General features: G+C 70.3%; 55 protein-coding genes, 1 tRNA gene and 1 pseudogene (1 of these 57 cut by a window edge). 33 read left to right on the top strand and 24 right to left on the bottom strand.

Annotation, left to right across the window (positions count from 1 at the left end):
- From Q0Q47_RS03100 to Q0Q47_RS03075, 6 genes are all read left to right on the top strand, one after another.
- Positions 1 to 20: the end of an ABC transporter permease gene (locus tag Q0Q47_RS03100; RefSeq protein ID WP_293854241.1), read on the top strand. It extends 952 nt beyond the left edge of the window; only the last 20 of its 972 coding nucleotides appear in the window; its start codon lies off the left edge, out of view; its stop codon occupies positions 18 to 20.
- A gap of 2 nt (positions 21 to 22) precedes the next feature.
- The gene (locus Q0Q47_RS03095) at positions 23 to 451 is read left to right on the top strand and encodes a cytidine deaminase (protein WP_293854238.1); all 429 of its coding nucleotides are present in this window, start codon (positions 23 to 25) and stop codon (positions 449 to 451) included.
- Between the two features lie 22 nt (positions 452 to 473).
- Positions 474 to 1,289 (top strand): purine-nucleoside phosphorylase, encoded by an 816-nt coding sequence (locus Q0Q47_RS03090; protein ID WP_293854235.1) that lies wholly within the window; start codon positions 474 to 476, stop codon positions 1,287 to 1,289.
- Entirely contained in the window at positions 1,279 to 2,052 is a 774-nt protein-coding gene (deoC, locus tag Q0Q47_RS03085; protein ID WP_293854233.1) for a deoxyribose-phosphate aldolase, read from the top strand. Before Q0Q47_RS03090 ends, deoC begins: the two co-directional genes overlap by 11 nt.
- 1 nt (position 2,053) lies before the next feature.
- Entirely contained in the window at positions 2,054 to 3,400 is a 1,347-nt protein-coding gene (deoA, locus tag Q0Q47_RS03080) for a thymidine phosphorylase (RefSeq protein WP_293854230.1), read from the top strand.
- 62 nt (positions 3,401 to 3,462) lie between these two features.
- On the top strand, positions 3,463 to 4,407 hold the full coding sequence (locus Q0Q47_RS03075; protein WP_293854227.1) for a glyoxylate/hydroxypyruvate reductase A: 945 nt from the start codon (positions 3,463 to 3,465) through the stop codon (positions 4,405 to 4,407).
- 32 nt (positions 4,408 to 4,439) lie between these two features.
- Here the strand turns inward: Q0Q47_RS03075 and Q0Q47_RS03070 are convergent, their stop codons facing one another.
- The 4 genes from Q0Q47_RS03070 to hrpB all read right to left on the bottom strand — a co-directional run bounded on the left by Q0Q47_RS03070 (position 4,440) and on the right by hrpB (position 9,942).
- Positions 4,440 to 5,306: an NlpC/P60 family protein gene (locus tag Q0Q47_RS03070; protein ID WP_293854224.1), complete on the bottom strand. Its 867-nt coding sequence runs from the start codon at positions 5,304 to 5,306 to the stop codon at positions 4,440 to 4,442.
- A complete protein-coding gene (locus Q0Q47_RS03065; protein WP_293854222.1) occupies positions 5,303 to 5,653 on the bottom strand; it encodes a MarR family transcriptional regulator in 351 nt (116 codons plus the stop codon). Before Q0Q47_RS03065 ends, Q0Q47_RS03070 begins: the two co-directional genes overlap by 4 nt.
- A gap of 324 nt (positions 5,654 to 5,977) precedes the next feature.
- Positions 5,978 to 7,369 (bottom strand): M17 family metallopeptidase, encoded by a 1,392-nt coding sequence (locus Q0Q47_RS03060; RefSeq protein ID WP_293854219.1) that lies wholly within the window; start codon positions 7,367 to 7,369, stop codon positions 5,978 to 5,980.
- Between the two features lie 110 nt (positions 7,370 to 7,479).
- Positions 7,480 to 9,942, bottom strand: coding sequence for an ATP-dependent helicase HrpB (gene hrpB / locus Q0Q47_RS03055; RefSeq protein ID WP_293854217.1), 2,463 nt, complete (start codon positions 9,940 to 9,942; stop codon positions 7,480 to 7,482).
- A gap of 296 nt (positions 9,943 to 10,238) precedes the next feature.
- On the opposite strand from hrpB, the gene Q0Q47_RS03050 reads away from it, so the two are divergent.
- The 5 genes from Q0Q47_RS03050 to grpE all read left to right on the top strand — a co-directional run bounded on the left by Q0Q47_RS03050 (position 10,239) and on the right by grpE (position 14,205).
- Positions 10,239 to 11,216, top strand: a complete 978-nt coding sequence (locus Q0Q47_RS03050; protein ID WP_293854214.1) for an aliphatic sulfonate ABC transporter substrate-binding protein — start codon at positions 10,239 to 10,241, stop codon at positions 11,214 to 11,216.
- Between the two features lie 201 nt (positions 11,217 to 11,417).
- On the top strand, positions 11,418 to 12,167 hold the full coding sequence (locus tag Q0Q47_RS03045) for an ABC transporter permease (protein WP_293854773.1): 750 nt from the start codon (positions 11,418 to 11,420) through the stop codon (positions 12,165 to 12,167).
- Positions 12,168 to 12,170: 3 nt separating this feature from the next.
- On the top strand, positions 12,171 to 12,956 hold the full coding sequence (locus tag Q0Q47_RS03040; RefSeq protein ID WP_293854211.1) for an ABC transporter ATP-binding protein: 786 nt from the start codon (positions 12,171 to 12,173) through the stop codon (positions 12,954 to 12,956).
- A gap of 23 nt (positions 12,957 to 12,979) precedes the next feature.
- The gene (locus Q0Q47_RS03035) at positions 12,980 to 13,489 is read left to right on the top strand and encodes an OsmC family protein (RefSeq protein ID WP_293854208.1); all 510 of its coding nucleotides are present in this window, start codon (positions 12,980 to 12,982) and stop codon (positions 13,487 to 13,489) included.
- Positions 13,490 to 13,584: 95 nt separating this feature from the next.
- Positions 13,585 to 14,205 (top strand): nucleotide exchange factor GrpE, encoded by a 621-nt coding sequence (grpE, locus tag Q0Q47_RS03030; protein WP_293854206.1) that lies wholly within the window; start codon positions 13,585 to 13,587, stop codon positions 14,203 to 14,205.
- Between the two features lie 158 nt (positions 14,206 to 14,363).
- Here grpE and Q0Q47_RS03025 read toward each other — a convergent pair whose 3' ends face one another.
- Entirely contained in the window at positions 14,364 to 14,765 is a 402-nt protein-coding gene (locus tag Q0Q47_RS03025) for a c-type cytochrome (RefSeq protein WP_293854203.1), read from the bottom strand.
- A gap of 213 nt (positions 14,766 to 14,978) precedes the next feature.
- On the opposite strand from Q0Q47_RS03025, the gene Q0Q47_RS03020 reads away from it, so the two are divergent.
- The 3 genes from Q0Q47_RS03020 (at position 14,979) to Q0Q47_RS03010 (ending at position 16,698) form a co-directional block, all read left to right on the top strand.
- Positions 14,979 to 15,299 (top strand): hypothetical protein, encoded by a 321-nt coding sequence (locus tag Q0Q47_RS03020; protein ID WP_293854201.1) that lies wholly within the window; start codon positions 14,979 to 14,981, stop codon positions 15,297 to 15,299.
- Positions 15,300 to 15,468: 169 nt separating this feature from the next.
- The gene (gene msrA, locus Q0Q47_RS03015) at positions 15,469 to 16,125 is read left to right on the top strand and encodes a peptide-methionine (S)-S-oxide reductase MsrA (protein ID WP_293854198.1); all 657 of its coding nucleotides are present in this window, start codon (positions 15,469 to 15,471) and stop codon (positions 16,123 to 16,125) included.
- A 69-nt stretch (positions 16,126 to 16,194) separates the two neighbouring features.
- Entirely contained in the window at positions 16,195 to 16,698 is a 504-nt protein-coding gene (locus Q0Q47_RS03010; RefSeq protein ID WP_293854195.1) for a TIGR00645 family protein, read from the top strand.
- A gap of 50 nt (positions 16,699 to 16,748) precedes the next feature.
- On the opposite strand, the gene mepA is transcribed toward Q0Q47_RS03010, so the two are convergent.
- The 3 genes from mepA to lepA form a co-directional block, all read right to left on the bottom strand.
- Positions 16,749 to 17,603 (bottom strand): penicillin-insensitive murein endopeptidase, encoded by an 855-nt coding sequence (mepA, locus tag Q0Q47_RS03005; RefSeq protein ID WP_293854192.1) that lies wholly within the window; start codon positions 17,601 to 17,603, stop codon positions 16,749 to 16,751.
- A 66-nt stretch (positions 17,604 to 17,669) separates the two neighbouring features.
- Positions 17,670 to 18,506, bottom strand: a complete 837-nt coding sequence (locus Q0Q47_RS03000) for an EamA family transporter (RefSeq protein ID WP_293854189.1) — start codon at positions 18,504 to 18,506, stop codon at positions 17,670 to 17,672.
- A 37-nt stretch (positions 18,507 to 18,543) separates the two neighbouring features.
- Complete coding sequence (gene lepA, locus Q0Q47_RS02995) at positions 18,544 to 20,349, bottom strand: translation elongation factor 4 (protein WP_293854187.1); 1,806 nt, start codon at positions 20,347 to 20,349, stop codon at positions 18,544 to 18,546.
- 118 nt (positions 20,350 to 20,467) lie between these two features.
- Here lepA and Q0Q47_RS02990 point away from each other — a divergent pair, with 118 nt between their 5' ends.
- The 4 genes from Q0Q47_RS02990 to Q0Q47_RS02975 are packed head-to-tail and all read left to right on the top strand — an operon-like array spanning position 20,468 to position 22,968.
- Positions 20,468 to 21,037 (top strand): helix-turn-helix domain-containing protein, encoded by a 570-nt coding sequence (locus tag Q0Q47_RS02990; RefSeq protein WP_293854183.1) that lies wholly within the window; start codon positions 20,468 to 20,470, stop codon positions 21,035 to 21,037.
- A 16-nt stretch (positions 21,038 to 21,053) separates the two neighbouring features.
- A complete protein-coding gene (locus Q0Q47_RS02985; RefSeq protein ID WP_293854180.1) occupies positions 21,054 to 21,572 on the top strand; it encodes a GNAT family N-acetyltransferase in 519 nt (172 codons plus the stop codon).
- Positions 21,573 to 21,587: 15 nt separating this feature from the next.
- Positions 21,588 to 22,076: a GNAT family N-acetyltransferase gene (locus tag Q0Q47_RS02980; RefSeq protein WP_293854770.1), complete on the top strand. Its 489-nt coding sequence runs from the start codon at positions 21,588 to 21,590 to the stop codon at positions 22,074 to 22,076.
- Between the two features lie 52 nt (positions 22,077 to 22,128).
- Positions 22,129 to 22,968, top strand: a complete 840-nt coding sequence (locus Q0Q47_RS02975; RefSeq protein WP_293854177.1) for an EamA family transporter — start codon at positions 22,129 to 22,131, stop codon at positions 22,966 to 22,968.
- Positions 22,969 to 23,108: 140 nt separating this feature from the next.
- On the opposite strand, the gene mutS is transcribed toward Q0Q47_RS02975, so the two are convergent.
- On the bottom strand, positions 23,109 to 25,853 hold the full coding sequence (mutS, locus tag Q0Q47_RS02970) for a DNA mismatch repair protein MutS (protein ID WP_293854174.1): 2,745 nt from the start codon (positions 25,851 to 25,853) through the stop codon (positions 23,109 to 23,111).
- 184 nt (positions 25,854 to 26,037) lie between these two features.
- Here mutS and Q0Q47_RS02965 point away from each other — a divergent pair, with 184 nt between their 5' ends.
- Together Q0Q47_RS02965 and Q0Q47_RS02960 are read left to right on the top strand one after the other, a co-directional pair.
- Positions 26,038 to 28,332 carry an NADP-dependent malic enzyme gene (locus Q0Q47_RS02965; protein WP_293854170.1) on the top strand — a complete coding sequence of 765 codons (2,295 nt, stop codon included), beginning with the start codon at positions 26,038 to 26,040 and terminating at the stop codon, positions 28,330 to 28,332.
- 62 nt (positions 28,333 to 28,394) lie between these two features.
- Positions 28,395 to 29,006, top strand: coding sequence for an HAD family phosphatase (locus tag Q0Q47_RS02960; RefSeq protein ID WP_293854167.1), 612 nt, complete (start codon positions 28,395 to 28,397; stop codon positions 29,004 to 29,006).
- A 6-nt stretch (positions 29,007 to 29,012) separates the two neighbouring features.
- Here the strand turns inward: Q0Q47_RS02960 and Q0Q47_RS02955 are convergent, their stop codons facing one another.
- The gene (locus Q0Q47_RS02955; RefSeq protein WP_293854768.1) at positions 29,013 to 29,906 is read right to left on the bottom strand and encodes a bifunctional helix-turn-helix domain-containing protein/methylated-DNA--[protein]-cysteine S-methyltransferase; all 894 of its coding nucleotides are present in this window, start codon (positions 29,904 to 29,906) and stop codon (positions 29,013 to 29,015) included.
- 340 nt (positions 29,907 to 30,246) lie between these two features.
- Positions 30,247 to 30,756: a DUF2244 domain-containing protein gene (locus Q0Q47_RS02950; protein ID WP_293854165.1), complete on the bottom strand. Its 510-nt coding sequence runs from the start codon at positions 30,754 to 30,756 to the stop codon at positions 30,247 to 30,249.
- Between the two features lie 116 nt (positions 30,757 to 30,872).
- On the opposite strand from Q0Q47_RS02950, the gene nth reads away from it, so the two are divergent.
- The 4 genes from nth (at position 30,873) to Q0Q47_RS02930 (ending at position 38,351) form a co-directional block, all read left to right on the top strand.
- On the top strand, positions 30,873 to 31,658 hold the full coding sequence (gene nth, locus Q0Q47_RS02945) for an endonuclease III (protein WP_293854162.1): 786 nt from the start codon (positions 30,873 to 30,875) through the stop codon (positions 31,656 to 31,658).
- 325 nt (positions 31,659 to 31,983) lie between these two features.
- Positions 31,984 to 33,126 (top strand): efflux RND transporter periplasmic adaptor subunit, encoded by a 1,143-nt coding sequence (locus Q0Q47_RS02940; protein ID WP_293854160.1) that lies wholly within the window; start codon positions 31,984 to 31,986, stop codon positions 33,124 to 33,126.
- 52 nt (positions 33,127 to 33,178) lie between these two features.
- Positions 33,179 to 36,352: an efflux RND transporter permease subunit gene (locus tag Q0Q47_RS02935; RefSeq protein WP_293854157.1), complete on the top strand. Its 3,174-nt coding sequence runs from the start codon at positions 33,179 to 33,181 to the stop codon at positions 36,350 to 36,352.
- A gap of 88 nt (positions 36,353 to 36,440) precedes the next feature.
- The gene (locus Q0Q47_RS02930) at positions 36,441 to 38,351 is read left to right on the top strand and encodes a beta-L-arabinofuranosidase domain-containing protein (RefSeq protein WP_293854155.1); all 1,911 of its coding nucleotides are present in this window, start codon (positions 36,441 to 36,443) and stop codon (positions 38,349 to 38,351) included.
- Position 38,352: 1 nt separating this feature from the next.
- Here the strand turns inward: Q0Q47_RS02930 and Q0Q47_RS02925 are convergent, their stop codons facing one another.
- Positions 38,353 to 38,766, bottom strand: a complete 414-nt coding sequence (locus tag Q0Q47_RS02925; protein ID WP_293854152.1) for a hypothetical protein — start codon at positions 38,764 to 38,766, stop codon at positions 38,353 to 38,355.
- 107 nt (positions 38,767 to 38,873) lie between these two features.
- On the opposite strand from Q0Q47_RS02925, the gene Q0Q47_RS02920 reads away from it, so the two are divergent.
- Positions 38,874 to 39,680, top strand: coding sequence for a helix-turn-helix transcriptional regulator (locus tag Q0Q47_RS02920; RefSeq protein WP_293854149.1), 807 nt, complete (start codon positions 38,874 to 38,876; stop codon positions 39,678 to 39,680).
- Positions 39,681 to 39,686: 6 nt separating this feature from the next.
- Here Q0Q47_RS02920 and Q0Q47_RS02915 read toward each other — a convergent pair whose 3' ends face one another.
- Entirely contained in the window at positions 39,687 to 40,361 is a 675-nt protein-coding gene (locus Q0Q47_RS02915) for a hypothetical protein (RefSeq protein WP_293854145.1), read from the bottom strand.
- Between the two features lie 315 nt (positions 40,362 to 40,676).
- Between Q0Q47_RS02915 and Q0Q47_RS02910 the strand changes: the two genes are divergently transcribed.
- The 4 genes from Q0Q47_RS02910 (at position 40,677) to Q0Q47_RS02895 (ending at position 43,897) form a co-directional block, all read left to right on the top strand.
- On the top strand, positions 40,677 to 40,883 hold the full coding sequence (locus Q0Q47_RS02910; RefSeq protein ID WP_293854142.1) for a hypothetical protein: 207 nt from the start codon (positions 40,677 to 40,679) through the stop codon (positions 40,881 to 40,883).
- An 84-nt stretch (positions 40,884 to 40,967) separates the two neighbouring features.
- The gene (gene nagA / locus Q0Q47_RS02905; protein WP_293854139.1) at positions 40,968 to 42,146 is read left to right on the top strand and encodes an N-acetylglucosamine-6-phosphate deacetylase; all 1,179 of its coding nucleotides are present in this window, start codon (positions 40,968 to 40,970) and stop codon (positions 42,144 to 42,146) included.
- A gap of 100 nt (positions 42,147 to 42,246) precedes the next feature.
- Complete coding sequence (locus Q0Q47_RS02900) at positions 42,247 to 43,416, top strand: zinc-dependent alcohol dehydrogenase (RefSeq protein ID WP_293854136.1); 1,170 nt, start codon at positions 42,247 to 42,249, stop codon at positions 43,414 to 43,416.
- Positions 43,417 to 43,426: 10 nt separating this feature from the next.
- The gene (locus tag Q0Q47_RS02895) at positions 43,427 to 43,897 is read left to right on the top strand and encodes a cyclase dehydrase (protein ID WP_293854134.1); all 471 of its coding nucleotides are present in this window, start codon (positions 43,427 to 43,429) and stop codon (positions 43,895 to 43,897) included.
- Here Q0Q47_RS02895 and Q0Q47_RS02890 read toward each other — a convergent pair.
- Positions 43,869 to 44,327, bottom strand: a complete 459-nt coding sequence (locus tag Q0Q47_RS02890) for a DUF1330 domain-containing protein (protein WP_293854131.1) — start codon at positions 44,325 to 44,327, stop codon at positions 43,869 to 43,871. The two genes, Q0Q47_RS02895 and Q0Q47_RS02890, sit on opposite strands and share 29 nt — an antisense overlap.
- 88 nt (positions 44,328 to 44,415) lie before the next feature.
- The gene (locus tag Q0Q47_RS02885; protein ID WP_293854129.1) at positions 44,416 to 44,808 is read right to left on the bottom strand and encodes a hypothetical protein; all 393 of its coding nucleotides are present in this window, start codon (positions 44,806 to 44,808) and stop codon (positions 44,416 to 44,418) included.
- A gap of 263 nt (positions 44,809 to 45,071) precedes the next feature.
- Here Q0Q47_RS02885 and Q0Q47_RS02880 point away from each other — a divergent pair, with 263 nt between their 5' ends.
- Entirely contained in the window at positions 45,072 to 45,836 is a 765-nt protein-coding gene (locus Q0Q47_RS02880; RefSeq protein ID WP_293854126.1) for an HpcH/HpaI aldolase/citrate lyase family protein, read from the top strand.
- A gap of 21 nt (positions 45,837 to 45,857) precedes the next feature.
- Here the strand turns inward: Q0Q47_RS02880 and Q0Q47_RS02875 are convergent, their stop codons facing one another.
- The 6 genes from Q0Q47_RS02875 to cpdR form a co-directional block, all read right to left on the bottom strand.
- A complete protein-coding gene (locus Q0Q47_RS02875) occupies positions 45,858 to 47,285 on the bottom strand; it encodes a 4Fe-4S binding protein (RefSeq protein ID WP_293854124.1) in 1,428 nt (475 codons plus the stop codon).
- Positions 47,228 to 48,088 carry an FTR1 family protein gene (locus tag Q0Q47_RS02870; RefSeq protein ID WP_293854121.1) on the bottom strand — a complete coding sequence of 287 codons (861 nt, stop codon included), beginning with the start codon at positions 48,086 to 48,088 and terminating at the stop codon, positions 47,228 to 47,230. The genes Q0Q47_RS02875 and Q0Q47_RS02870 overlap by 58 nt, the downstream gene beginning before the upstream one ends.
- 13 nt (positions 48,089 to 48,101) lie before the next feature.
- Positions 48,102 to 48,443 carry a cupredoxin domain-containing protein gene (locus tag Q0Q47_RS02865; protein WP_293854118.1) on the bottom strand — a complete coding sequence of 114 codons (342 nt, stop codon included), beginning with the start codon at positions 48,441 to 48,443 and terminating at the stop codon, positions 48,102 to 48,104.
- Complete coding sequence (locus Q0Q47_RS02860) at positions 48,443 to 48,991, bottom strand: iron transporter (RefSeq protein ID WP_293854114.1); 549 nt, start codon at positions 48,989 to 48,991, stop codon at positions 48,443 to 48,445. The genes Q0Q47_RS02865 and Q0Q47_RS02860 overlap by 1 nt, the downstream gene beginning before the upstream one ends.
- 272 nt (positions 48,992 to 49,263) lie before the next feature.
- Positions 49,264 to 49,338 (bottom strand) — tRNA-Val (locus tag Q0Q47_RS02855).
- 77 nt (positions 49,339 to 49,415) lie between these two features.
- Positions 49,416 to 49,799: a cell cycle two-component system response regulator CpdR gene (gene cpdR, locus Q0Q47_RS02850; protein WP_293854111.1), complete on the bottom strand. Its 384-nt coding sequence runs from the start codon at positions 49,797 to 49,799 to the stop codon at positions 49,416 to 49,418.
- 173 nt (positions 49,800 to 49,972) lie between these two features.
- On the opposite strand from cpdR, the gene Q0Q47_RS02845 reads away from it, so the two are divergent.
- Both Q0Q47_RS02845 and hisN read left to right on the top strand, forming a co-directional pair.
- A complete protein-coding gene (locus Q0Q47_RS02845) occupies positions 49,973 to 50,860 on the top strand; it encodes an N-formylglutamate amidohydrolase (RefSeq protein ID WP_293854108.1) in 888 nt (295 codons plus the stop codon).
- Between the two features lie 400 nt (positions 50,861 to 51,260).
- Positions 51,261 to 52,043 (top strand): histidinol-phosphatase, encoded by a 783-nt coding sequence (gene hisN / locus Q0Q47_RS02840; RefSeq protein ID WP_293854104.1) that lies wholly within the window; start codon positions 51,261 to 51,263, stop codon positions 52,041 to 52,043.
- On the opposite strand, the gene Q0Q47_RS02835 is transcribed toward hisN, so the two are convergent.
- Positions 52,044 to 53,036 (bottom strand): alpha/beta fold hydrolase, encoded by a 993-nt coding sequence (locus Q0Q47_RS02835; RefSeq protein ID WP_293854101.1) that lies wholly within the window; start codon positions 53,034 to 53,036, stop codon positions 52,044 to 52,046.
- Positions 53,037 to 53,126: 90 nt separating this feature from the next.
- A complete protein-coding gene (locus tag Q0Q47_RS02830) occupies positions 53,127 to 53,489 on the bottom strand; it encodes a hypothetical protein (RefSeq protein WP_293854098.1) in 363 nt (120 codons plus the stop codon).
- A gap of 250 nt (positions 53,490 to 53,739) precedes the next feature.
- Between Q0Q47_RS02830 and Q0Q47_RS02825 the strand changes: the two genes are divergently transcribed.
- On the top strand, positions 53,740 to 54,219 hold the full coding sequence (locus Q0Q47_RS02825; RefSeq protein ID WP_293854095.1) for an Hsp20 family protein: 480 nt from the start codon (positions 53,740 to 53,742) through the stop codon (positions 54,217 to 54,219).
- A gap of 116 nt (positions 54,220 to 54,335) precedes the next feature.
- Here the strand turns inward: Q0Q47_RS02825 and Q0Q47_RS02820 are convergent.
- A pseudogene (locus Q0Q47_RS02820) lies at positions 54,336 to 54,676 on the bottom strand (hypothetical protein); the annotation flags it as partial.

Genomic DNA, 54,676 nt, shown 5'->3' with positions numbered 1-54,676 from the left:
CCTACGTGAAGGAACGCTGATCATGGCTGACGCGCAGACGGCTCCCGAGGATCTCTTCGACGCCGCCTTCGAGATCTGGGACCGGGCCTACGTGCCCTATTCCCACTACAAGGTCGCCGCCGCGATCCGGACGCCGTCGGGCCGCATCTATGCCGGCGTGAACGTGGAGAACGCCTCCTATCCGGTGGGCACCTGCGCCGAGGCGGGCGCCATCGCGGCGATGGTGGCCGGCGGCGACAGGGACATCGTCGAGATCGCGGTGCTCGCCGACGGGGGCGAACTGGTGACGCCCTGCGGCGGGTGCCGCCAGCGCATCATGGAGTTCGGCGGACCGCACGCGGCCGTGTGGGCCGGCGACTTGCACGGACGGCGGCGTCGTTCTACTGCCGGGGAGTTGTTGCCGCTGGCCTTCGGTCCCAAGGCGATGGCCAGCGAGCCTGCACCAGACTGAAACAAGAGATCGGAACGGATCCATGACCGCTACCGCCGAACAGGCCGCTGCCTACCTGGAGCCCCTGATCGGGGGACCGGTGGATCTCGCCGTGGTGCTGGGCACGGGTCTCGGCGGCTTCGCCGAGGCCGTCGTCGACCCGGTGGTCATCCCCTATGCGGACATTCCGGGCTTCCCGCACGGCAACGTCTCCGGCCACGCCGGGCGCCTCGTGGTGGGCAGGCTGGACTCGCGCCGCGTCGCGGTGCTGCAGGGCCGCGCCCACTACTACGAGACCGGCGACCCGGCCGTGATGCGCACGCCGATCGAGACGCTGCGCCGGATCGGCGTGAGCACGCTGGTCCTGACCAACGCGGCCGGATCGCTGACGCGCGACATCCAGCCGGGCCAGCTCTGCATCATCGCCGACCACATCAACATGTCGGGCACCAACCCGCTGATCGGCGACCGCGAGGACGGGCGCTTCGTGCCCATGAACGACGCCTATTCGCAGCGCCTGCGCAAGCGCCTCAAGCGGGCCGCGGCCACGGCCGGCGTGCGGGTTCACGAAGGCATCTATTGCTGGATGTCGGGCCCGTCCTTCGAGACGCCGGCCGAGATCAAGATGGTGCGCATGCTGGGCGCCGACCTCGTCGGCATGTCCACCGTCCCGGAGACCATCCTTGCCCGGCGCTTCGGCATCGACGTGCTGGCCGTGTCGATCGTCACCAACTACGGCGCGGGCCTCGAAGTCCAGGCGCCGTCGCATACGGAAACCAAGGAGGTCGCGGCGACCGCGGGCATCGCCCTGCGCCGCCTGCTGCTCTCCTTCGTGAAGGGCCTCGACGATGTCTCCTGACGAAAACGCCGCGCTGGCGCGCCGCCTCCTGGGCCTGCTCGATCTCACCAACCTGGAGAGCAGCTGCGGACCGGCCGACATCAAGGCCCTCTGCGCCAAGGCGGTCGATCCCCACGGCAAGGTCGCCGCGGTGTGCCTGTGGCCGCAATTCGTCGGCGAGGCCAAGCGGGCCCTGGCCGAGGAAGGCATCCGCATCGCCACCGTCGTCAATTTCCCCGCCGGCGGCGAGGATCTCGAGCGCGTGCTCGACGACATCGGCGAGGCCCTGCACGACGGGGCCGACGAGATCGACCTCGTCCTGCCCTACAAGGCCTTCCTGCGCGGTGACGCGAACCTGGCGGCCGACATGGTGCGCGAGGCCAAGGGCGTGATCGGCGACGAGCGGCCACTGAAAGTGATCCTGGAAACCGGCGCCTTCCCCGACGCCATGGCGATCGCCGCCGCGAGCCGGCTCGCGGTGGCGGCCGGCGCCGACTTCCTCAAGACCTCGACGGGCAAGATCCCGGTCTCGGCGACCCCGGAGGCTGCCAAGGCAATGCTCGCCGTGATCCGCGAGGTGGGGCGCCCCGTGGGCTTCAAGGCCTCGGGCGGCATCCGCACGCTGGCCGACGCGACGCTCTACCTGGGGCTCGCCGAGGACGTCATGGGTCGCGGCTGGGCGACGCCGGCGACCTTCCGCATCGGCGCCAGCAGCCTGCATGGCGCCCTCCTCGCCGCGATCGACGGCGCGGCGCCGGCCGCCCCGGCAAAGGGTGGATACTGACATGGCCGGCCCACTGCTCCCCCAGGAGATCATCCGCCGCAAGCGCGACGGCGCGGCGCTCACCGACGACGAGATCGCCTTCATGATCCGCGGCCTCACGGACCAGTCCGTGACCGAGGGCCAGGTCGCCGCCTTCGCCATGGCCGTGTTCTTCCGCGGCATGACGCTCGACGAGCGCGTGGCCCTGACGAGGGCCATGGTGGCCTCGGGGACCACCCTCGCCTGGCCCGACCTGCCCGGGCCCGTCCTGGACAAGCATTCGACGGGCGGCATCGGCGACAATGTCAGCCTCATGCTGGCCCCGGCCGTGGCCGCCTGCGGCGGTTTCGTGCCGATGATCTCCGGCCGCGGCCTCGGCCACACCGGCGGCACGCTGGACAAGCTGGACTCGATCCCGGGCTACGTCTCGCAGCCCGACAATGCCCTGTTCCGCAAGGTCGTGGCGGATGTCGGCTGCGCCATCATCGGCCAGACGGCGGACCTCGCCCCCGCCGACAAGCGCTTCTACGGCATCCGCGACGTGACGGCGACGGTGGAGTCGATCCCACTGATCACCGCCTCGATCCTCTCCAAGAAGCTCGCGGCCGGGCTCGCCGGCCTCGTCATGGACGTGAAGTGCGGCAGCGGCGCCTTCATGGAAACGCCCGACGACGCGGCCGAACTGGCCGAGAGCCTGGCCATGGTCGCGACCGGCGCCGGCCTGCCGACGACGGCCCTGATCACGGCCATGAGCGAGCCGCTGGCGAGTGCCGCAGGCAATGCGGTGGAGGTGAAGAACGCCGTTTCCTACCTCACGGGCGCGCATCGCGACCCGCGCCTGCACGAGGCCGTCGTGGCGCTCGGCGGCGAGATGCTCCTGCTGGGGGGGCTGGCGGAGACCATCGAGGACGGCTGGGCGCAGATCGACGCGGCCGTGAACACCGGCCGCGCGGCCGAGACGTTCGGACGCATGGTGAGCGCGCTCGGCGGTCCGTCCGACTTCGTCGAGCAGCCGGACCGGCACCTCGCGGCGGCTCCGGTCGTCCGCGACGTGCTTCCCGAAAAGGACGGCTTCGTCTCCGCCTGCAACGCGCGCAGCATCGGCGTCGCGGTGGTGGGTCTCGGCGGCGGTCGCGTGCGGGCCCAGGATTCGATCGACCACGCCGTCGGCTTCAGCGCGCTCGCCGGTCTCGGCGACGCGGTCGGGCCCCATGCCCCGCTCGGCGTGGTCCACGCCCGCAGCGAGGCCGCGGCGGACGCTGCCGCGGCGGCCCTGCGGGCCGCCTACACCGTCGGGGACGCCGAGGTCGAGACAGGTGCGGTCGTGATGGCTCGCTTCGCGGCGGCCGAGGATGCAGGCCGGGCCTGACAGCGACGCTCGCGTCATTTTATGATGCGGCGACGCACTTCGTTCAGGAGCAGGTCTGAGGCATGTCCATTCTCGTCGCCGTGCAGGGATACAAGGCCGAAACCTTCTGCAAGGCGCTCGAACGCATCATGCCCGAGCGCGAGATCGTGCGGCACGGCGAGCCCTTCGACAGGAGGGCGGTCGACTACGCCGTGGCCTGGAAGCACCCGGCCGGGGCGCTCGCGGGCCTGCCCAACCTCTCGGCCGTGTTCTCGCTGGGCGCCGGCGTCGATCATCTCATGACGGACCCGCGCCTGCCCGAGGTGCCGATCCTGCGCGTGGTCGATCCCGACCTCACGGCGCGCATGAGCGAGTACGTCGTGCTGCACTGCCTGAAGATCCTGCGCCAGCAGATGCGCTATATGGCCCAGCAGGCCGAGCGCCGCTGGGAGGACGACCTCGACCAGCCGCCGGCGGCGAAGGTCCGCGTCGGGCTCATGGGCCTGGGCGTCCTGGGCCAGGACGCCGCCTTCAAGCTGCGCATGATGGGCTTCGACGTGGCCGGCTGGAGCCGCAGCCCGAAGACGGTCGAAGGCATCGCGACCTTCGCCGGCCCCGAGCAGCTCCCGGCCTTCCTCGCCCGCACCGACATCCTCGTGGTGCTGCTGCCGCTGACGCCGGACACCGCCGGCATGGTCGACGGCGCGGTGCTGCGGGGACTGGCCCGCGACGGCCGCGTCGGCGGTCCCCACCTGATCAATGCCGGCCGCGGCGGACTTCAGGTCGAAGACGACATCCTCGCCTGCCTCGACGACGGCACCCTGGCCTCCGCCACGCTCGACGTCTTCCAGACCGAGCCGCTGCCCGAGGACTCGCCCTTCTGGTCGCACCCGAAGGTCACGATCACCCCGCACAACGCCGCCATGTCCGAAGCCGACGCGATCATCACGCTCATCGCCCGCCAGATCGTAAGGCACGAGGCGGGCGAGCCGTGGGAAAACGTGGTCGACCCCGCGACGGGGTATTGAGACGCTTCGAGGTCCTGCGTCCTTCGACGGCCCTACCCGAGCCGCCGCACGCTCGTCACCGGCCCGCCGTCCTTGGCCTGGATCCGCTCGCAGGCCTCTGCCACCGGTTCGCTGACGACCAGCATGTGATGCCCGTTGGCGTGCAGGAGCCGGTCGCGGTCCTGCATGATGCCGACGTGACCCTTCCAGAACAGGAGGTCGCCGCGACGCAGGTCCTGCATCGCCTCGCCGACCGGCAGCGACGTGCCGACGCAAGCCTCCTGCATGTCGCTGTCGCGCGGCGCCGCGACGCCGGCGGCGGCCAGGGACAGCTGCGCGAGACCCGAGCAGTCGAGGCCGAGGCTGGTCTTGCCGCCCCACAGGTACGGCACGCCGACGAAGCGCTCGGCCACCGCGACGAAGTCGGTCTCGTGGCGCCCCACGGGCACGAGATGGCCGGCGACGATGGCGCCCTGGTCGGTGATGGCGAAGCGGCCGTCCTCGCGCAGCACGGTGACCGTGCTGCCCAGCGACAACGCCATGACAGGCGGCAGCTTGATGGACGGGCCCGGATAGAGAAACGTCCGCAGCACCGACACGCGGTGCGTCGGCTGCCGGACGCCGGCGATCAGCGCGCCGGACGGCAGCCAGCCGACATAGCCGTCGCGGTCGATCTGGCCCCAGGCCCAGCCCTCGTCGGTCATCTCGTAGACGGTCACCGTCTCGCCGTGCAGGGCCTCGGTGTCGAGCGGCGCATCGGGCGCCGGATGGCGACGCAGCGCGGCCACGCTCTCCAGCACCCGCATCGGCCTGCCTTCGACGAACTCCGACGCCTGGACGATGCCGCGCAGGCTTGCGGCGGCGAGGTCCGGGCGGGCCGGCGTGAGGCGGCGATCGAGGCCGGGCGGCAGGGTGGTCATCGCGGCAGGTCCCGTGTGCGGGCGACGACGAGGTCGCCGAGGCGCTCGACATAGAGGGCGCCCTTGACGGTTCGTTGCACGATGACGTTGCGCCTGTCCACCTCGTCTCGCCGGCGGGACACGAGCTCCATCTTGCCCATGGTGTCGAGCGCCCGGGTGATGGCGGGCTTCGTCACCCCGAGCTTGGCGGCGAGCCCACGGACCGTGTGCGGCGGCGCCTCGAGATAGATGGTGAGCAGAATGGCCGTCTGGCGCGCCGAAAGGTCCTGCTCACCGTCGCGCACGAGGTCGAGCGTGACGTCGTGCCAGAGGCGGAGAGCCTGTGAGGGGCGCAAGGTGAGGGTCATCGCGGACCCGATCGTTTCGGATCCGTATTAAGATGCGGTTGACGAGGCCCCGCGGCCGATAGCGGCGCGACCTTGCGTCCTCCGACGGGGCTCCTCTACGGCTTGCCCAGCATCTGTGGCTAAAGCCACCATCTCCCTCATCCTGAGCCGGCCGCGCAGCGGCCGAGTCGAAGGACGCAGACTGGTCCAACGGCTCCGTTGTGCGTCCTTCGACTCACGGCCCTGCGGGCCGTGGCTCAGGATGAGGGGCTTTGGGCAGTTTGGCGAAAGTTCCACGGACAATCGCTTAGGGAACACCGGCGAGCGCTTGGGCTCATCTCCTCGTCACTTCGCCGGATAGCGCTCCTGCAGCAGGGCGAAGACGAGGCGGGCGGCCTGGACCTCGCCGCCGTCCGGGCGGCCGGGCTTGCCGCTGGGGATCCAGTTGTAGACGTCGAAATGCGCCCAGGCCTTGGCCTTCTCGACGAAGCGGCGCAGGAACAGGGCGGCCGTCACGGAGCCCGCGAAGGCGCCGCCGGTGTTGTTCACGTCAGCGATCTTGCTGTCGAGCATGGCGTCATAGTTGCGCCACAGCGGCATCCGCCAGACCGGGTCGTTGATCGCGAAGCCGAGCCGCATCAGGTCGGCCGCGAGGCGGTCGTCGTCGCTGTAGAGCGGGGGCAGTTCCGGGCCCAGCGCCACGCGCGCGGCGCCGGTGAGCGTGGCGAAGTCGATGAGCAGGTCCGGCTCCTCCTCGTCCGCCAGCGCCAGGGCGTCGGCCAGGATCAGGCGGCCTTCGGCGTCGGTGTTGCCGATCTCGATCGTCGTACCCTTGCGGCTCTTCAGCACGTCGCCCGGGCGGAAGGCCGAGCCGGAGATGGAGTTCTCGACGGCGGGCACGAGCACGCGCAGCCGCACCGGCAGACGCGCATCGGCGATCATCTGCGCGGCGGCCAAAGCCGTGGCGGCGCCGCCCATGTCCTTCTTCATGAGCAGCATGCCGGCATCGTTCTTGATGTTCAGGCCGCCGGTGTCGAAGCAGACGCCCTTGCCCACGAGCGTCACGCGGGGATGGGAGGCGTCGCCCCAGCTGATGTCGATGAGGCGCGGCGGGCGCGTCGAGGCGCGGCCGACCGTGTGGATGACGGGAAAGTTGTCGCGCAGCAGGTCGTCGCCGACGGTCACGCGGACGGAAGCGCGCATGCGCGCCGCCAGGGCCCGGGCGGCATTCTCGAGTTCGGCGGGACCCAGGTCGTTGGCGGCGGTGTTGACGAGGTCGCGGCCGAAGGCCACCGCCTCGGCCTGCCGCGACACGGCATCCGCGTCCACGCCGTCGGGAACGACGAGCCGAATGGCCTTTGCCGCGCCCTTCGACTTGTAGCGGCCGAACCGGTAGGTCGCGAGCGCGAAACCCAGGACCGCGGTGGCGGCATCGCCCTGGAGGCCTTCGACGCGATAGTCGCCGGCCGGAAGGGCCGCGACGAGACGGGCCAGGTGGAACGGGTCGGGTCGCGCCCCGGCATCCGCGCCGAAGAGCCATCCGGCCACGCCGCCGTCGGCGCCCGGCAGGGCGATCGCCTGCCCGGATCCGCCTTCGTAGCCCTGGCCCTGCGCAAAGGCGGCGGCGGCGGGGCCGAACCCCTGCGCGGCCTCCTGCCAGCCGCTCGCGGTCACCACGCGCACGAGACGGGCCTGGGCGGCGGCGGAATCGGTCGAAGCGATCAGGGCGGGGTGCACGACGGTCTCCTGTGGTGGTCCCTGACTGAATAGCCGATCACCGGGCGCGATCAAACCGCCACGACCGCGTCGCGCGACGGTGCAGCCCGTCGTTTCATGCAGGGCAGGCCTCAGGTTCCGCGCGGCTTGGCCCGGGCGGTGGGCATGGCGCTCGCCGGATCGTCCGGCCAGGGATGGCGGGGATAGCGCCCCTTCATCTCCGCCTTCACGGCCGCCCAGGAGCCACGCCAGAAGCCGGGCAGGTCGCGGGTGATCTGGATGGGCCGGTGCGCCGGCGACAGCAGATGCAGCAGGAGGGGCAGCTTGCCGTTCGCCATCGCCGGGTGGTCCTTCAGGCCGAACAGCTCCTGCACCCGGATGGCGAGCACGGGCTCGTCCCCGCTCTCGTAGTCGATCGCGTGGCTGTTGCCCGTCGGCGCGGTGAAGTGGGTCGGGCATTCCGCCTCCAGCCGTCGCCCGAGATCCCAGGGCAGGAGAGCGTGCAGCGCCTCGCCGAGACTGTCCGCGCCGATCTGGGCGAGGCTGGTCTTGCCCTCGATGAAGGGGGCGAGCCAGTCGCCCGCCGAGGCGGCGAGCGCCGCGTCGGAGAGGTCGGGAAAGGTCTCATCGGCGCGCCGCAGGAACATCACGCGGTTGCGCCATTGTGCCAGGGCCTTGGTCCAGGGCAGGCGGTCGATGCCCAGGCCAGCGATGCCTTCCGCGAGCTTGCGGGCATTGTCCGGACCGCTCGCCACGGGCAGCGTCTGTTCGGCCAGGGTCACCGCGCCCAGCCGGCGCACGCGCCGGCCGCGCAGCGCGGCGGCCGACCTGTCGAAGCTCACCTCGTCGCGCGCCTCGATGCGGTCCCCGAAGTCGGCCTCGATGTCCTCGGCCGACAGCGGGGCCGCTAGCAGGATGCGCGCCGCCCCCGCCGCCCCCGCAATCTCGGCGATGGCGAGGAAAGGCTCTCGCGCGAGAGCATCGTGCGGCTCGACGGCCGCCCCGCGCCCGTTGACCATCACGAAGCTGCCGGATGCGCCGCGCGCCCGCGCGACGCGGTCGGGAAAGGCCAGCGCGAGCACCCTGCCCGCAGCGGACGGATCGCCCGGGGCGCCGCCGCCCACCGCCTGCGCCCAGCCGCGCGCCAGGCGTCGCATGTCGTCGGCCCGGCCGGAGCGCTCCCGCCGGAAGGCCTCCAGGCGATGGCCGAGATGAGCGCCGTCGCCGCCGAGGCCGCGCTCGGTGATCACCGCCGCGATGTCGGCGGCGAGCGCCGCCTCGCCCCGGCGCCCGGCATCGACCAGCATGCGCGCCAGCCGGGGCGGCAGCGGCAGGGCCCTGACGGCCTTGCCCTCCTCCGTCAGGCGCCCCCCCTCGTCGATCGCGCCGATGGCCAGGAGAAGGCTGCGGGCCTCCGCGAGCGCGGGGGCCGGCGGCGGATCGAGGAAGGAGAGCGTCTTCGGATCGGTGACGCCCCAGGCCGCGCAGTCCAGCAGGAAGCCCGACAGGTCGGCGGACAGGATCTCGGGCTTGGCGAACGGTTCGAGGGAGCCGGTCGCGGCCTCTTCCCACAGGCGCCAGCACACGCCGGGTTCGGTGCGCCCCGCACGGCCGCGGCGCTGGTCCGCGGCGGCCCGCGAGACCTTGACGGTCTCCAGCCGGGTCAGGCCGATGGCCGGTTCGTAGCGGGGCACGCGGGCCAGGCCACTGTCGACCACCACGCGCACGCCCTCGATGGTGAGCGATGTCTCGGCGATGGACGTCGCCAGCACCACCTTGCGCCGCCCCGCCGCGGCAGGGCGCACCGCGAGGTCCTGCGCCCTCTGGTCCATGGCGCCATAGAGCGGAGCGATGTCGACGGAGGGATCGCGGACGCGCTCGCGCAGCAGCGTCTCGGTGCGGCGGATCTCGCCCTGCCCAGGCAGGAAGACGAGCACCGAGCCGGGCTCCGTGGCGAGCGCGCGACCGACGACGGCGGCCACCTCCTCCTCGATGCGCTTTCGCGGGTCGCGCCCGGCATGGCGCGTCTCCACCGGATAGGCGCGGCCCTCGCTGGCGATCACCGGGGCGTCCCCGAGAAGGCGGGCCACCCGCGCCCCGTCGAGCGTCGCCGACATGACGAGGATCCGCAGGTCGTCGCGCAGCCCCGCCTGCGCGTCCAGCGCCAGGGCAAGCCCGAGGTCGGCATCGAGCGACCGTTCGTGGAACTCGTCGAACAGCACCGCCGCCGTGCCGGCCAGTTCCGGATCGTCCAGGATCATGCGGGTGAAGACGCCTTCGGTGACGACCTCGATGCGCGTGCGCGGGCCGACCTTCGAGCCGAGCCTCACCCGCAGGCCCACGGTCTCCCCGACCGTCTCGCCCAGGGTTCGGGCCATGCGCTCCGCCGCCCCCCGGGCCGCAAGCCGTCGAGGCTCCAGCAGGATGATGCGCCGGTCGCCGGTCCAGGCTTCGTCGAGCAGGGCGAGGGGCACGCGCGTGGTCTTGCCGGCGCCGGGCGGCGCGACGAGCACGGCGGAGGTCCGGTCGGCCAACGCCCGCGTGAGGGGCCCGAGGGCTTCGTCGATGGGCAGGGGGGTGTCGAAGGACCGCATGGGCCGGCGAATAGCGGCTGGCGGCGGCGCTGTCACGAGGCCAGCGCAGGATGGTAAAATACAGACTATTGCTGTGATATTCTGCTTAACTCGAAACGGTGCGTATTGTTTGACAAACCGAACGCTGGGACCTAAAGAAAAAACACGCGCCGATTTGAGCGAGCCGCTTGCTGGGCGCGACGGGAGCATCCGCTTCCGGACAAATGCAGCTAAAGCGCCGCGGGCACCTGGGCGAAAGACCCACCCGGCCCACGACCGCATCGTTGCCACCGTGTGAGCCTGAGAGGGAGCCCGAGATGACGTTCTTCACCCGCCGTGACGCGCTGGCCTTTGCCGCCGCGCTCGCCTTCACCGCCGCCGCGACCACGGCCCATGCCCAGGTCAAGGAAATCCGCATCGACTGGGCCACCTACAACCCGGTCAGCCTCGTCCTGAAGGACCAGGGCCTGCTCGAGAAGGAATTCGCCAAGGACGGCATCGGCATCCGCTGGGTGCAGTCCGCCGGCTCCAACAAGGCGCTCGAGTTCCTCAACGCCGGTTCGCTCGACTTCGGCTCCACCGCCGGCGCGGCCGCCCTGGTCGGCAAGATCAACGGCAACCCGATCCAGTCGATCTACGTCTACTCCCGCCCTGAATGGACCGCGCTCGTCGCCAAGGGCGACAGCCCGATCAAGACGGTCGCCGACCTGAAGGGCAAGCGCGTCGCCGTGACCCGCGGCACCGACCCGCACATCTTCCTGGTGCGCGCGCTGGCCGAGAACAAGCTGACCGAGAAGGACGTGAAGCTCGTCCTGCTGCAGCACGCCGACGGCCGCCTGGCTCTGGAGCGCGGCGACGTGGACGCCTGGGCCGGCCTCGACCCGATCATGGCCGCGGCCGAGATCGAGGGCGGCGCCAAGCTGTTCTTCCGCAAGCCCGAAGCCAACACCTGGGGCGTGCTCAACGTGCGCGAGGAGTTCGCCAAGCAGAACCCCGAGATCGTGAAGCGCGTGCTGAAGGTCTACGAGGACGCCCGCAAGGCCTCGATCGCCGACAAGGCGGCCCTCACCAAGTCGCTCGTCGCGGCGACGAAGCTCCCCGACGCGGTGATCGAGCGCCAGCTCGAGCGCACCGAGCTCACCCACAGCGTCATCGGCAAGCCGCAGGCCGACAGCATCATCGCCGCGGGCGTGGCCCTGCAGGAAGCCGGCGTCCTGGAATCGAACATCGACATCAAGGCCGTCACGGCTTCGCTCATCGAGCCGAAGTACCTGACCGCGGGCGCCACGCAGTAAGGCCGCCCTCCGGGCTTGAGCTTGCGGCGGTTTACGCCATAACTGCCCCGGGAGCGGCGCCTTGCCGCTCCCTTCGTGTTGAGTGGCCCCGGGATGAACGCCCCGCAATCCCCTGTCGCGGACACCGTCCTGGCGAATGCCGGGGCGAACGACGGCGTGCCGCCTGTTTCCGCGAGCCGGGTGTGGCCGTCGTGGCGCGTCATGCTGGGCATCGTCCTGCCGCTGCTCCTGGCCGCCGGTTGGGAGCTCGCTGTGCGCGGCGGGTTCGCCCAGGGGCGCCTGATGCCGCCGCCGTCGCGCATCTTCGCCACCCTCGCCGACCTCGTCCGCTCGGGCGAACTGTGGACCCACGTCGTCGCGACGCTGTGGCGCGTCATGGCGGGCTTCGCGCTCGGCGCTGCCGCGGGAACGCTGATGGGCGCCCTGTCCGGCTCGTCCGAGACCGTGCGCCGCCTGGTGGATCCGACGCTGCAGTCGCTGCGCGCGGTGCCGTCGATCGCCTGGGTGCCTCTGTTCCTGCTGTGGCTCGGCATCTTCGAGGCGTCGAAGGTGGCGCTGATCGCCGTGGGCGTGTTCTTCCCCGTCTATCTCGGCGTGGCGAGCGCCATCGAGGGGATCGACCGCAAGCTCATCGAGGTCGGCCGCGTGTTCCGCCTCGGTCGCGTCGCCATGGTGCGCCGCGTCCTGCTGCCGGCGGTCCTGCCGGCCTGGCTCACCGCGTTGCGCTCAGGCCTGGGCCTGGGCTTCATGTTCGTCGTCGCGGCCGAGTTCATGGGCGCCTCCGAAGGCCTCGGCTACCTGCTCACCGACGGCCAGCAGATGGGCCGGCCCGACCGCATCCTCGCCGCGATCATCACCTTCGCGCTGCTCGGCAAGCTCTGTGACACCATCCTCGTGCTGCTCACGCGCCCCCTCGTGCGCTGGCAGGACACGGCGCGCGGAAGGCTCTGACCCATGTTCGTCGTCGAGCATCTGTCCAAGACCTACGCCGACGGGACTCGCGCGCTGGCCGACATCTCGCTGAAGGTCGCCGACGGCGAGATCCTGGCGCTGGTCGGGGGCTCGGGCTGCGGCAAGACCACCCTGCTGCGGCTCGTCGCCGGCCTCGACCAGGCCAGCGCCGGCCGGATCGCCGTCGACAACGAGACCATCACCGCCCCGCATCCCTTCGTCGGCATCGCCTTCCAGGAGCCGCGGCTCCTGCCCTGGCTCTCCGTCGCCGACAACGTCGCCTTCGGCATCGCCGACCTGCCCCGTGCCGAGCGGGACGCCCGCGTCGCCGACGCGCTGGAGCGGGTGCACCTCGCCGAGCACGCCGGCCGCTGGCCGCGCGAGCTCTCGGGCGGCCAGCAGCAGCGCGTCTCCATCGCCCGCGCCCTCGTCGCCCGCCCGCGCGTCCTGCTGCTGGACGAGCCGTTCTCCGCGCTCGACGCCTTCACGAGGGCGAGCCTGCACGGCCACCTGCTGGCCCTGTGGGAGGCCACCCGCCCGACCATCGTCATGGTCACGCACGACGTCGACGAGGCCGTCACCCTCGCCGACCGTGTCGTCGTCATGCGCCCGCGTCCGGGCCGCATGTTCGAGACGATCACCGTCGGCGAGCCCCGTCCGCGCGACCCGCTGGCGGTGGGCTACGACAAGGCCAAGCGCAGGGTCTTGAACGCACTCGACCGATCGCTCAAAACCGCTGCCAGCGACGCCACCGCGAAGACCGCCTCCGGCGCCTCGCTGTGGTGGTGACCGACACCCGAAAGGACAGACCGATGGACGCCGACGCCCTCCGTGCCATGCAGGCCCCGATCAAGGCCAAGTACCGCGACACCCCCGACGCGGCGGTGATCACGCTCAAGGCCCAGGGCGAGATCGACGACACGAAGATCGCCTGCAAGCTCGAGACCGGCCGCGCCATCGTGGAGGCGGGACTGCATCCCGCGACCGGCGGCTCGGGCATGGAGCTGTGCTCGGGCGACATGCTGCTCGAAGCGCTCGTCGCCTGCGCCGGCGTCACCCTGAAGGCCGTCGCGACCGCGCTGGAGATCCCGCTGCGCAAGGGTGTCGTGCGTGCCGAGGGCGACCTCGACTTCCGCGGCACGCTGGGCGTCGACCGCGAGGCCCCGGTGGGTTTCCGCCAGATCCGGCTCGCCTTCGACATCGACACGGACGCGCCGCAGGAGAAGATCGACAGCCTGCTCAAGCTCACCGAGCGTTACTGCGTCGTGTTCCAGACCATCAACCGGAAGCCGGACCTCACGGTGACGGTGAACAGGGGCTGAGCGGCTCGCGAAGCGATCCCACCCTTGATTTTCGATGCCGGCGGCCTGATATGCCGGACGATCATCCGTGACCTGTCCGTGAATTGCGAAAAGCCATGACCGATCCGAAGACGAACGCCGAACCCATCACCGAGCTGGCCGCCGATCAGGCCGCGGCCCAGACGGACGCGCCCGCCGGCGAGGCCGCGCCGGAGCGGGACGTGCATTCCGTGATCGAGGCGCTCAACGCCGAGAACACGCAGCTCAAGGACCGCATGCTGCGCACGCTCGCCGACATGGAGAACCTGCGCCGCCGCACCGAGAAGGAAGTCTCCGACGCGCGTGCCTACGCGACGACGAACTTCGCCCGCGACATCCTGAACGTCGCCGACAACGTGCGCCGCGCTCTGGAAACCGTGAGCTCCGACGCCCGCGAGACCGCCGACACGGCTCTCAAGGGCCTGCTGGAGGGCATCGAGCTCACCGAGCGCGATCTCCTCAAGACGCTCGAGCGCCACGGCATCCGCAAGCTCGAGCCGAAGGGCGAGAAGTTCGACCCCAACCTGCACCAGGCCATGTTCGAGATCCCGGACCCGTCCGTTCCCAACGGGACGGTCCGCGAGGTCGTCCAGGCCGGCTTCGTCATCGGCGACCGGGTCCTGCGGCCCGCCCTGGTGGGCGTCGCCAAGGGCGGCCCGAAGGCCGCCGCCGGCGAGGGCGTCGACAAGCAGGCCTGACCTTGGCCCCAGCATTACCAGCGAGGCCGTCATGGCCGGGCTTGGCCCGGCCACCCACGACTTGAGGATGGCGCCGACAAAGTCGTGGATGCCCGGGCCGAGCCCGGGCAGGACGCGGAGAGGTGGATGCCTCTCGTGGCAAAGTTCGGCTCAGCCCCTCACTTCTTCAGGCTCGCCAGATAGTCCGCCACGGCCACCGCATCGGCCTTGTTGAAGCGGAACTCCGGCATGGGCGGGCGGGGCATGCTGCCGTCGGGGCGCTTGCCGGTTTCCAGGAAGGTGACGAGCTGCGGCTTGGTCCAGCCGGAGGGCATGCCGGCGATGCCGGGAGCCACGTCGGCGAAGGGCATCTCCACCAGCGGCTTGAAGGCGAGCGGGGCACCCTGCAGGGCCGTGGACTTGACGATCTGGCCTTTCGGGTCGCGGGCGGAATGGCAGTCCGAGCACATCCCGACCTGCTCCACGAGGTAGCGTCCGCGCGACACCGTCGCGGCGTCCGCGAGGGCGGCCGTGGCGGTGGCGGACAGGATCGTGGCGGTCAGGATCGAGCGCAGGAACATGGGGGGTCTCCTCGGATGGCGCCGCGCGTTGGTGGATGGCGGCGAGGCCTGCGGAGGTAGCCGCGTCGCGGCCGGCGGCCTGTGCGGAATCGCACACCGCGTGCGGCGGCCTGACGCAGCCTTGCGCCCGCATCGGCGAGACGCTAGCGATGCGACCAGACGCGTCCGATGGCGTGATTCTGCGATCACGCACCACCTCTGACAGCGAGACCCATGATCAGGATCCTGTTTCGGACTGTGGGCTATCTGCTGCTGGCCGCGGCCTTCGTCGCGGCCGTGGTCGACGGCACCCGTTCCATCGCGGCATCCGGCTGGCAGATCACGTCGCTCCAGGGCTTTCTCGAGCGCGTGCAGCCGTCCGCTCTCCCGGCGCTCAAGACCATGGCCACCCAGGTCAACGCCGTCCTGTGGGACCCCGTGGCGGTGACCGCGCTGAAGGTGCCGTTGGCGGCCCTGTTCCTCGTGCTCGGCCTCGTCCTCGCGCTCCTCTCGTCGCCGCGCGAACCCGAAGTGGGCATCGTCGCGCGGCGTTGAAGTCAAGTCGTTGCGCGGTGTTGAAGTCGGAATCGTCGCGCGCGTGGACCGGCGCTCACGGGCGCGTCACGGGGCCTTGATCGCCACCGATCTCGCGTTCACGCTCCGCCCTCCCCATATGAGGGGTCCGGCGGCATCCTCCGCCCCGGACCAGCCACGAGGTGATGTCATGTTCGGCTTTCGCAAGCGCACCGCCATGCCAACCCGCGAGGAGGCCCTGCCGGGCCGGCCGCAGCCCATCCCCACCGCGCAGACCCATTTCGTCAACGGCCATGCGCTGAAGGGACCCTATCCCGAAGGCAGCGAGCGGATCGTCTTCGGGCTCGGCTGTTTCTGGGGTGCCGAACGTAAGTTCTGGCAGGTGCCGGGCGTCTGGGTGACGGCCGTCGGCTATGCCGCGGGCCACACGCCCAACCCGACCTACGAGGAGGCGTGCTCGGGCCTCACCGGCCACAACGAGGTGGTGCTCGTGGTCTATGATCCCAAGCAGGTCGGCATCGACACGCTGATGAAGACCTTCTGGGAGAGCCACGATCCCACGCAGGGCATGCGGCAGGGCAACGACATCGGCACGCAGTACCGCTCCGGCGTCTACTGGACGACGCCCGAGCAGCGCGAGGCGGCCGAGCGCACCGCCAAGACCTACGGCGCGGCCTTGAAGGCCAAGGGCTACGGGCCGATCACCACGGAGATCCAGGAGGCGGGGCCGTTCTATTTCGCCGAGGACTACCACCAGCAGTACCTGGCCAAGAACCCGGGCGGCTACTGCGGCCTCGGCGGAACCGGCGTGAGCTGCGCGGTCGGAACGGGCGTGGACGCAGCCTGAGCGAAGCTCTAAGTACGGCTCCGACCGGCACCGCGTGCCGGGTGCGAACATGCTAGCCGGTCGGAGCCCATGATCGAACGCGTCCTCGAGAAATTCCTGTTCTCCAGCCGCTGGCTGCTGGCCCCCTTCTATGTCGGCCTCGTCCTCAGCCTCGCGCTGCTGATGATCAAGGCGATGCAGGAGATCGTGCATTTCGTGATGCACATCTTCGACCAGACCGAAGCCGAGGTGATCCTCGGCGTGCTGGCCCTGATCGACCTGACCTTCACCGGCTCGCTGATCGTCATCGTGATCTTCTCGGGCTACGAGAACTTCGTGTCCAAGATCGACGAGGCCGACCACAAGGATTGGCCCGAGTGGATGGGCAAGATCGACTTCACGGGGCTGAAGCTGAAGCTCCTGTCGTCGATCGTGGCGATCTCGGCGATCCAGCTGCTCAAGGCGTTCATGAACATCAAGAACACGAGCGACCGCGACCTCCAGTGGCTCGTGATCATCCACCTCGTGTTCGTCGGATCCGGCGTGATCCTCGCGCTGACCGACAAGATCTCGGCCGACACCAAGGCGCATTAGCCGGAAGTGCTGAAGAGCCAAGAGCGACTAGTCGCTCTTCGCTCCTCACTTCACTTCGCCGTCAGCACCTGGGCGCAGGCGGCGGGCAGCTGCGCCATCGTCATGGGCGGGCGCGGCTTGCCGGGCTTGGGGTGCAGGGCCTCCTCGGTGAACCACCACGCGAGATCCTTGCCGCATCCGTCGCCGGCCGGCGGCGCCGCCTGTCGCTCGCAGGCCTCCTCGCCGGGCGGGCAGGCCATGCGAATATGCATGTGGTAGTTGTGCCCCCACAGCGGCCGGACGCGCGTCAGCCATGACCGGTCGCCGGTGGCGTCGCGACACAGCGCCTTCTTGATCGCCGCGTTGACGAACACCCGCTCCACCTCGGGCTGCGAGGCCGCGAGCCTGATGAGCGCGAGATGGGCCGGCGTCCAACGCCCGGGCACCACGTCGAGGCCGTTGTCGGCCACCAGGTTCACGGGCTCCAGGTCCTCGCGCTCCTGGCGGGACAGGACCCGCGGCGGCATCGGCGAGAGCCAGACGTCCGCATCGATCCCGAGCTGGTGGGAGGCGTGTCCGCTGCGCATCGGGCCGCCGCGCGGCTGGGCGATGTCGCCGACGAGCAGCCCCGGCCAGCCCGTGGCGGCGCTCGCCTTGGCCGCGAAGCCGGTCAGGAACCGGACCATGGCCGGATGACCCCAGTTGCGGTTGCGCGACAGGCGCACCGCCTGCCAGTGCGAGCCCTCGGGCGGCAGCATCTGGCCGCCGGCGAGGCACCCCTTGGCGTAGGAGCCTATGACTGCAGGGGCGAGGCTCGTCGTGGCTGCAGGAACCGCGCCGAAGAGGTCGCGGGCCGCGGGTTCAGCCAAGGCCGGCGTTGCAGCAACCACGAGGGCGATGGCGGCGAATCGGGGGAGCTTGCGCATTCGCCGATGGTGAGGGCGCGTAGCGCGACTGTCCATCCAGCAGGTTGCGAGGTCCTGCGCCGCGCCTCACGCCGCCCGGATGATCACCAGGCCGGTCACGATGAGCACCGCAGCCGCCACGCGCCGGGCCGACAGCTTCTCGCGCAGCACCACCACCGCGATCCCGGTGGCGAAGAGCACGCTGGTCTCGCGCAGCGCGGCGACCAGCGCGATGGGCGCCTGCGTCATGGCCCACACGGCGATCCAGTAGGCCCCGAAGCCCATGGCCCCGCCGGCGAGCCCCGGCCCGAGCGCCGTGCCCATGATGGCCAGCCCCTGCCGGCCGCGCAGCGCCGCGACCGCGAGCACGCAGCTCAGGCCGTCGAGGATGAACATGGCGGCGACATAGGCATGCGGGTCACCCGCAGCCCGCGCGCCGAGCCCATCCGACAGCGTGTAGAGCGAGATCGTCACCGCCGTGAGCAGGGCGTACCCCACGCCCCGGCGGTCGACCGACGCGCGCCGCTGCAGGGCGAGCAGGCCGATGCCGCCCGCCAGCACGGCGATGCCGACGACGACACCGGGGGCCAGGCGATCGCCGGTGAACAGGACCGACCCGGCCAGCGTCATCAGCGGCGCCGAGCCGCGGGCGATGGGATAGACCACGCCCATGTCGGCATGCTTGTAGGCGGTGGCGAGCGACAGCCCGTAGCCCAGGTGCAGCGCCGTCGACGCGGCGAGATAGGGCCAAGACGCCGAGATCGGGAAGCCGGTATAGCTCAGGAGCCCGAGGCCGAAGACGCCGGCTCCGCCGTTGATGAGCGCCATGGCGAGCAGCGGCTCGATCCGCAGCTTCATCATCGCGTTCCAGCTGGCGTGCAGGAACGCGGCCACCAGCACGGCGAGGAACACGGTGGTGGTCATGGCGGCCTCCCGGCGACTATGGCCCGGCGGCCTGGACTCAGCTGTCCATCTTCAGGGCGGCGATGAAGGCTTCCTGCGGGATCTCGACGCGCCCGAACTGGCGCATGCGCTTCTTGCCCTCTTTCTGCTTGTCGAGGAGCTTGCGCTTGCGCGAGATGTCGCCGCCGTAGCACTTCGCCGTCACGTCCTTGCGCAGCGCCGAGATGGTCTCGCGGGCGATGATCTTGCCGCCGATGGCCGCCTGGATCGGGATCTGGAACAGGTGCTGCGGGATGAGCTCCTTGAGCTTCTCGCACATGGCGCGGCCACGCCCCTCGGCGCGGGTGCGGTGCACCAGCATCGACAGCGCGTCCACCGGCTCGGCGTTCACCAGGATCGACATCTTCACGAGGTCGCCCGGCTTGTAGTCGGTCAGGTGGTAGTCGAAGGAGGCATAGCCCTTCGAGATCGACTTCAGCCGGTCGTAGAAGTCGAACACGACCTCGTTCAGCGGCAGGTCGTAGACGACCATGGCGCGCTTGCCGACGTAGTTGAGGTCGACCTGCGCACCGCGCCGGTCCTGGCACAGCTTGAGGATGCCGCCGAGATACTCGTCCGGCGTCAGGATCGTGGCGCGGATCCAGGGTTCCTGGATCTCCTCGATCTTCATGACGTCCGGCATGTCGGCCGGATTGTGGAGCTCGATCTCCTCGCCGTCCCTGAGCGAGATCTTGTAGATGACGCTCGGTGCCGTGGCGATGAGGTCGAGGTTGAACTCGCGCTCCAGGCGCTCCTGGATGATCTCCAGGTGCAGCAGGCCGAGGAAGCCGCAGCGGAAGCCGAAGCCCAGCGCCGCCGAGCTTTCCATCTCGTAGCTGAAGCTCGCGTCGTTGAGGCGCAGCTTGCCCATCGCCGCCCGAAGGTCCTCGAACTGGGCCGCGTCGACCGGGAAGAGCCCGCAGAACACCACCGGCTGCGCCGGCTTGAAGCCCGGCAGCGCCGTGGCCGTCGGCTTGCGCGTCTCGGTGATCGTGTCGCCGACGCGGGTGTCGGCCACCTGCTTGATCTGCGCGGTGATGAAACCGACCTCGCCGGGTCCCAGCGTCTCCACGTCGGTCATCTTCGGCTTGAACACGCCGATCCGGTCGACCTCGTAGCGGGCACCCGTGCCCATCATGGTGATCTCGGAGCCCTTCTTGAGGGACCCGTCGATGACGCGGACGAGCACCACGACGCCGAGATAGGCGTCGTACCAGCTGTCGACCAGCAGGGCTTTCAGCGGCGCCTTCTCGTCGCCCTTGGGCGGCGGCAGGCGCTTCACGATGGCCTCGAGCACGGCCTCGATGTTCAGGCCCGTCTTGGCGGAAATCGGCACGGCATCCGACGCGTCGAGGCCGATCACCTCCTCGATCTGCGCCTTGATGCGGTCGGGCTCTGCGGCCGGCAGGTCGATCTTGTTGAGGACCGGCACGATCTCGTGGTTGGCGTCGAGCGCATGGTAGACGTTGGCGAGGGTCTGCGCCTCGACGCCCTGCGAGGCGTCCACCACCAGCAGCGACCCCTCGCACGCCGCCAGCGACCGGCTGACCTCGTAGGCGAAGTCGACGTGGCCGGGCGTGTCCATCAGGTTGAGGATGTAGGTCTTGCCGTCATGCGCCTTGTAGTCGAGGCGCACGGTGTTGGCCTTGATGGTGATGCCGCGCTCGCGCTCGATGTCCATCGAGTCCAGCACCTGGTCCACCATCTCACGCTCGGACAGGCCGCCGGTGACCTGGATCAGCCGGTCGGCGAGCGTGGACTTTCCATGGTCGATGTGCGCGACGATGGAAAAGTTGCGAATGTTGTCGATGGGGTGCTGGCTCATGGGCGCGCACATAGCAGCGTAAGGCCTGATTTCCAAGCGACACGGCAGCGCGGCGCCCTCCGGACCATCGCCGTTCGACGGACTTGATTCCATTATAGTAGAGACATAGTCTCTGATCATGGAATTCAGCGACGACATCGGCCTCGGCGCGCGCCTGAAGGCCCTGCGCCAGGAGCGCGGTTTCACCCTCGACGCGCTGGCGACGGGATCGGGCGTCAGCCGCGCCATGATCTCGCGCATCGAGCGCGGCGAGGCGAGCCCGACCGCGGCCCTCCTGGGCAAACTCTGCGCCAGCCTGGGTGTCAGCCTGTCCGGCTTCTTCGCCGGGGACCGTGCCGCGGCCTCGCCGCTGTCCCGCCGTGCCGACCAGACCGAGTGGCGCGATCCCGACAGCGGCTATGTCCGGCGCAACGTGTCGCCCCGCCTGCCCGACAGTGTGCTGGAGGTCGTCGACGTCACGTTCCCGCCCGGGGAGCGGGTGCGGTTCGACAACCCGTGGGTCTCGCGGCCCACCGAGCAGATCGTCTGGGTGCTCGACGGCGAGCTCGAGATGACGGTCGGCGACACCGTTCACCGGCTCGGCACCGGGGACAGCCTGCACATGAGGCTCGACCGGCCCGTGGCCTACCACAATCCCGGCGACCGGCCCGTCCGCTACGCGGTCGTGCTGGCCGCCTCCACACCCTGACCCGATGGAGCCCGGCATGACCGCCGCCGTATCGATCCTCGACGTGACCGCCGCGCGGGCGGCGCTGCCCGCCCTCGTCGACATCCTCGTCGACGGCGTGCGCGGCGGGGCCTCCATCGGCTTCATGAACCCGTTCGATCCCGCCGAGGCGCGGGCCTGGTGGGACGGGGTGCTCGCCGACGTCGCCGCCGGCCGGACGATCCTGTTCGCCGCCACGCTGGGGGGCGAGGTGGTGGGCACCGCCCAGCTGATCCCGGCCAGCAAGCCCAACCAGCCTCATCGCGCCGACGTCTCGAAGGTCATCGTGCACAGCAGGGCCCGGCAGACGGGCATCGGCAAGGCGCTGATGGCCGCCGTCGACGACGAGGCGCGCCGCCGCGACCTGAAGGTGCTGGTTCTCGACACCGCGACGGGCTCGCCCGCGGAAAACCTTTATCAGGCCACCGGCTGGCAAAAGGTCGGTGTCATCCCGGACTATGCGCTGTGGCCGGATGGTGGTTTCTGCGCTACCACCTACTACTACAAGAACCCGTGAGAGCCCCCCATGCAGGTGACCATCCGAGACGCGGCCGAGACGGACCTGCCGGCGATCCTGGACATCGTCAACGACGCCATCCTCAACACGACGGCGATCTGGATGGTGCACACCTTCGACCTGGAGAACCGGCGCGCGTGGATGCACGAGCGCGTCAGCGCGGGCTATCCGGTCCTGGTCGCGGACCTGGCCGGCACGGTGGTGGGCTTCTCCAGCTTCGGGGACTTCCGCAAGGGAGACGGCTATCACCACACCGTCGAGCACTCGGTCTACGTCCATCGCCACCATCATGGGAAAGGCGTGGGCAAGCAGCTGATGCCGCCGCTGTTCGACCGGGCGCGGGACCTCGGCAAGCACGTGATGATCGGCGGCGTCGAGGCGGGCAACACGGCGTCCATGCACTTCCACAAGGCGCTCGGCTTCGTGGAGACGGGGCGCCTGAAGGAAGTCGGCTGGAAGTTCGACCGCTGGCTCGACCTCGCCCTCATGCAGAAGACCCTCTGACCCGCGCCGCCGGCCGAGGCCGGCCGCCCGCCACGCCCCGGATCCCTCAGCCGTGACGCTGCTCGTCTTCCTGGCAGCGCTTGCCAGCGCCTTCTTCCACGCCGGCTGGAACGCCATCGCCCGGCGACAGGAGGATCCCGGCGCGGGCCTGGCGCTCGTCGTCATCATGGCGGGCGTCGTCAGCGTTCCGGGGCTCGCCGTCGTGGGCCCGCCGGCGACGCCGTCCCTTCCCTGGATGGCGCTGGCCTGCGGCTGCAACCTCGTCACCATGCGGGTGATGATGGCGACCTACCGGCGCATGCCGTTCAACCTCGCCTACCCGCTGGTGCGTGGCATCTCCCCGCTCGGCGTCGCGATCCTCGGCTTCGTGCTCTTTTCCTACACCTTGTCGCCGCTCGGGATCGGCGGCGTCGCGGTGATCTCGCTCGCCGTGCTCATGCTCGCGGCGTCGAGCCGCATCGGTGCGAGCATCCCGGTATCGGCCACGGCGCTGGCGCTGGCCGCAGGCATCTCGAACGCCTTCTTCTCGATCGCCGACGCCCGCGGCGTACGCCTGTCGGAGAACCTGCTGGGCTACTCCTTCCTCGTCGCGATCGTGAACGCCGTGCTGGTCTCGGCGATGATGGTGATCGAGCGCTCCGGCTGGCTCGCCGCGGTGAAGCGCTACTGGAAGGTCGGGCTCGTCGGCTGCATGGGCTCGATGTCATCCTACCTGCTGATGGTCTACGGCTTCGCCAACGGACCTGTCGCCGCCGTCTCGGCGCTGCGCGAGACGAGCATCTTCTTCAGCGTGCTCATCGCCGCCACCTTCCTGCGCGAACAGGTCGGCGCCCTGAGATGGGCCGCCGTGGCAGTGGCCGTGGCCGGGATCGCGATGCTGCGGTTGTCGTGATCCGGCTCGCTCTCGGTCGTCATGCCCGGGCTTGGCCCGGGCACCCACGACTTCACTCTCGCGGCGCGGCCGTCCCCGGCCAAGTCGTGGATGGCCGGGCCAAGACGGCGGAGAGGGGGAGCCTTGAAGAACGAAGGTCGCTACCCTTCCTTCCGCAGCTGCGCGGCCAGCCGGTACACCAGGTCCAGCGCCTCGCGCGGCGTCAGCGCATCGGGGTCCGCGGCAGCCAGCATCTCGCGCAACACATCCGGCTCGTCCTCGACCACGGCTGGCGCCGAGGACGACGGCCTGGCCGCGGCGAACAGCGGCAGGTCGTCGACGAGCTTCTCGACCGGCGCCTGACGGTCGGCCGCCTCGAGCTCGTCGAGGATGGTGCGGGCGCGATCGACCACGGCGCGCGGCAGGCCGGCGAGCTTGGCCACCTGGATGCCGTAGCTGCGGTCGGCGACGCCGGGCACGACCTCATGCAGGAACACCACGTCGCCCTTGAACTCGGTGACGCGGACCGTGGCCGTGAGCAGCCGCGGCAGGCGCCGCGCCAGGGCCGTGAGCTCGTGGAAATGCGTGGCGAAGAGCGCCCGGCAGCGGTTCGTCTCGTGCAGGTGCTCGATGGTGGCCCAGGCGATGGACAGACCGTCGAAGGTCGCCGTGCCGCGGCCGATCTCGTCGAGGATGACGAGTGACCTCACGGTCGCCTGGTTGAGGATGGCCGCCGCCTCGATCATCTCGACCATGAAGGTCGAGCGCCCGCGGGCGAGGTCGTCCGCCGCGCCGACGCGCGAGAACAGCCGGTCCACGACGCCGATATGCGCGCGCCTGGCCGGGACGAAGCAGCCCGCCTGGGCCAGCACCGCGAGGATCGCGTTCTGGCGGAGGTAGGTCGACTTGCCGGCCATGTTCGGGCCGGTCACGAGGGCGATGCGGCCGGCCGTGGCGCCGGGCAGCGCCGAGAGGTCGGCATCGTTGGCGACGAAGGGCTGCCCATCGGCCGCCAGCGCCGCCTCGACCACGGGGTGGCGCGCTCCTTCGAGGACGAAGGCGAGACCCTCGTCGACCACCGGCCTGACCCAGCCGCCGCGGTCGGCGAGATCGGCCAGCGCCGCCGCGACGTCGACGGCGGCAATGGCGTCCGCCGCCGCCTTGATCGCATCGGAGGACGCCAGCACCTGCGCCGACATCGCGTCGAAATGCGAAAGCTCGATGGCGAGCGCCCGGTCGCCGGCCGAGGCGATGCGGCTTTCGAGATCGGAGAGCTCCGCCGTCGAGAAGCGCATCGCGCCCTGCATCGTCTGGCGGTGCACGAAGCGGGCATTGTGGGGTGGACGCAGGAACTCCTCGCCGGTCGCCTGCGGCACCTCGACGAAATAGCCGAGGAAGCTGTTGTGCTTGACGCGCAGCGTGCGGCAGCCGGTCTCCTCGGCATAGCGCGCCTGCAGGCCCGCGATGACCTGGCGGCTTTCGTCGCGCAGCGCGCGGGTCTCGTCGAGCGCCGGGTCGCGTCCGGCGCGCACGAAACCGCCATCGCGCTTCAGCAGGGGCAGCTCGTCGGCCAGCGTGGCGGCGAGCTCCTGCTCGAGCCCGGCATCGACGGCGCCCATCGCCTCGGCGGCCCGCGCCAGCTCGGGCGGCGGCAGGCCCGCCCCCTCCAGCGTCGCCGCGAGGCCACGGGCCGCCACGAGTCCGTCGCGAAGGGCGGCGATGTCGCGCGGCCCGCCGCGCTGCAAGGACAGTCGCGACAGCGCGCGGGCCATGTCGGGAGCGCGGCGCAACCGGTCCCGCACGGAGGCGCGCAGGATGGCATCGTCGACGAACCAGCCCACCGCATCGAGACGCGCGTCGATCGCCGCGGGGTCCGTCAGGGGCCCGGCGAGCCGCTCGGCGAGCAGCCGGCTGCCGGCGGGCGTCAGCGTCCGGTCGACGGCGGAGAGCAGGCTGCCCTGCCGTTCGCCGCCGAGCGTGCGGGTGAGTTCGAGGTTGGCGCGCGTCGCCGCGTCGATCCGCATGGTCGCGTCGGGGCGCGTGCGCGAGGGCGGCGACAACGGCGGACGGGCGCCGAGCTGGGTGCGCTCGACATAGGCGACGACGGCCGCGGCCGCGCTGATCTCGGCCTTGCCGAACGTGCCGTAGCCATCGAGGGTGCCGACGCCGAAGAAGGCGCACAGCCGCCGTTCGCCGGACGCGGCGTCGAGCCCGTCGCGGGCGAGCGGGGTGAGCGCCGCCCGCGTGTCGCGCCACACGGATTTCAGGGTCGGATCGTCCAGCACCGCGTCGGGGACGATCACCTCGCGCGGGTCGAGGCGGGCGATCTCGGCGCCGAGCAGGCCTTCCGCGACGTCGGAGACGGTGAAGGCGCCCGTGGATATGTCGACGGCCGCGAGCCCATAGGCCCACGCCCCCTCGGACGACCGCACGCGCGCCACCGCGGCGAGCCAGTTGGAGCGCGACGGGTCGAGGAGCATTTCCTCGGTGATGGTGCCGGGCGTCACCAGCCGCACCACGTCGCGGCGCACCACGGACTTGCCCCCGCGCTTCTTCGCCTCGGCCGGGTCCTCGGTCTGCTCGCACACGGCGACACGGATCCCGGCGGCGATGAGGCGCTGCAGGTAGTCGTCGGCGCGCACCACCGGCACGCCGCACATGGGGATGTCCTGGCCCAGGTGCTTGCCGCGCTTCGTGAGCACGATCCCCAGCACCCGCGACGCCGTCTCCGCGTCCTCGAAGAACAGCTCGTAGAAGTCGCCCATCCGGTAGAACAGGAGGCAATCGAGGTTCGCCGCCTTGATCTCCAGGTACTGCTCCATCATCGGCGTGACGCGCGCATCGGCGGCGTCGAGCGGAGCCTCGACGCGGGCGGCGGTCTGGGCGGGAGAAGCGGGCCTGTTCATGGGGCGGACCCTAGCAGACCGGGTCCGCGGCATCAGCCGCCGGATGGCCGTCATCCCCAGCGCTGTCGCCCCGGCCCCTGACGAATTGACGGCTCGCGGACGGGACAATGGCCGAATCAGGGCTGGCCCGCCCCGGCTGTTGGTCCTAAGTTGTCAGCCCTTTCGTGCGTCAGTCGAGCCTAAGATGCCCCAGAACAACGATAAGCCGCTGAAACGGACGCGTCCGACCATCAGCGACCAGGAAGCGCTCCAGTTCCACCAGATGGGCCGGCCCGGCAAGATCGAGATCGTGCCGACCAAGCCCATGGCGACCCAGCGGGACCTCTCGCTGGCCTATTCGCCGGGCGTGGCGGTGCCCGTGAAGGCCATCGCGGAGGATGCCTCCCGGGCCTACGACTACACGGCCAAGGGCAACCTCGTCGCCGTGATCTCGAACGGCACGGCCATCCTGGGCCTGGGCAACCTCGGCGCGCTCGCCTCCAAGCCCGTCATGGAAGGCAAGGCGGTCCTGTTCAAGCGCTTCGCCGACGTCGATTCGATCGACATCGAGGTGGGCACCGAGGACCCGGATGCCTTCATCAACGCCGTGCGCTACCTCGGCCCCACCTTCGGCGGCATCAATCTCGAGGACATCAAGGCGCCCGAGTGCTTCATCATCGAGGAGCGCCTGCGCGAGCTCATGGACATCCCGGTGTTCCATGACGACCAGCACGGCACAGCGATCATCGCCGCGGCCGGCATCATGAACGCGCTGCAGCTCACCGGCCGCAACATCCGCACCACCAAGCTCGTCTGCAACGGCGCCGGCGCCGCCGGCATCGCCTGCCTCGAGCTGGTCAAGGCCATGGGCTTCCAGTCCGAGAACGTGCTGCTCTGCGACACCAAGGGCGTCGTCTACCAGGGTCGCACCGAGGGCATGAACCAGTGGAAGTCGGCGCACGCGACGCCCACCGACGCCCGCACGCTCGAGGACGCCATGAAGGGCGCCGACGTGTTCTTCGGCCTTTCGGCCAAGGGCGCGCTGTCCTCCGAGATGGTGCGCTCCATGGCGCCCAATCCGATCATCTTCGCCATGGCCAATCCCGATCCGGAGATCACCCCGGAAGAGGCCCAGGCGGTGCGCGACGACGTGATCATCGCCACCGGGCGCTCGGACTACCCCAACCAGGTCAACAACGTCCTCGGCTTCCCCTACATCTTCCGCGGCGCCCTCGACGTGCGCGCCACGACCATCAACATGGAGATGAAGATCGCCGCGGCGAAGGCGCTCGCCCGCCTCGCCCAGGAGGACGTGCCGGACGAGGTGGCCGCCGCCTACCAGGGTGCGCGTCCGCGCTTCGGCCGCGAGTACATCATCCCGGTGCCGTTCGATCCCCGCCTCATCTCGGTGATCCCGCCGGCCGTGGCGCAGGCGGCCATGGAGTCCGGCGTCGCCCGGCGTCCCATCGTCGACATGCAGGCCTACAAGGCGCAGCTCTCGGCCCGTCGCGATCCGATCGCGGGCGCCCTGCAGCGCACCATCGAGCGCGTGCGCCGCTACCCCAAGCGCGTCGTCTTCGCCGAGGGCGAGGAGGAGCAGGTCATCCGCGCCGCCGTCACCTTCGTCAACCAGGGCCTGGGCAAGGCCATCCTGGTCGGGCGCGAGGACCGGATCACCGAGACGGCGGCCTTCGCCGGCATCGATCTCGAGGGCAAGGAGGGCATCGAGATCCACAATGCCCGCCTGTCGCATCGCAACTCGGCCTATGCGCACTACCTCTACGAGCGCATGCAGCGCAAGGGCATGCTCTTCCGCGACTGCCAGCGCCTGATCAACCAGGACCGCAACCATTTCGGTGCCGCCATGGTGGCGCTGGGCGATGCGGACGCGATGGTGACCGGCGTCACCCGCAACTACTCCGTGGCGCTCGCCGACGTGCGCAACGTCATCGATCCGAAGCCCGGCCACAAGATGATCGGCGTGTCGCTGGTGCTCTCGCGCGGCCGCGCGGTGCTCGTCGCCGACACCGCCATCACCGAGATGCCGTCGGCCCAGGAGATCGCCGACATTGCCGTGGAGGCCGCCGGCGTCGCGCGCCGGATGGGCTACGAGCCGCGCGTGGCGCTGCTCGCCTTCTCCACCTTCGGGCACCCGCCCGGCGAGCGCTCGGCCAAGGTCATCGAGGCGGTGAAGATCCTCGATCAGCGCCGCGTCGACTTCGAGTACGACGGCGAGATGGCCGCCGACGTGGCGCTCAACAAGGAGTTGATGGCGCAATATCCGTTCTGCCGGCTGTCGGACACGGCCAACGTGCTGGTCATGCCGGCCTTCCACTCGGCGTCGATCTCCACCAAGCTGCTGCAGACGCTGGGCGGCTCCACCGTCATCGGCCCACTGCTCGTCGGCCTCGACAAGGCCGTCCAGATCGTGCCGCTCGGCGCCAAGGACAGCGACATCGTCAACATGGCCGCGCTGGCGGCCTTCAACGTGGGCGGGTGAGGCGCGGCGCGCCTCCTCCCTCTCGCCCCCGTCCCTTCCCCCGTTGCGCGGATCGATCCCCCATGCCCAATCCCTCCGTCGTCGTCTTCGACATCGGCAACGTCCTGCTCGATTGGGACCCGCGCCACCTCTACCGGAAGATGTTCGACGACCACGCCCGCATGGAGCACTTCCTGGCCGAGGTCTGCACGCCGGCCTGGAACATCGAGCAGGATCGCGGCCGCCTGTTCCGTGACGCCGTGGCGGAACTGGTCGCCCGGCATCCGCATCTCGACGCGGAGATCCGTGCCTTCGACGAGCGCTGGCTGGAGACCGTGTCGGGCACGATCCAGGGATCGGTCGACCTTCTGGCCGAGTTGCAGGCCCAGGGCGTCCCGACCTACGCGATCACGAACTTCTCCGCCGAGAAGTTCGTCGATGCGCAGCGGGTCTGGCCCTTCCTCGGCAGCTTCCTCGACGTGATCGTCTCCGGCGAACACCGTGTGCTCAAGCCCGATCCGGCGATCTACCGCCTGCTGCTCGATGGCAACGGGCTCGCCGCCGAGGCGTGCGTGTTCATCGACGATTCGCCCAAGAACGTGGCCGGCGCGCAGGCCGTGGGCATGCACGCCCTGCACTTCACCTCGGCCGACAAGCTGCGCGCGGACCTGAAGGGTTTCGGCTTCCCGGTCTGAGCCGCCTCAGGACACCGCGCCCGTCTGGCCGGCCTCCCAGCCGAGGATGGCCTGCTTGCGGGTGATGCCCCAGTGATAGCCGGTGAGGGCCCCCGAGCGGCCGAGCACGCGGTGGCAGGGCACCACGAAGGAAACGGGATTGCGCCCCACCGCCGCGCCCACGGCCCGGGCGGCCTTGGGCTTGCCGAGGTGGGAGGCGATGTCGGAATAGGTCGTCGCCCGGCCGAGCGGGATGCGCAGCAGCGTCTCCCACACGCGGACCTCGAAATCCGTTCCGATGAGCACCACCCGGAGCGGGGTCTCCGCCCGCCACGTCGCGGGATCGAAGGCCCGCAGCGCGAGCGGCGCCGTCGCCGCCTCGTCCTCGACGAAGGCTGCCCTCGGCCAGCGGCGCCGCATGTCCGCGAGCGCGGCGGGCCGGTCCCCATCGTCGACGAAGCCGAGGCCAGCCAGTCCGCGCGGGGCAGCGACCACGATCGACTCGCCGAACGGCGAGGGATGGAAGCCGTAGCGCAGCGTCACGCCCTCCCCGCCGCTCTTCCACTCGCCGGGGCTCATGGCCTCGTGCGTGACGAAGAGATCGTGCAGCCGGCCCGGTCCCGACAGGCCGACCTCCAGCGCCGTGTCGAGCACGCTCGCCGACCCGCGCAGCAGCTCGCGCGCATGGTCGAGCGTCACGGCCTGCAGGAAGGCCTTGGGCGTCAGCCCGGCCCAGCGCCGGAAGATGTGGTGCAGGTGCGAGGGCGACACGCCCACGTGCTCGGCGATCGCCTCCTGCGAGGGCTGGTCGCGCCAGCGCGCCGTCATGAAGGCCAGCGCCTTGCGGACGCGCTCGTAGTCGGCGACGGGCCCATCGGACACCAGGTCGGCGATCGGGGTCGGGGCGATTTCTGACGACATCTGCAGCATGGCTCGGCTCCGTGTTGCAGCCACCTTGGCGGATTCACCGAGAGGGCGACACCCGAAACCTGCGATGCGCTGCCCCCGATGCCCTCGTCCCGAGAGAGTGTAGGTCAAGTCCTGGTGCGGCGTTGCATTTGACGTCTCCAGCGCGCGACCACCTCTCGGCCGTCCTGCCCGGGCTTGGCCCGGGCATCCACGACTTTGCCGGGGCCACCCGCAAGTCGTGGGTGGCCGGGCCAAGCCCGGCCATGACGCGGAGAGGGAGGTGCTGGCTGGATTGGCAAGAGATTCACAAGCTCACCGGATGAGAACCGTGAGTTGTTCTGGGGCAACCAGTTTACTCCGAGAACATCGGCCCTCGCCGCGCGGTCGCCAGCGCCGCCGACAACCCGTCGTGGAGGTTGGCCTTCTCGTCGGGCGACAGGAAATGTCCCACCGAGACGCTCTGCCCGCGCGACACGAGCGACAGGTGCTGCACGCCGAACTCGTGGTGCTCGAAGCGGTGCAGGCGTGTCCAGACCGGGTTGAAGCGGAACTCCGCCGGCACGCCGCGCACGGGCACCTTGCGCAGCAGGAGCTCCAGCGGGCTCACCCGCACCTCCTCGTAGCCCTGTGCTTCGGTGACGTTGGTCCGCAGGGCGAACCACAGCAGCGCGACATCGAGGCCGTAGAACCCGGCCACCGGCCAGAATCCCATGACCAGGAACGGGATGCTGGCGACGATGCTGGCGCAGGCCACCAGCACGACGACGAGGCGCACGCCCTTCAACGTCAGGGAGCGGTGCGGGTGCAGGACCGCCTGGTACAGGACGGCGGAGGCGGGGTCGGGCGAGCGGGTCTCTGACATCGGCGCGGCCATTCTCGGCGTGGCGGGACGACAGGCACGATGCCGGCGCCCCGGGGGATGCACGCGGAGCGTCCGGTCCCTTGCCGGGTCGCTCCGGCTCAAACTATAACGCCTTCATGCCCCCGAGAAAGCCACTCACCCCGTCCGACGTTCCGCGACCGGTCGACACGCCCCCGGCCGAGGCCCTGGCGAAGGTCAAGGCCAAGCCCGTCTCGAAGGCCCTGGCCAAGCCGGCGGCCAAGCGCAAGCCGAAGGCGCCCAGGCCGCTGGAGCCCGCGCTGGTCGACGAGGTGTTCACGCGCTTCCACGAGGCCAACCCGGAGCCGAAGGGCGAGCTCGAGCACGTCAATCCCTACACGCTGCTGGTGGCCGTGGTGCTGTCGGCGCAGGCCACCGACGCGGGCGTAAACCGCGCCACGCGGTCGCTCTTCGCGGTGGCGGACACGCCGGAGAAGATGCTGGCGCTGGGCGAGGACAAGGTCCGCGAGGCGATCAAAACGATCGGCCTCTTCCGCAACAAGGCCAAGAACGTCATCGCTCTCTCGCGCACCCTGATCGACGAGCATGGCGGCGAAGTGCCGCAGGATCGCGACGCGCTGGAGCGCCTGCCCGGCGTCGGTCGCAAGACCGCCAACGTCGTGCTCAACATGGCCTTCGCGCAGCCCACGATCGCGGTCGACACCCACCTCTTCCGCGTCTCGAACCGCATCCCCCTCGCCCCCGGAAAGAACCCGCTGGCGGTCGAGCTGGGGCTCGAGAAGATCGTGCCGGACCGTTTCCGCCTGCACGCCCACCACTGGCTGATCCTGCACGGTCGCTACGTCTGCAAGGCGCGCAAGCCCGACTGTCCGCGCTGCCTCATCTCCGACATCTGCCGCTTCGAGCCGAAGACGGTGATCTGACGCCTCGCGGCCGCGGCGGGCGCTCCCGCCCCTTTCGCGAATATGACAATCGTGCCACCCTTGCCTGGCTTGCGGTGCGCACCATCTCAGGGCGTACCGCGACGGTTGAGTTGGCCGAGGGGCCCCGTGTGCCCCACCGCCGATCCGCATGCGCGGCCCGCAGCATCGTCCGGCCCAGATCGGAATGCTGGCCCACCCCGACACGGCGCCCCGTGCGAAGGCGCCCGGACTTCCAGCCATGCCGGCGGCGGCTTCCGCCGGGCGGGCTCGCCGAACTTGTGACGTCAGGCTCCTTTGCGCGAGGCAACGCTTCATGCACCCGAGATTGCATACGTATGCTACGGCCCTGCTCACGCTTCTCGCCCTGCCGCTCGCGGCGCCCCCGCAGGCTCATGCGCAGGGCGGACCCGCGAGCCCGCCGCCGGTGGTCGTCGCCAAGCCGGTGGTGAAGGACATCGTCGAGTACGACGACTACACGGGCCGCTTCGAGGCGAGCGAGAGCGTGGAGGTCCGCGCCCGGGTGACCGGCTACCTCGACAGCGTCGACTTCGTGGACGGCGCCATGGTGAAGGCGGGCGACCCGCTCTTCACCATCGACCCGCGCCCCTACCAGGCCGCCTTCGACAGGGCCAAGTCCCTGGTGGAGCAGGCGCAATCCCGGCTCGACTTCGCGCAGTCCGACCTGGCCCGGGCCGAGAACCTGCGCACCACCGGCAACATCGCCGACCAGCTCCTCGACCAGCGCCGGCAGGCCTTCCTGCAGGCCCAGGCCGAGCTCGCCGCGGCAAAGGCCAGTGCCGAGTCCTCGCGGCTCGACCTCGAGTTCACCAAGATCCGCGCGCCGATCGGCGGGCGCACGAGCCGCCATCTCGTCTCGGCCGGCAACCTCGTGCGGGTGAACGACACGCTCCTCACCACCATCGTGGCCGTCGATCCGATCCGCTTCTATTTCGACGTCGACGAACGCTCCTACCTCGCCTACGCGCGCACGGCCTCCAGCGCCTTCGGGCCGAAGGGGACCGGCACGGACGTCACGGTGGCCACCTCCGACGAGCGCGACCCCAAGCGGCCGGGCAAGCTCGACTTCGTCGACAACAGGCTCGACGAGGCGACCGGAACGGTGCGCACCCGCGCCATCCTGCCCAATGCCGACCTTTATCTCCGGCCGGGCATGTTCGGTCGCATCCGCATCCCCGGCTCGGACCGCTACCGCGGCATCCTCGTGCCCGACGAGGCGGTGGCCAGCGACCAGGACCGGCGCATCGTCTACGTGGTCGCCGACGACGGCAGCGTCACGCCCCGCGCCATCCGCCCGGGGCCGATGGAGGACGGCTACCGCGTCGTGCGCGAAGGCCTGAAGGGCGACGAGACCATCGTCGTCAACGGCCTCATGCGCGTGCGCCCCGGTGTCAAGGTCTCGCCCCAGATGACCACGCTGCCGCCCGTGCGCGAGCGCAAGACCAACTGATCCGCACCCCGACGCCGTCCACTCCTCCCGCCGCCCGCCCCCGGAGCGCGCCATGAAGTTCTCGCACTTCTTCATCGACCGGCCGATCTTCGCCAGCGTGCTGTCGCTCGTGATCCTGATCGTCGGCGGCATCGCCTATTTCGGCCTGCCGGTCGCGCAGTACCCGGAGATCGCGCCACCCTCCATCGTCGTGCGAGCGACCTATCCCGGGGCCAACGCGGAAACCATCGCGGCCACCGTCGCCACGCCCATCGAGCAGGAGGTGAACGGCGTGGAGGGCATGCTCTACATGTCCTCCTATTCCACCAGCGACGGCCAGGTGTCGCTCACCATCACGTTCAAGGTGGGCACGGACCTCGATCTCGCGCAGGTGCTCGTGCAGAACCGGGTGGCCATCGCCACGCCGCGCCTGCCGGAGGAGGTGCGACGGCTCGGCGTCACCACGCGCAAGTCCTCGCCGGACCTGATGATGGTCGTCCACATGCTCTCGCCGGACGAGAGCTACGACCAGCTCTACGTCTCGAACTACGCCCGCAACAACGTGCGCGACGTGCTGCTGCGGCTCGACGGCGTCGGCGATCTGGTGCTGTTCGGCGAGCGTCAGTATTCGCTGCGCGTGTGGCTCAACCCGGACCAGTTGTCCGCCTACGGGCTGACCACCGGCGACGTCGTGCGCGCCGTGCAGGAGCAGAACGTCCAGGTGTCCGGCGGCGCGCTTGGCACGCCGCCCAACCGGGGCGACAACGCGTTCCAGTTCATCGTCACCACGCAGGGGCGCTTCGACGATCCGCGCCAGTTCCGCGAGGTGATCGTCCGGTCCGGATCGGACGGGCAGATCGTCCGGCTGCGCGACGTGGCGCGGGTGGAGCTCGGCGCCCAGGACTACGTGACGAACTCCTACCTCAACGGCAAGCCCGCGGTGGCCATGGGCATCTTCCAGCGGCCGGGCACGAACGCGCTCGCCGCCGCGGCCTCCATCAAGGCCACCATGGAGAGCCTCAAGGCCGACTTCCCCAAGGGGCTCGAGTACACGATCGTCTACAACCCGACCGAGTTCATCGCGGAGTCGGTGCGCGAGGTCTACAAGACACTCTTCGAGGCCGTCGCCCTCGTGGTCGTGGTCATCATCGTCTTCCTGCAGAGCTGGCGCACGGCGATCATCCCCATCGTCGCGATCCCGGTGTCGCTCGTCGGCACCTTCGCGGTCATGTCGCTGCTCGGCTTCTCGCTGAACACGCTGACGCTCTTCGGGCTGGTGCTCGCCATCGGCATCGTCGTCGACGACGCGATCGTCGTGGTCGAGAACGTCGAGCGCAACATCGCCGACGGCATGTCACCGCGCGACGCGGCCCACACCACGATGGACGAGGTCGGCTCCGCGGTGGTGGCCATCGCGCTGGTGCTGTGCGCGGTGTTCATCCCGACGGCGTTCATCCCCGGCATCTCGGGCCAGTTCTACCGGCAGTTCGCGCTGACCATCGCCGTCTCGACGGTGATCTCCGCGTTCAACTCGCTGACGCTGTCGCCGGCGCTGGCCGCTCTCCTCCTCAAGCCCCACGGCGCGCTCGCCTCGCGCAACCCCGTCTCGCGGGGCCTGTCCGCGCTGGCCGGCGGCTTCAACCGCGGCTTCGACGCCACGGCCCACGGCTACGCGCGCGTGGTGGGCGTCCTGGCCCGTCGCCGGGTCATCATGCTGGCGATCTATGTCGGCCTGATCGGCGGCACGGTCTGGCTGGTGCAGCGCACGCCCACGGGCTTCATCCCGACGCTCGACCAGGGCTACGCCATCGTCGTCATCCAGTTGCCCGACGGGGCCGCCCTGTCGCGCACCGACGACGTGGTGCAGCGGGCCTCCAAGATCATCCGCGAGACGCCCGGCGTGCAGGATGCCGTCGCCTTCGCCGGCTTCTCCGGCGCGACCTTCACCAACGCGTCCAACGCCGCCGCGATCTTCGCCCGGTTCACCTCCTTCGAGGATCGCATCGCGGCCAGGCAGCCGGCCGGCGCCATCATCGGCCAGCTGTTCGGGCGGCTGCAGGCGATCCCCGAGGCCTTCATCATCGCGGTCCCGCCGCCGCCCGTGCCGGGCATCGGCAACGCCGGCGGCTTCAAGATGCAGCTGCAGGACCGCGCCGGAACGGACGTGCGGCGCCTGCTCGGCACCGCCTACCTGATGATGGGCAAGGCCGCCGGCAACAAGGACGTCGCCGGCGTGTTCACGACCTTCTCGGCCTCCTCGCCGCAGGTCTATCTCGAGATCGACCGGACCAAGGCGCGCATGCTGAACGTGCCGATCCCCTCGATCTTCGAGACGCTGCAGGTCAACCTGGGCACGGCCTACGTCAACGACTTCAACGCCTTCGGGCGCGTCTACCAGGTCCGGGCCCAGGCCGACCAGCGCTACCGCATGGACACCGCCGACATCGCCCGGCTGAAGGTGCGCTCCTCCACCGGCGCCCTCGTTCCGCTGGGCACGCTCGTCGAGGTGCGCGAGGTCAGCGGTCCCGATCTCGTTCAGCGCTACAACATGTACGTGTCGGTGCCGCTGCAGGGGAACCCGGGCCCGGGCGTGTCGTCGGGCACCGCGCTGGACGCCATGGAGAAGCTTGCGGCCGAGACCCTGCAGCCGGGCATGGGCTTCCAGTGGACCGAACTGGCCTTCCAGGAGCGTTCGACCGGCAACCTCGCCGTGTTCATCTTCGCGCTGGCGGTGCTGTTCGTCTTCCTCGTGCTGGCGGCGCAGTACGAGAGCTGGTCGCTGCCACTGGCGATCATCCTGATCGTGCCGCTCGCCGTGTTCTCGGCGCTGGTGGGCGTCAGCCTGCGCGGGATGGACAACAACATCCTGACCCAGATCGGCCTCGTGGTCCTCGTGGGCCTCGCCGCCAAGAACGCCATCCTCATCGTCGAGTTCGCGCGCGATGCCGAGGCGCGCGACGGGCTCGATCCGCTCCGGGCGGCCATCGAGGCGGCGCGTCTGCGCCTGCGGCCGATCCTGATGACGGCCTTCGCCTTCATCCTCGGCGTGGTGCCGCTCGTCATCGCGACCGGCCCGGGCGCCGAAATGCGCCAGGCGCTGGGCACGGCGGTGTTCGCCGGGATGCTCGGGGTCACCCTGTTCGGCCTGTTCCTGACGCCCGTGTTCTACGTCGCCATCCGGCTCGTGTCGCTGTGGCTGGCGCGTGGCCGCGGCGCGGGCAAGGGCGCGGCCGCGCCGGCCGAGTGAACGCCCAGCCGATCCGAGCAAGGCGGCTGGAGAAAGCGGCGGCGTGCTGTCAGCATGACGGTGCGCCGCCGAATCCCAGGACCTCGCCTTGCCCCCCTCGAACCTCCGCCCCGTCGACCCCGCCAGGATCCGTTTCACGGGGGGCTTCTGGGCCGACCGGATCGGTCTCGTCCGCGACGTCACCGTGCCGGCGCTGCTGCGTCGCCTGGACGAGGAGGGATGGCTCGAGACACTCGCCTTCGACCGGGCGCCCGCCCCGCTCGTTCGTCCCGTCCAGGCGAGCGGCCTGTCGATGCAGCACTTCTTCGACTCGGACATCGGCAAGTGGATCGAGGCGGCGAGCCTCGCCATGCTGGCCGGCGGCAGGGACGGTCGGCTCGAGGAGCGCATCGACGCCATCGCCGAGCGCTATGCCGCCGGACAGATGCCGGACGGCTACCTCAACAGCTGGTTCATTCGCCGCGAGCCCGGGCGACGCTGGACCAACCTGCGCGACTGGCACGAGATGTATTCGCTGGGTCACCTCGTGGAAGGCGCGGTGGCCTACACGCGGGCCACGGGCAAGCGCCGCCTGCTCGAGGTCGTCTCCAGGGCCGTCGACCACGCCATCGCGACATTCGGCCCCCTCCCCAGCCAGCGCCGGGGCTACGACGCCCATGCCGAGATGGAGCTCGCCATGGTCAGGCTCCACGACCTCACGGGCGACCCGCGGCACCTGGCCTTCGCGCGCTACCTCGTCGACGAACGGGGTCGCATGCCCTCCTATTTCGACGAGGAGGCCAGGGCGCGCGGCCAGGATCCCGCCGACTATCACTACAAGACCTATGCCTACAGCCAGGCCCACAAGCCCGTGCGCGAGCAGGCCGAGGTGGTCGGCCACGCGGTGCGGGCGACCTATCTCTATGCCGCGATGGCGGACCTCGCCCGCGCGGACGGCGACGCGGCGCTCGCCGCGGCATGCGGCCGGCTCTTCGACCGCCTGGTGTCGCGCCAGCTCTACGTCACCGGCGGCATCGGCCCGTCGGCGGACAACGAGGGCTTCACCCGCGAATACGACCTGCCCAACGCCACGGCCTATGCGGAGACCTGTGCCGCGATCGGGCTGGGGCTCTTCGCCCACCGCCTCGACAGCCTAGCCCTCCACGGGCGGCATGCCGACATCGTCGAGACGGTGCTGTTCAACGGCGCGCTTGCCGGCCTCTCGGCCGACGGCGAGCACTTCTTCTACGACAACGTGCTCGAAAGCGCCGGCCAGCATCGACGCTGGCGCTGGCACTACTGCCCCTGCTGCGCCACCAACATCGCCCGCTTCATGGCCGGCGCCGGACAGTTCGTCTGCTCGGCCGGATCCGACACGGTGGCCGTGCACCAGTACGCGTCGTGCGAGGCCGACCTCGACGTCGGCGGCAGGCCCGTGCGGCTCGTGCAGGCCACCGATTATCCCTGGGACGGCACGGTGCGCCTGCGGCTCGTCCCGGACACGCCGCGCCGCGTGGCGCTGCTGCTGCGCGTGCCCGGCTGGTCCCGGTCCGCGACGCTGACGGTCGACGGGCAGGCCGTGGACGCGGGCCCTCTCACCCAGGACGGCTATTGCCGGATCGACCGCCACTGGAGCGGCGGCGAGGAGGTGGTGCTCAGGCTCGCCATGCTGGTCGAGCGCCTGCACGCCCATCCGGCCGTGGCCGCCGATGCGGGCCGGCAGGCCCTGCGCCGCGGCCCGGTCGTCTACTGCGTGGAGGAGTGCGACGTCGGGATGGATCCCCGCCGCATCCGCCTCCCGGCGGACGCGGCGCTCGGCCCGCGGTTCGATCCCGATCTGCCGGGCGGCGGCGCGGTCGTCGTGGAGGGCACCGCGCTGGCAGCGGTCGATGAGGACTGGTCCGGCCTTTATCGCACCGAGCCCACCCGCCTCGCGACCTGCGCGCTGCGGGCGGTGCCCTATTACCTGTGGGCCAATCGCGCCGAGGGCGCGATGGCCGTGTGGCTGCCGCAGGCTTGAGTCACGCCGCGGCCAGCCGCGCCGGCGACGACTGCCGCAGGCCTGCCCCCTGCACGGCCGCGATCACCAGCACGAAGGCCGCCTGCGCCACGACGAGCGCCATGCCGAGGCCCGTGGGCGAGAGCCAGCCGATCCAAAGCGCCAGCAGGCTGTCGAGCCCCCAGACGAGGTTGCCGGCGACGACGAGCTTCACGAGCGCGGCGAGCGGGCGCTCGTGCCGGCCGAGCCAGAAGACGAAGGCCGCGTAGGCGACGAAGAAGACGCCGCAGGCGAGCAGCAGCATGCGGGGCAGGCCGGTCAGTCCGGCGAGCGGGCCGTAACCGAGGGCGAACAGCAGGCCCGTCGCACCGCTCCCCGCGGCGTCGACCAGAAGCGCGAGGCGCAGGAGGCGGCTGGGAACGAGGGTCGTGGTCATGGTCATCTCCCGTTGTCAGGACGATGCCGATGATGGCGATCCGGCGCGGCGGGTCGATTACCTCGCAGGTCATTGGATCGCGGCGCGGCGTGGGGCACTGTCGGGCCATGACCCAGACCCTCGCTCGCCCCTCCCGGACCGTCGGCCAGCACCTGCGCGACTGGCGCACCCGCCGGCGCCTGTCGCAACTCCACTTCGCACTCGACGCCGGCATCAGCCAGCGCCACCTCAGCTTCATCGAAAGCGGGCGCGCGACGCCGAGCCGCGACATGATCCTGCGCCTGGCCGACCGCCTCGGCGTGCCCTTGCGCGAACGCAACGCCATGGTCGTCGCCGCGGGTTTCGCCCCGGTCTATCCCGAGCGCCCCATCGGCGAGCCGGCCCTGAAGGCGGCGCGGCAGGCCATCACCAGCATCCTGAAGGGCCACGAGCCCTGCCCCGCGCTGGCGGTCGACCGCCATTGGCACCTCGTGGAGGCCAATGCCGGGGTCGGCCGCCTCCTGGCGCTGGTCAAGGATCCGGCACTCCTGGAGCCGCCCGTCAACGTGCTGCGCCTGGCGCTGCATCCGGACGGGCTGGCCGGCGCCATCATCAATCTCGCCGGCTGGCGGCACCACGTGCTGGAACGCCTGCGCGTCCAGGTGGAGGTCACCGGTGACCCGGAGCTGGAGGCGTTGCGCGCCGAGCTCGCGGCGCTTCCGGCGCCGCGCTCGCCCGATCCCGATGCCGTGCCGCACTTCGGCGACGTCGCGGCCACCCTGCGGCTGCGCACGCCGGCGGGAGAGCTCTCCTTCATCACCACCGTGACCGTGTTCGGAACGCCCGTGGACGTCACAGTGTCCGAGCTGGCGCTCGAGCTGTTCTTTCCGGCGGACGACGTCACGCTCGACCGGCTGCGGGCCCTCACGCCGTAGGACCTGTCAGGCGGCGATCAGCGTGGCGTCGCGGCTGACGGTGACGTGATGCGCGGCGGGCAACCGCGGCGCGGGCTGCGATGGCGACAGCGTGAAGCCGATCACCCGGCGCGCGAAATGGACGACGGGATCCTCGCTCCAGCCGGCCGCGGTATCACCGTGGGCGACGATGCGCGTGGCGCAGCCCGCGATGCGCGGGGCCTCCGCCAGAGCCCGGTGCCATTCGGGGCGCGTGGGGAACACCAGCTCGTGGTGCGGGCCGAGCGCCTTCGCCCAACGCTCCGCGGGCAGGCGCGGCAGCGGGGCGATCTCGCCGGCGAGCAGGATGGCCCTCTGGCCACGACGCGGCAGGATCGACACCGGAAGATCGGCCGGGGCGATGACGAAGTCGTAGCCGCGCGCATCGAGGCGCAGGCGCGGCAAGGCGAAGGTCCGGGCCAGCGACACGAACCCGCCGAGGCCGTCCACGCGGGGTGGCTCGGTCGCGAAGGCATCGACCGTCACGGCACCGCGCGTGACGGCGGTGAGCGCGAGCCCCGCGACGGTGCGGGCGGACACCGCCGCGCGGCCGAGGTCCAGCACGTGGACCTCCTGGTCGAGACGCCGCAGTCCGACCGCGAGAGAGCCCAGCACGGCGCCACGGTCGGGGCGGGAGGGATCGGGAAGGATCAGGATGCGCATGGCCGGACGTCCATCGTGGGAGGCGATGGACGGCACGCTATCGCCGCGACGTTGCATGGCGATGTCCGAAGTGTTTCAGCCTGTTTCCGGGCCGTGGCGAAGCGATGGCTCCGCCATGGCGGGACAGGGCCACACGCGGTCCCGCAGGCCGCTCTTCGACGGCCCTCTCCTCCCTTTTCGCCGCCGGGGCTACCCCTCCCGCGCCGCCCATTCCGGGGCCGCGCGGGGCATGGTGCCCCCCGTCAGGATCGCGTCAGGTTGCCTCGGCTAGGTTGCGCGCGTCGGGCGAGGTCGGGTGGGTTTGGACTGATGGGCGTGAGAATCCTGAGAGCCCGCGTGAAGCGGCTCGAGCAGATTGCAGACCTCGGGACGATCACCTTCGTCTGGGACGAGAGCGACGAGGTCAGCGAGGATGCGGTCCTCGATCTCCTGCGCGACGGCGCCACCGTCGAGGATTTCCGTGTGACCACCGGCAGCCGGAGCGGCCTGATGCAGGCGGGCCTGGGCGAGCGCATCCACTAACGCGGAAAAACGGCCTGGGTTGCAACGCCCAGGCGGCGCTGCCACTGTGCGGGCCGACCCGCTTTTTCGACCTCCGGACCTTTCATGACGACGCCGGGTGATCCCGACCAGGCGCTCCGGCGCTTCAGCATCGACTGTCCCCGCCTGTTCGACGGAGACCGCATGCGCGGTCCGACGCGGCTGCTCGTGGAGGACGGCTATATCGCCTCGATGAGCGGTCCCACGGGGGATTCGTCGACCCCGGTCGTCCGGCTGCCGGCGGACTGCCTCCTCGCGCCGGGCTTCATCGACGTCCAGGTGAACGGCGGCGGCGGCGTGCTGCTCAACGACGTGCCGACGGCCTTCGCCGTGCGCCGCATGGTCGAGGCTCACCGGCGCCACGGCACCACCGGCATGCTGCCGACGCTGATCACGGACGGCGCCGACAAGATGGCCGCCCTGCTCGCCGCGGCGACGGACGCGCGGGCCGTCGCCGGTGTCCTGGGCTTCCATCTGGAAGGCCCCCACATCAGCCTGGCCCGCAAGGGGATCCACCCGCCGTCCCACATCAGGCCCATGTCGGCGGAAGACCGCGCCCGCCTGGCGGCCTTCGGAGCCCATGGCCGGTCGCAGGTGACGCTCGCGCCCGAGTGCGTCGCGCCCGAGGACGTCGCGGCCCTGGTGGCGGCGGGCCTGCGCGTGTCCATCGGCCACAGCGATGCCGACGTGCACACCGTGGCGCGCGCCGTCGCGGCGGGCGCCACGGGCGTCACCCATCTCTACAACGCCATGTCGCAACTGGTGTCGCGGGCACCGGGCGTGGTCGGCGCGACGCTGGCCGACGATCGCCTCACCGCCGGCATCATCTGCGACGGGCTGCACGTGGATCCCGTGGCGCTGTCGGTCGCCTACAAGGCGAAGGGCAGGTCGGGCCTGATGCTGGTGTCCGATGCCATGTCGTCGATCGGCGCGACGTCCGACACGTTCCAGCTGAACGGCCGCACCATCCGCCTCGTCGACGGGCGGCTGACCGACGAGGCCGGCACGCTCGCCGGTGCCCATCTCGGCATGATCGAGGCCGTGCGCAACGCCGTCACCATGATGGGCGCACCGCTGCGCGACGCCCTGATCATGGCCTCGACGACCCCCGCGCGGTTCCTGGGCCTCGACGGGGAGCGCGGCCGGATCGCCCCGGGCTACCGGGCCGACCTCGTCGCCTTCACCTCGGCCTTCGAGGTGGTGGAGACCTGGATCGCCGGCGCCGGAACGCCACGCCGGACCTGACCGCGCCGCCGGAACAATCATCATCGCAGGACATTGGGCGGCACGCCGACGAGGCGGCGCCGGACGGGCGCTGCCGTTCCTCGAGACGCGGAGCCCCCCGATGAGAGCCTTGTGCTGGCACGGCACCCACGACATTCGCTGCGACACCGTTCCCGATCCGCGTATCGAGGATCCGGGCGACGTGATCATCAAGGTCACGAGTTGCGCCATCTGCGGCTCCGACCTCCACCTCTACGACGGCTACATGCCCGGCATGCAGTCGGGCGACATCATGGGCCACGAGACCATGGGCGAGGTGATCGAGACCGGCGCCGACGTCACCAACCTGCGGGTCGGCGAGCGCGTGGTGATCCCCTTCACCATCTTCTGCGGCCAGTGCGACCAGTGCCGGCGCGGCAACTACTCGGTCTGCGAGCGCACCAACCGCAACAAGGACCTGGCCGACAAGGCCTTCGGGCACAGCACCGCGGGGCTCTTCGGCTACACCCACCTGACCGGCGGCTATCCCGGCGGTCAGGCGGAGTACCTGCGCGTCCCCTTCGCCGACACCACCCACATCAAGGTGCCGGAGGGGCTCACCGACGAGCAGGTGCTGTTCCTGTCCGACATCCTGCCGACGGGCTGGCAGGCGGCTGCCCAATGCGACATCGAGCCCACCGACACGGTGGCGGTATGGGGCTGCGGTCCCGTGGGCCAGATGACCATCCGCAGCGCCATCCTGCTGGGCGCCAAGCAGGTGATCGCGATCGACAGGCTGCCCGAGCGCTTGTCCATGGCGAAAGCGGCGGGCGCCATCACCATCAACTTCGAGGACGAGAGCGTCGTCGAGCGGCTCAACGAGATCACCCACGGCAAGGGCCCGGAGAAGTGCATCGACGCCGTGGGGCTCGAGGCGCACGCCACGGCGACGTTGGATTCGCTCTACGACAAGGCCAAGCAGGCCGTCATGCTCGAGACGGACCGGCCCCACGTGCTGCGCGAGATGATGTATGTCTGCCGGCCCGCGGGCATCCTCTCGGTGCCCGGCGTCTATGGCGGCGTCCTCGACAAGGTGCCGTTCGGGATGGCGATGAACAAGGGCCTCACCATCCGCACCGGCCAGACCCATGTGAACCGCTGGACGGACGATCTCACGCGCAGGATCCAGTCGGGCGAGATCGACCCCTCCTTCGTCATCACGCACACGGTCGGGCTCGAAGAGGGGCCGGACATGTACAAGACCTTCCGCGACAAGCTGGACGGTTGCGTCAAGGTCGTGCTCAAGCCCTGAGGAGGATGAGATGCAACGCACTCCGCGGCGGGAGCACCCCTCCCGCGACATTCACCACGCCCGCGGCACCCTGAACCTGGCCCGCGCGCTCGGTTGGTTCTCCCTGGCGCTGGGAGCGGTCGAACTGGCCGCGCCGGGAACCGTCGCCCGCAGCCTCGGCGCGCGCCGCGGCGGGGTGGTGGCCACCTTCGGCGCCCGCGAGGTGGCCGCCGGGATCGGCATCCTGGCGGCGCGCGACCCGACGCCATGGGTGAAGGCCCGCATCGCCGGCGACGTGCTCGACATCGCGGCCCTGGCGTCGCAGCTGGGGCCCGGCAATGCGCGCCGCGCCGGCGCGATGGTCGCGCTCGGCGCGGTGCTCGGGGCGACGGCCCTGGACCTCTACTGCGCGGCCGAACTGGAGGCGGAGAACCGCCGGGGCCCGCCGCCCGACTACGGCGACCGGGCCGGCATCAGGCGGTCGGGGCCGCTGGCGGCCTGACGGGATCGGGCGGACCTCCGAAGCCCTCGCCGGCCGCCCGGGGTTCCAGGCGCACGAGCCTGGAGTCGAGCACGGCGGCCTGGCGGTGCTTGACCGCTTCGCGATAGGCCGGATCGCGGAGCATCTCCACGAAGGCGGCGACGGACGGATATTCGGCGATGAAGCATTCGTCCCAGCGTTCCTCGCCGGGACCGATGAGCATGAGCTCGAAACCGCCCCGCCAGACGATGCGGCCGCCGAGCCTCGAGAAGACGGGGAAGCTCTCGCGGCCATAGGCGGCATAGGCCTCGGCACCGCTGGCGACACGCCCGTCCGGATAGTCGGCCCGGTCGCGAAAGCGCACCAGGTTCAGCATGTGGATGGGACCGGGTCGGTCGTTCGCCCTGAACTGGGCGAAGGTCTCGCGCGTCGGGTCGACGTGGCCGGTCATGGGTGCCTCCTGCGGCCCGAGCATTCCCGGGGCACCGCGGGAAAGCAAGGTGGCAGCCAAGAGGCGCCAGGCAGGAGGCCCGGCGACCTCAGGCGGCGAGCGCCACCTCGTCCTGCGTCTCGACGAGGCTCTCGTGCACGCGCTCGGCCTCGGCGACGATGGCATTGACCAGCCGGCGGGCATTGCGCGTCGGGGTCGGAACGTCGAGCGCGTCCGACAGCCAGCGGGCCGCCTCTTCGTTGACGACGCCCGTGGGCCGCTCGGACCACACGACGAAGTCGACCATCACGGCCACGAACCACTCGGACCAGGAGCGATCGGCGCGCCCGGCGACGCGGTCCAGGGCGATCAGCGTCTCGGCCTGCTCGCGGCTGGCGATGCCGTCGGGAAGGATGTCGCGCTCGAGGCGACGCACGTCGGCGAAGCAGATGCGGCCGCGGGTCTCGATCTCGGCGGCGATGGTGCGAAGGGCCTCGGTCATGTCCTCGTCTCCGGTTGGGCTGTCGTTGAGCACTAGGATTCCCGATGCGGCTGAATCCGAACCTAAGGATCGAGGCAAACGAAAGATGACCGAAGGGTTTGGACATTCGAAAGGATTTGAACGATCGCAGAGGGGTTGATCGCAACCCGTCCAGTTCGAGACCGAGTTCCCGGAGATTGACACGAACGCCGGGCTCGGCCAGTCGTCGGCGGACGAGCACGGTCCCATCGCGCTCGCAGGCACCACACATCTTGAAGGACGCCATGAACACGCACCCCGTGAACCTGTTCAAGGCGAGGCTCGGCAAGCAGCAGCAGATCGGCTGCTTTGCGACGCTGGGCTCGCCGGACCTCACCGAGCTGCTCGCGGGCTGCGGCTTCGACTGGATCCTGATCGACACCGAGCATTCGCCCGTCGAGGTGCCGGACGTGACCGCGCACCTGCGCGCCATCACCACGCCCGGCGTGGCGGCCCTGGTGCGGCCGGCCTGGAACGACGCCGTGACGATCAAGCGCCTTCTCGACCAGGGCGCGCAGACACTCCTCATTCCCTATGTCGAGACCGCCGAGGAAGCGCGCGAGGCCGTGTCGCGGATCACCTTCCCGCCGGCCGGCGTGCGCGGCGTGTCGGGCTCCTCGCGGGCCGCGAAATACGGCCTGACCTCCGACTACTTCGCTGCCGCGCAGCGCGAGCTCTGCCTCATCCTGCAGATCGAGAGCACCGGGGCCCTGTCACGGATCGAGGAGATCGCCGGGGTCGAGGGCGTCGACGCGATCTTCATCGGCCCCTCGGACCTCGCCGCCTCCATGGGGCACCTCGGCAATCCGCAGCACCCCGACGTGCAGGCGGCGATCGACGACGGGTTCCGCCGCCTCAAGCGCATGGGCAAGCCCACCGGATACCTCACGGCCAACGAGGACGAGTTCCGCCGCCGGCTCGCCGAAGGCATAGACTTCGTCAGCTACGCCACCGACGCCGTCCTCATCCGCAACGCGGCCCGGGCCCTCGTCGGCCGCCTCAAGGGCTGAGCGCGGCCGGGTTCGCCGCCCTCACCAGAAGAGCGTGGCCCAGCTCGCGGCTCCGATCCCGATCGCGCCGGCCATCGCGGCCATGGCCGACAGGCGTCGGGTCGCGGGCACCGCCCCCAAGCCTGCGATACGCCAGGCGAACGTCGCCGACCATGCGGCCGCGGCGCCGAGGAGCGTGGCGCGCAGCGGACCCACGAAGGCGAGGTCGAAGCCTTCCGCGCGCAGCATCGTCACGGTCAGGGCCGAAAGGCCCAGGAAGACGCCTGCGCCGGCCATGGGGATGAGCGCCTGCGCCAGATGGTGGAATCGAGCCCAGGACCACGGGCCGAGGCAGCGCACCGCAAAGGCCAGCGCGCCCAGCGTGCCGGCGGCCACGAGGGCGGCCATGCCGAGGATAAAGCCGACCAGCACCGCGCCGTCCAGCACGGTCATGACGTCGTTCTGGTCCGGCACGTTGGTGAGCAGCCACCACGGCAGCGTCGCTTCGAGCGGCCACATCCAGTCGGCGGCGACCAGCCCTTCCGCCAGCGCCTGCTTCACCGTCACGTAGACGGGGCTCGAGGCCCAGTGGAATGCCCCCGCGGCGATCCCCATCAGCCCGACGACGATGAGCACCGTTTCCCACGGTCGCGTCTCCGACCCGGCGACGTGCACGATCTCGTGCATCGGCGAGCGTCGGGCCAGGACGATGGCACCCTTGTAGCCGCTGCAGCGCCCGCACATGTGGCAGGCTCCGGCGCCCTTCATCGTCTTGATGGCCACGAGCGGCGCGCAGTTCACGGAGGGCTGCGGCCCGGCCGCGCGAGGCCAGGCCGACCACGATGCGGGATCGACCCGGAAGTGGACCGGAGCCAGCTTCGACAGCAGCGTGAAGACGCCGTTCACCGGGCAGAGATAGCGGCACCAGACCCTCTTGCCGCGACCGAACACGAGACCCATGGCGATGGCTGCGACCGTCGAACCACCGAGCACCACGAGGGCTGGCAACGCATACTGATAGACACTCACCATCTGCCCGTAGATCGTCGTGCAGGCGAACGCGAGGAACGGCCAGCCCTTCCAGCGGATCCAGCGCGGCACCGCGAGGCCGCGGCCCAGGCCGCTCGTCCACTCGCTGAGAGCGCCCTCCGGGCACAGGATTCCGCACCAGAGCCGGCCGACCAGGACCATGCTGAGGAGCACGAAGGGCCACCAGACGCCCCAGAAGGCAAACTGCGCGAACAGGACGAGATTGGTCCACACATGCGCGCTGCGTCCGGGCAGCGGCATCGCCGCCGGAAGCACGAGGAGGATGCCGTAGGCCGCGATGACGCCGCCCTGCAGCCAGCGGATCGCCTGCTGGTGCCGCAGAAGCCAGTCGCCGGCGTCCGCCAGCGCCCGGTCGACGCCGCTCACGACGGCAGCGCCTGGTCCCGGTCGGCGGGTGCCCGCGCGGAGAACAACAACCATAGAACCACGACCCAGTAGGCGGCGTAGAGAAGGACTTCGCGCAGTTCCGGCCGCGCCCGGTATCCCGTCAGCGCCGAGAGCATGCCGCCCCAGGTCCCCCCGTCGGACAGGAAGGCCGAGCTGTCCCACGCCCGCGACGCCAGGCCATGGGTGTCGGGCAGCAGGCCGAGATCCGCCAGGTGGTTGGCGGCCGTCAGGACAAGGGACCCGGCGAGCATGAGCAGGACGATCTCGCTGACGCGGAAGAAGACGCGCCAGGACAGGATGCGCCCACCGGCCTGCAGCAAGGCATAGGTGCCGCCCGCCATCAGCAACCCGACGCCTGCGGCACCGATGCGCTCAGCGAGTGGAGCGGACGTGCCCGCCAGCAGCGTGCCGTAGAGAAAGATCGCCGTTTCGCTGCCTTCGCGGGCCACCGCGAACAGAGCCAGGGCGAAGAGGCCCCACCACTGCGAGCGCCCGGCGGCTGCACCGAGAGCGGACTCCATGTTGCGTTTCAGCGTTCGGCCCTTGCGCCGCATCCAGACGACCATCTGGACGATGAGGGCGGCGGCAGCGAGGAGCGCGGCCGCCTGGTAGCCCAGCTGGGCTTCCTCGGGCAGCGCCTCCCCGAACGCGGCAAGGCCGAAGCCGAGCACGACGGACAGCACGAGGCCGGCGGCGACGCCCGACCAGAGCCAGGCTCGCGCCGGCCCGGCGTCGCGCTGCTGCCGGATCCAGGCGCTCAGGATTCCGACGACGAGGAGCGCCTCGACGCTTTCGCGCCAGACGATGAACGCGATGTTGGCGAGCTCTGGCGTCATGGCGTTCGCCCCTCTATTCGGCCACGAGGACGGCGGGCGGCGCGTCCGGATAGAAATCGTCGAAGAAATCGTACTGCCCCGGATCGAGCGTGCGGATCACCAGGATGGCCGTCGTGCCGGGTGCCAGCACCTTCTCCTTGCGGAGCTGGTTGCTCTCGAACTCCGCCGGCGTCGTCCCGAGATTGACGAGCTCCAGGCGGATCCGCGTGCGCGCCGGGACCGCCAGGCGGGCCGGCTTCACCTGGCCGTCCCGGAATTCGATCCGGAAGGTGGGATCGTCCTCGGCGCGGGCCCCGGGACTGGCGACGGCCAGCGCCGTCGCCACGACGGCCGCGGAGAGCCGCCACCGACCCATCAATAGGCACCCTTCTTGCCGGTACCGGCGTAGACGAAGTCGTACTCCACCGTGAACGGCTTGAACCACGGGCCGACGCCCGTCTCCTTGTCGACGTGGCGACCGAAATGGGCATGCGCGGCCGGGCCTGTTCCGGGCGGCGAGACGGTGAGGCGCAGCTTGTACTTGCCCGGGCCCTTGAGCTTCACGTTGTCGCCGTAGTGGGGGCCATCATTGGCGACCATCGGCATGAAGTCGCCGGTGAGCTTGGCGGGATCGCCCTCCTTCACCAGCTCGTAGGAGACCCCCAGGAACGGCACCCAGTCCCCTTCGGCGAAACCGTTCTTGTTGTCCTTGGCCGCCTTGATGTCGGCCTCCAGGTGCACGTCGGAGTCCTTGGCGTCTCGCATCATGCCCGCCGGCTCCATCTCGATGGGCTGCAGGTAGACCGCTGCGATCTCCAGGCCTGCCTGGGCCTGCGGCTTGCCGATGGGATACTCCTTGGCCTGCGCCAGGCTCGCGGCGGCAATCATCATCAGCGCAGAAGCGGCAATCGGGGGAACACGCATGATCAATCTCCGGCAGTATTCGGTGGGCTCCGGAGCTTCTTAGATCTCACGAAAATCGATCGTCAACAAAGAAACGACACCTTGGATTCAGTCAAAACTGCAGATTGGAAGCGCTCAAAACTGCAGTTTGGAAGCGATCAAATCATGACGATTCAGTATAGAAACAGGCTATTGAAAGTCGGGACATTCGCGGACGATGGCATCGACTGTCCCAGAACGGCGAAGCCCCTCCGGACGGTCGGCCGAGGCCTTGGTCCGAAGGGGCTTCGAAATGGTGGGCGCGACAGGGATCGAACCTGTGACCCCTACGATGTCAACGTAGTGCTCTCCCGCTGAGCTACGCGCCCTCAGCCGGTCGCCCGGCGTCGAGTGGGGTGGCTATAACGGCTCTGCCCGGCGATGGCAAGCCGCTTCGCGGGGACGATCAGGCCGCTTCGAGAAGCTTCTGAACCTCGCTCACGAGGTCGCGCAGGTGGAAGGGCTTGGAGAGGACCTTGGCGTCCTTCGGGGCCTGAGAATCGGGGTTGAGCGCCACGGCGGCGAAGCCCGTGATGAACATGACCTTGATGTCGGGATCGAGCTCGGTGGCGCGGCGCGCCAGCTCGATGCCGTCCATCTCCGGCATGACGATGTCGGTCAGCAGGAGCTCGAAGGGTTCTTCGCGCAGCCGATGATAGGCCGACAGGCCGTTGTCGAACGACGCGACCTGGTAGCCGGCGTTTTCGAGCGCCTTCACGAGGAAGCGACGCATGTCGTTGTCGTCCTCGGCGAGGAGGATGCGCGGGGAAGGAAGGGTCTCAGGCACCATGGGGAACTCCGCTGTCGCCGGCAGTGAAGCCGCACCGGGGTAAAAATCCAGTGAAAACGTTAACTGGCGGCGGGCCTGCCGCGTTGCACGGTCAATGATTTCCCCTGGTGCGTGGACATACGGCCACAGGGCAGGCACAATCGCCTCGCGGAACGGAGAGGTCCAGCGCCCCGATGACAGCCCTCGCGGTCAACGACTTCGATCCCCCCTTCGAGATCGTCGAACCGTCCGACGTCGCCACCCCGCTCGTGTTCAACTCGCCCCATTCGGGCCGCACCTACCCGAAGGCCTTCGTCGAGGCCTCGCGCCTCGACGCCATGACGCTGCGCCGGTCCGAGGACAGCTTCGTCGACGAACTGGTCGCGCCGGTGGTGGCGCTCGGCGCTCCCTTGATGAAGGCCCACTTCCCGCGCGCCTTCCTGGACGTGAACCGCGAGCCCTACGAGCTAGACCCCCGCATGTTCGAGGGCCGCCTGCCCTCCTTCGCCAACACGCGCTCCATGCGCGTGGCCGGCGGGCTGGGGACGATCGCCCGGGTCGTGGGCGATTCGCAGGAGATCTATGCGCGCCGTCTGCCGGTCGAGGACGCGCTGCTGCGCATCGAGCTGCTCTACAAGCCCTACCACCGCGCCCTGCAGCGGCTGATCCAGAGGGCGCATCGCCGCTTCGGCATGGCCGTGCTGGTGGACTGCCACTCGATGCCGTCCTGCCACGGCCGTGACGACCAGCCCAAGGCCGATTTCGTCATCGGCGACCGCTACGGCACCAGCGCCAGCGCGCTGTTCGCCGACGTGGTCGATCACGTGCTGCGCAGCCGCGGCTACGTGGTGACGCGCAACAAGCCCTATGCCGGCGGGTTCATCACCGAGCACTACGGCAATCCGGCCGCCAACTGCCACGCGCTGCAGATCGAGATCAACCGCAGCCTGTACATGGACGAGCGCAAGCTGGAGCGCAGCCGGGGCTTCGAGTCCGTCGCAGCCGATCTGATGATCACCGCGCAGGCGCTGCGCGACGAGGCCGACGCGCTTCTCCTGGGAGGCCGCCTCGCGGCCGAATGACGAGCCGAGCAAAGGGGTCGCCAGAAATAAAGAGGCCGCCGAGCAGAGCTGGCGGCCCAAGTCTAGGGAGGAAACGCCCAAGGAGGGCAAGCGCGGGACGCAGAGCATCACCGCGCTGCATCAATATGTCATCGCACTGCACAAAAGGCAAGTCTTGCTGACGTATCGGGCCTTAACCGGGTTCCTTAAGCCTAAGCACTGCATTTTCAGGCACTTAGATCGATTTAAAAGCCATGCAGAAAGTGCATGCCTGAACTGATTGGTAACGATAGGTTCAAGTCGCTCCCAAGGGGATGCCGCGGTGCCCGCGCCGTCGTGCCAAGGTCAGGCCGCGGCCGGGTTTATTACGGCAGCGAAATGCGCTAGGCAGCGGCCGCGCAGCAAGGGATCGGACTCACAGATGTCGGCCGTCGATTTCGCAGCATTCGTCGATGAGCTCGCCACCCTGTCGGGCAAAGCGATCCTTCCCTTTTTCCGGACGGCCATCGCGGCCGCCGACAAGTCCCGCGGCGCCGCCTTCGATCCGGTGACGGAAGCCGACCGGGCGGGCGAGGCGGTGATGCGCCAGCTCATCAAGCGCACCTTCCCGTCCCACGGGATCGTCGGCGAGGAGTACGGAGACGACAAGCGGGACGCCGAGTTCGTGTGGGTGCTCGATCCCATCGACGGGACCCGCGCCTTCATCTCCGGCCTGCCGGTGTGGGGCACGCTCATCGGCCTGCTGCGCAATGGCAGCCCCTGCTTCGGCATGATGCACCAGCCCTTCACCGGCGAGCGCTTCTGGGGCGACGGCGGCCGGGCGCACTGGCGCGGGCCGGGCGGCACCCGCGATCTCGCGGTGCGCCCCTGCACGACGCTGGCGGAAGCCACCCTCTCCTGCACCTCCCCCTCGATGTTCGATGCGGGGCAGCGGGCCGCCTTCGAGCGCGTCGAGACGCAGGTGCGCCTGTCGCGCTACGGCTACGACTGCTACGCCTACTGCATGCTCGCGGCGGGTCACATCGACCTCGTCATCGAGGCCAGCCTCCAGCCCTACGACATCGTGGCACTGGTGCCGATCATCGAGGGCGCCGGCGGCATCGTCACCACCTGGGATGGCGGCTCGCCGGCCAAGGGCGGAGCCATCGTCGCGGCCGGCGACCGGCGGATCCACGCCGAGGCGATCGCCAAGCTCAACGGCTGATCACACCCGTTCGGCTTCCTCGTCCAGGGGAACCTCGGCTTCCGGCACCCAGGGCTCGCTGCCCGGGATGAACGCATCGAAGGCGGCCCAGACCTGCGAGCGGACGGCATCGCGCTCCATCAGGAGCTCGTGCTCGGCATTGGCGATCACGATGGCCCGGCCGGCCTTGAGCCGCGCCGCGAAACGCTCCGCCGGCGGCGAGGCCGTGACGCGATCGAGGGCGGGCAGCAGCAGCAGCAGCGGCGTGCGCATGCGAAGCGCGTAATTGGGATCGCGGAACGGATCCATGGCCCGGAAGGCGGCATGGACCCAGCCGATCGTCGGGTCGCCGAGCCCGATCTCGGGCGCCGCGGCGACGAGCGCGGCCGTGCGCGCATAGCGATAGGCATCGCGCGTCAGCGGATTGCCCTCGAAGAGCTTGGTCGCCACCGCGGTCTCGCCGCCGGCGGGGATGAACGACCCTCCGAAGCCCAGCACGTCGAGCGTCGCGGCCAGGAGCCGCGCGCCCAGCGGGCGTCGCAGACCGGCGAGCGCGATCATGGGGGCGGTCAGCACCGCGCGATCGAACAGCGAGGGATCGCGCATCAGCGCATGGACGAGCACGGTCCCGCCCATGGAATGCGCGAGGGCGAAGTGGGGCCGCGGTGCATACGCCCGCACCACCTGGTTCACCACCGCGAGCAGGTCGGCCTCGTAGTCGGAGAAGTCGTCGACGTGCCCCTTGCGGGCGTTCAACAACGGCCGGTCCGAGCCGCCCTGCCCGCGCCAGTCGAAGGCCACGACGGCGAAGCCCCGGCGGCGCAGCTCGGCGATCACCTCGAAGTACTTCTCGATGAACTCGCTGCGGCCCTGCAGCAGGCACACGGTGCCGCGGACACGCCGGGCGGTGGGCCGCCACCGCGCGACGCGCAGCTTCAGCCCACCCCGGCTCTCCACCATGGTCACGGAGGGCTGGGAGGGCACCGGGTAGTCCGGGAGGGAGGCCAGTTGCAACGCGGCGATTCCGATGAGCCTGATCGCAGTTCTAGCGCGATGCTGCGACGGGCGCACCCGTCGTCCGATCGCGCTGCCGGCCAGGCGCGATCACTTCTGGATGCGCAGCGGCAGCATCGAGCCGTCGATCGGCCGCAGGCCCGTGAGTTCGCCGGTCGACGCGTCGACCACGGCGCGGATCCTGCGGCCTTCGGGAGCGGAGGCTTCCGCCACCCACTGGGTGCCGCGGCGCTGGATGCGGTCGATCTCCCGGAAGCCGTGGCGCGACAGCAGCATCTCCACCGTGCGCGTGTCCCCGATGCCGCGGTCCTCCGCATGCCCGAACACCGTCAGGCCCATCCATGCCGCCAGCACGAGCGGCAGCATGACGAGGAGCGCGCGCAGATGGTTGCGGGAAACCCGATCCTCCGGGGCCGGGCCGTGGCCGGTCGTCTGGGTGCAGGGCGAGGTCATGGCGGTCGTTCCGTTGGGGCCGCGATCCGGCCCGTCGGGGCGTGTTCTAGGGCCCCCTCCCTGAACGGCTCCGGTCAGACGCATTCATCGCCCGTTCATCCCGCGAACCCGCCAAAACACCCCCTCTTGAAGACCGAAACGGCCCTCCCCACATCGGGATCAGCGCAGGCCAGATGGCTGCGCCGAACCGAGACGATCCGGCCTCTGAAGGCGGATCGCCCCGCATGTCGCTTCACAAGGAGGATATGCCATGCGTCACTACGACCTCTCGCCGCTCTATCGTTCGACCGTCGGCTTCGACCGTCTGTTCTCGATGCTCGACCAGGCCACCAGCCCGGACGGCGGCAATGCCTACCCGCCCTACAACATCGAGCGCACGGGCGAGAATGCCTACCGCATCTCGATCGCCGTGGCCGGCTTCACCGATCGTGACATCTCCATCGAGGTGAAGGAGAACGCCCTCTCCGTGAAGGGCGAAAAGCAGGCCGCGAACGACCAGCGCACCAGCGAATTCCTCTACCAGGGGATTGCCGCCCGCAGCTTCGAGCGCCGCTTCCAGCTCGCCGACTACGTCCATGTGACGGGCGCGAGCCTCGAGAACGGCCTGCTCCACGTGGACCTCGTCCGCGAGATCCCGGAGACCAAGAAGCCGCGCCTGGTGCCCATCACCAGCAACGGCAAGACCGTGATCGAGACGACGGCCGCCGAAGAGGCTCCGCGCGCGCACTGACGCGCCGGCCCCCGAGGCCCAAACGACGAGGGCGCCCGCGAGGGCGCCCTTTTTCGTGTGCGAGGCCGCGGGCGGGCCAGCGGGCGACGCGGCGCCCCGCCGGCGCCGGCCCGGCGTCAGTCGAGGGTTGCCGGCGGTACCATCGGGCCGGTGGGCTTGCTCGGCTTCTGCGCGTCGTCCAGCGGCACGACCGGGACGGTGACCGTCGGCTTGCCGGTCTTGGGATCGATCAGGGGCTCGGGGATCTTGGCCGTCGAGGGCACCGCCGGACGAACCTCCGCGCGGGCCGGCTCGCGGACCGTCGGCGTCGTGGTCGGCGGGGCAACGACCACGGGCGCCGCGGAGGCGGGCGGGGCCACGCCGCGGACCGTCTCGGGCTTCACCGGTGCCGGCTTCGGCAGTTCGGGCGCCGGCGTCGGCTCCGCCCGGGCGCTGGCCGGCTTGCGCGGCTCCGGCC

Origin of the sequence: uncultured Alsobacter sp. (assembly GCF_945952055.1) — a bacterium.
Classification (GTDB): Bacteria; Pseudomonadota; Alphaproteobacteria; order Rhizobiales; family Beijerinckiaceae; genus Alsobacter.
Note: the sequence above shows the minus strand (reverse complement) of the source record. Positions and strands in the feature narration are given on the sequence as shown.

Bases quoted from the DNA above. Each gene is read 5' to 3' on its own strand.
- Q0Q47_RS03095 (WP_293854238.1), top strand. From the start codon at position 23: ATGGCTGACGCGCAGACGGCTCCCGAGGATCTCTTCGACGCCGCCTTC.
- Q0Q47_RS03090 (WP_293854235.1), top strand. From the start codon at position 474: ATGACCGCTACCGCCGAACAGGCCGCTGCCTACCTGGAGCCCCTGATC.
- deoC (WP_293854233.1), top strand. From the start codon at position 1,279: ATGTCTCCTGACGAAAACGCCGCGCTGGCGCGCCGCCTCCTGGGCCTG.
- deoA (WP_293854230.1), top strand. From the start codon at position 2,054: ATGGCCGGCCCACTGCTCCCCCAGGAGATCATCCGCCGCAAGCGCGAC.
- Q0Q47_RS03075 (WP_293854227.1), top strand. From the start codon at position 3,463: ATGTCCATTCTCGTCGCCGTGCAGGGATACAAGGCCGAAACCTTCTGC.
- Q0Q47_RS03070 (WP_293854224.1), bottom strand. From the start codon at position 5,306: ATGACCACCCTGCCGCCCGGCCTCGATCGCCGCCTCACGCCGGCCCGC.
- Q0Q47_RS03065 (WP_293854222.1), bottom strand. From the start codon at position 5,653: ATGACCCTCACCTTGCGCCCCTCACAGGCTCTCCGCCTCTGGCACGAC.
- hrpB (WP_293854217.1), bottom strand. From the start codon at position 9,942: ATGCGGTCCTTCGACACCCCCCTGCCCATCGACGAAGCCCTCGGGCCC.
- Q0Q47_RS03050 (WP_293854214.1), top strand. From the start codon at position 10,239: ATGACGTTCTTCACCCGCCGTGACGCGCTGGCCTTTGCCGCCGCGCTC.
- Q0Q47_RS03045 (WP_293854773.1), top strand. From the start codon at position 11,418: ATGCTGGGCATCGTCCTGCCGCTGCTCCTGGCCGCCGGTTGGGAGCTC.
- Q0Q47_RS03040 (WP_293854211.1), top strand. From the start codon at position 12,171: ATGTTCGTCGTCGAGCATCTGTCCAAGACCTACGCCGACGGGACTCGC.
- Q0Q47_RS03035 (WP_293854208.1), top strand. From the start codon at position 12,980: ATGGACGCCGACGCCCTCCGTGCCATGCAGGCCCCGATCAAGGCCAAG.
- grpE (WP_293854206.1), top strand. From the start codon at position 13,585: ATGACCGATCCGAAGACGAACGCCGAACCCATCACCGAGCTGGCCGCC.
- Q0Q47_RS03025 (WP_293854203.1), bottom strand. From the start codon at position 14,765: ATGTTCCTGCGCTCGATCCTGACCGCCACGATCCTGTCCGCCACCGCC.
- Q0Q47_RS03020 (WP_293854201.1), top strand. From the start codon at position 14,979: ATGATCAGGATCCTGTTTCGGACTGTGGGCTATCTGCTGCTGGCCGCG.
- msrA (WP_293854198.1), top strand. From the start codon at position 15,469: ATGTTCGGCTTTCGCAAGCGCACCGCCATGCCAACCCGCGAGGAGGCC.
- Q0Q47_RS03010 (WP_293854195.1), top strand. From the start codon at position 16,195: ATGATCGAACGCGTCCTCGAGAAATTCCTGTTCTCCAGCCGCTGGCTG.
- mepA (WP_293854192.1), bottom strand. From the start codon at position 17,603: ATGCGCAAGCTCCCCCGATTCGCCGCCATCGCCCTCGTGGTTGCTGCA.
- Q0Q47_RS03000 (WP_293854189.1), bottom strand. From the start codon at position 18,506: ATGACCACCACCGTGTTCCTCGCCGTGCTGGTGGCCGCGTTCCTGCAC.
- lepA (WP_293854187.1), bottom strand. From the start codon at position 20,349: ATGAGCCAGCACCCCATCGACAACATTCGCAACTTTTCCATCGTCGCG.
- Q0Q47_RS02990 (WP_293854183.1), top strand. From the start codon at position 20,468: ATGGAATTCAGCGACGACATCGGCCTCGGCGCGCGCCTGAAGGCCCTG.
- Q0Q47_RS02985 (WP_293854180.1), top strand. From the start codon at position 21,054: ATGACCGCCGCCGTATCGATCCTCGACGTGACCGCCGCGCGGGCGGCG.
- mutS (WP_293854174.1), bottom strand. From the start codon at position 25,853: ATGAACAGGCCCGCTTCTCCCGCCCAGACCGCCGCCCGCGTCGAGGCT.
- Q0Q47_RS02965 (WP_293854170.1), top strand. From the start codon at position 26,038: ATGCCCCAGAACAACGATAAGCCGCTGAAACGGACGCGTCCGACCATC.
- Q0Q47_RS02960 (WP_293854167.1), top strand. From the start codon at position 28,395: ATGCCCAATCCCTCCGTCGTCGTCTTCGACATCGGCAACGTCCTGCTC.
- Q0Q47_RS02955 (WP_293854768.1), bottom strand. From the start codon at position 29,906: ATGTCGTCAGAAATCGCCCCGACCCCGATCGCCGACCTGGTGTCCGAT.
- Q0Q47_RS02950 (WP_293854165.1), bottom strand. From the start codon at position 30,756: ATGTCAGAGACCCGCTCGCCCGACCCCGCCTCCGCCGTCCTGTACCAG.
- nth (WP_293854162.1), top strand. From the start codon at position 30,873: ATGCCCCCGAGAAAGCCACTCACCCCGTCCGACGTTCCGCGACCGGTC.
- Q0Q47_RS02935 (WP_293854157.1), top strand. From the start codon at position 33,179: ATGAAGTTCTCGCACTTCTTCATCGACCGGCCGATCTTCGCCAGCGTG.
- Q0Q47_RS02925 (WP_293854152.1), bottom strand. From the start codon at position 38,766: ATGACCACGACCCTCGTTCCCAGCCGCCTCCTGCGCCTCGCGCTTCTG.
- Q0Q47_RS02920 (WP_293854149.1), top strand. From the start codon at position 38,874: ATGACCCAGACCCTCGCTCGCCCCTCCCGGACCGTCGGCCAGCACCTG.
- Q0Q47_RS02915 (WP_293854145.1), bottom strand. From the start codon at position 40,361: ATGCGCATCCTGATCCTTCCCGATCCCTCCCGCCCCGACCGTGGCGCC.
- nagA (WP_293854139.1), top strand. From the start codon at position 40,968: ATGACGACGCCGGGTGATCCCGACCAGGCGCTCCGGCGCTTCAGCATC.
- Q0Q47_RS02900 (WP_293854136.1), top strand. From the start codon at position 42,247: ATGAGAGCCTTGTGCTGGCACGGCACCCACGACATTCGCTGCGACACC.
- Q0Q47_RS02895 (WP_293854134.1), top strand. From the start codon at position 43,427: ATGCAACGCACTCCGCGGCGGGAGCACCCCTCCCGCGACATTCACCAC.
- Q0Q47_RS02890 (WP_293854131.1), bottom strand. From the start codon at position 44,327: ATGACCGGCCACGTCGACCCGACGCGCGAGACCTTCGCCCAGTTCAGG.
- Q0Q47_RS02885 (WP_293854129.1), bottom strand. From the start codon at position 44,808: ATGACCGAGGCCCTTCGCACCATCGCCGCCGAGATCGAGACCCGCGGC.
- Q0Q47_RS02880 (WP_293854126.1), top strand. From the start codon at position 45,072: ATGAACACGCACCCCGTGAACCTGTTCAAGGCGAGGCTCGGCAAGCAG.
- Q0Q47_RS02875 (WP_293854124.1), bottom strand. From the start codon at position 47,285: ATGGTTGTTGTTCTCCGCGCGGGCACCCGCCGACCGGGACCAGGCGCT.
- Q0Q47_RS02870 (WP_293854121.1), bottom strand. From the start codon at position 48,088: ATGACGCCAGAGCTCGCCAACATCGCGTTCATCGTCTGGCGCGAAAGC.
- Q0Q47_RS02865 (WP_293854118.1), bottom strand. From the start codon at position 48,443: ATGGGTCGGTGGCGGCTCTCCGCGGCCGTCGTGGCGACGGCGCTGGCC.
- Q0Q47_RS02860 (WP_293854114.1), bottom strand. From the start codon at position 48,991: ATGCGTGTTCCCCCGATTGCCGCTTCTGCGCTGATGATGATTGCCGCC.
- cpdR (WP_293854111.1), bottom strand. From the start codon at position 49,799: ATGGTGCCTGAGACCCTTCCTTCCCCGCGCATCCTCCTCGCCGAGGAC.
- Q0Q47_RS02845 (WP_293854108.1), top strand. From the start codon at position 49,973: ATGACAGCCCTCGCGGTCAACGACTTCGATCCCCCCTTCGAGATCGTC.
- hisN (WP_293854104.1), top strand. From the start codon at position 51,261: ATGTCGGCCGTCGATTTCGCAGCATTCGTCGATGAGCTCGCCACCCTG.
- Q0Q47_RS02830 (WP_293854098.1), bottom strand. From the start codon at position 53,489: ATGACCTCGCCCTGCACCCAGACGACCGGCCACGGCCCGGCCCCGGAG.
- Q0Q47_RS02825 (WP_293854095.1), top strand. From the start codon at position 53,740: ATGCGTCACTACGACCTCTCGCCGCTCTATCGTTCGACCGTCGGCTTC.